This window comes from Natrinema halophilum, assembly GCF_013402815.2.
Taxonomy (GTDB): domain Archaea; phylum Halobacteriota; class Halobacteria; order Halobacteriales; family Natrialbaceae; genus Natrinema; species Natrinema halophilum.
This window is the reverse complement of record NZ_CP058601.1, coordinates 2341744-2398935: the sequence shown is the minus strand read 5'-3', so window position 1 is coordinate 2398935 and position 57192 is coordinate 2341744. Positions and strand designations below refer to the sequence as shown.

Annotated in this window: 52 protein-coding genes and 1 pseudogene (2 of these 53 cut by a window edge); 31 read left to right on the top strand and 22 right to left on the bottom strand. The window is 63.1% G+C overall.

All coding sequences use genetic code 11. The features are described from left to right. Both HYG82_RS32410 and pdhA read right to left on the bottom strand, forming a co-directional pair. On the bottom strand, window positions 1–252 hold the 5' portion of the coding sequence (locus HYG82_RS32410; RefSeq protein ID WP_179261180.1) for a hypothetical protein. The gene continues 243 nt to the left of window position 1, outside the view; only the first 252 of its 495 coding nucleotides appear in the window; its start codon is at window positions 250–252; the stop codon falls past the left edge of the window. 78 nt (window positions 253–330) lie between these two features. After that, window positions 331–1458, bottom strand: a complete 1128-nt coding sequence (gene pdhA, locus HYG82_RS32405; RefSeq protein WP_179261179.1) for a pyruvate dehydrogenase (acetyl-transferring) E1 component subunit alpha — start codon at window positions 1456–1458, stop codon at window positions 331–333. A gap of 167 nt (window positions 1459–1625) precedes the next feature. Here pdhA and HYG82_RS32400 point away from each other — a divergent pair, with 167 nt between their 5' ends. After that, a complete protein-coding gene (locus tag HYG82_RS32400) occupies window positions 1626–1946 on the top strand; it encodes a DUF7344 domain-containing protein (RefSeq protein WP_179261178.1) in 321 nt (106 codons plus the stop codon). A 621-nt stretch (window positions 1947–2567) separates the two neighbouring features. Next, the gene (locus HYG82_RS32395; protein WP_179261177.1) at window positions 2568–3380 is read left to right on the top strand and encodes a TrmB family transcriptional regulator; all 813 of its coding nucleotides are present in this window, start codon (window positions 2568–2570) and stop codon (window positions 3378–3380) included. Between the two features lie 57 nt (window positions 3381–3437). Here HYG82_RS32395 and ygfZ read toward each other — a convergent pair whose 3' ends face one another. Both ygfZ and HYG82_RS32385 read right to left on the bottom strand, forming a co-directional pair. Then, on the bottom strand, window positions 3438–4529 hold the full coding sequence (ygfZ, locus tag HYG82_RS32390; protein ID WP_179261176.1) for a CAF17-like 4Fe-4S cluster assembly/insertion protein YgfZ: 1092 nt from the start codon (window positions 4527–4529) through the stop codon (window positions 3438–3440). A gap of 39 nt (window positions 4530–4568) precedes the next feature. Continuing rightward, window positions 4569–4865 carry a DUF6432 family protein gene (locus tag HYG82_RS32385; protein ID WP_179261175.1) on the bottom strand — a complete coding sequence of 99 codons (297 nt, stop codon included), beginning with the start codon at window positions 4863–4865 and terminating at the stop codon, window positions 4569–4571. Between the two features lie 207 nt (window positions 4866–5072). On the opposite strand from HYG82_RS32385, the gene HYG82_RS32380 reads away from it, so the two are divergent. The 3 genes from HYG82_RS32380 (at window position 5073) to HYG82_RS32370 (ending at window position 7378) form a co-directional block, all read left to right on the top strand. Next, a complete protein-coding gene (locus tag HYG82_RS32380) occupies window positions 5073–6086 on the top strand; it encodes a DUF7093 family protein (protein WP_179261174.1) in 1014 nt (337 codons plus the stop codon). A gap of 273 nt (window positions 6087–6359) precedes the next feature. After that, window positions 6360–6743 (top strand): DUF5611 family protein, encoded by a 384-nt coding sequence (locus HYG82_RS32375; RefSeq protein WP_179261173.1) that lies wholly within the window; start codon window positions 6360–6362, stop codon window positions 6741–6743. 446 nt (window positions 6744–7189) lie between these two features. Further along, window positions 7190–7378, top strand: coding sequence for a hypothetical protein (locus HYG82_RS32370; RefSeq protein ID WP_179261172.1), 189 nt, complete (start codon window positions 7190–7192; stop codon window positions 7376–7378). 46 nt (window positions 7379–7424) lie between these two features. Here HYG82_RS32370 and HYG82_RS32365 read toward each other — a convergent pair whose 3' ends face one another. Beyond that, window positions 7425–8936, bottom strand: a complete 1512-nt coding sequence (locus HYG82_RS32365; protein ID WP_179261171.1) for a heme-binding protein — start codon at window positions 8934–8936, stop codon at window positions 7425–7427. 168 nt (window positions 8937–9104) lie between these two features. Here HYG82_RS32365 and HYG82_RS32360 point away from each other — a divergent pair, with 168 nt between their 5' ends. Continuing rightward, window positions 9105–9632 (top strand): PadR family transcriptional regulator, encoded by a 528-nt coding sequence (locus HYG82_RS32360; protein ID WP_179261170.1) that lies wholly within the window; start codon window positions 9105–9107, stop codon window positions 9630–9632. Between the two features lie 98 nt (window positions 9633–9730). Here the strand turns inward: HYG82_RS32360 and HYG82_RS32355 are convergent, their stop codons facing one another. From HYG82_RS32355 to HYG82_RS32340, 4 genes are all read right to left on the bottom strand, one after another. Further along, window positions 9731–11572 (bottom strand): site-2 protease family protein, encoded by a 1842-nt coding sequence (locus HYG82_RS32355; RefSeq protein WP_179261169.1) that lies wholly within the window; start codon window positions 11570–11572, stop codon window positions 9731–9733. Window positions 11573–11637: 65 nt separating this feature from the next. Continuing rightward, on the bottom strand, window positions 11638–13344 hold the full coding sequence (gene lysS / locus HYG82_RS32350) for a lysine--tRNA ligase (protein ID WP_179261168.1): 1707 nt from the start codon (window positions 13342–13344) through the stop codon (window positions 11638–11640). Further along, entirely contained in the window at window positions 13341–14066 is a 726-nt protein-coding gene (gene pyrH, locus HYG82_RS32345; RefSeq protein ID WP_179261167.1) for a UMP kinase, read from the bottom strand. Before pyrH ends, lysS begins: the two co-directional genes overlap by 4 nt. A 282-nt stretch (window positions 14067–14348) precedes the next feature. Beyond that, window positions 14349–15365, bottom strand: coding sequence for a CapA family protein (locus HYG82_RS32340; RefSeq protein WP_179261166.1), 1017 nt, complete (start codon window positions 15363–15365; stop codon window positions 14349–14351). Window positions 15366–15503: 138 nt separating this feature from the next. Between HYG82_RS32340 and HYG82_RS32335 the strand changes: the two genes are divergently transcribed. The 3 genes from HYG82_RS32335 (at window position 15504) to HYG82_RS32325 (ending at window position 18335) form a co-directional block, all read left to right on the top strand. Beyond that, complete coding sequence (locus HYG82_RS32335; protein ID WP_179261165.1) at window positions 15504–16343, top strand: molybdopterin synthase; 840 nt, start codon at window positions 15504–15506, stop codon at window positions 16341–16343. Between the two features lie 250 nt (window positions 16344–16593). Then, the gene (locus HYG82_RS32330; RefSeq protein ID WP_179261164.1) at window positions 16594–16839 is read left to right on the top strand and encodes a DUF7123 family protein; all 246 of its coding nucleotides are present in this window, start codon (window positions 16594–16596) and stop codon (window positions 16837–16839) included. Window positions 16840–17171: 332 nt separating this feature from the next. After that, window positions 17172–18335, top strand: a complete 1164-nt coding sequence (locus HYG82_RS32325) for a site-2 protease family protein (RefSeq protein WP_179261163.1) — start codon at window positions 17172–17174, stop codon at window positions 18333–18335. A 36-nt stretch (window positions 18336–18371) separates the two neighbouring features. On the opposite strand, the gene thiL is transcribed toward HYG82_RS32325, so the two are convergent. Further along, window positions 18372–19274, bottom strand: coding sequence for a thiamine-phosphate kinase (thiL, locus tag HYG82_RS32320; protein WP_179261162.1), 903 nt, complete (start codon window positions 19272–19274; stop codon window positions 18372–18374). A 93-nt stretch (window positions 19275–19367) separates the two neighbouring features. On the opposite strand from thiL, the gene HYG82_RS32315 reads away from it, so the two are divergent. The 3 genes from HYG82_RS32315 to HYG82_RS32305 all read left to right on the top strand — a co-directional run bounded on the left by HYG82_RS32315 (window position 19368) and on the right by HYG82_RS32305 (window position 20865). Further along, window positions 19368–19823: a 30S ribosomal protein S19e gene (locus tag HYG82_RS32315; RefSeq protein ID WP_179261161.1), complete on the top strand. Its 456-nt coding sequence runs from the start codon at window positions 19368–19370 to the stop codon at window positions 19821–19823. 101 nt (window positions 19824–19924) lie between these two features. Beyond that, entirely contained in the window at window positions 19925–20275 is a 351-nt protein-coding gene (locus HYG82_RS32310) for a DNA-binding protein (protein WP_179261160.1), read from the top strand. Continuing rightward, on the top strand, window positions 20275–20865 hold the full coding sequence (locus HYG82_RS32305) for a DUF7411 family protein (RefSeq protein WP_179261159.1): 591 nt from the start codon (window positions 20275–20277) through the stop codon (window positions 20863–20865). The genes HYG82_RS32310 and HYG82_RS32305 overlap by 1 nt, the downstream gene beginning before the upstream one ends. A gap of 28 nt (window positions 20866–20893) precedes the next feature. Here HYG82_RS32305 and HYG82_RS32300 read toward each other — a convergent pair whose 3' ends face one another. Beyond that, window positions 20894–21943 (bottom strand): sensor histidine kinase, encoded by a 1050-nt coding sequence (locus HYG82_RS32300; protein WP_179261158.1) that lies wholly within the window; start codon window positions 21941–21943, stop codon window positions 20894–20896. Window positions 21944–22117: 174 nt separating this feature from the next. Between HYG82_RS32300 and hisS the strand changes: the two genes are divergently transcribed. From hisS to HYG82_RS44635, 3 genes and pseudogenes are all read left to right on the top strand, one after another. Then, window positions 22118–23416: a histidine--tRNA ligase gene (gene hisS, locus HYG82_RS32295; RefSeq protein WP_179261157.1), complete on the top strand. Its 1299-nt coding sequence runs from the start codon at window positions 22118–22120 to the stop codon at window positions 23414–23416. 94 nt (window positions 23417–23510) lie between these two features. Beyond that, window positions 23511–23891 carry a hypothetical protein gene (locus tag HYG82_RS32290; RefSeq protein WP_179261156.1) on the top strand — a complete coding sequence of 127 codons (381 nt, stop codon included), beginning with the start codon at window positions 23511–23513 and terminating at the stop codon, window positions 23889–23891. A gap of 158 nt (window positions 23892–24049) precedes the next feature. Next, window positions 24050–24584: pseudogene (locus HYG82_RS44635) on the top strand (DoxX family protein). A gap of 75 nt (window positions 24585–24659) precedes the next feature. Here HYG82_RS44635 and HYG82_RS32275 read toward each other — a convergent pair. Further along, window positions 24660–24845, bottom strand: a complete 186-nt coding sequence (locus HYG82_RS32275) for a hypothetical protein (protein WP_179259073.1) — start codon at window positions 24843–24845, stop codon at window positions 24660–24662. A gap of 160 nt (window positions 24846–25005) precedes the next feature. Between HYG82_RS32275 and HYG82_RS32270 the strand changes: the two genes are divergently transcribed. Together HYG82_RS32270 and HYG82_RS32265 are read left to right on the top strand one after the other, a co-directional pair. Continuing rightward, the gene (locus tag HYG82_RS32270; RefSeq protein WP_179261155.1) at window positions 25006–26493 is read left to right on the top strand and encodes a sulfatase family protein; all 1488 of its coding nucleotides are present in this window, start codon (window positions 25006–25008) and stop codon (window positions 26491–26493) included. A 138-nt stretch (window positions 26494–26631) separates the two neighbouring features. Further along, on the top strand, window positions 26632–27078 hold the full coding sequence (locus HYG82_RS32265) for a hypothetical protein (protein WP_179261154.1): 447 nt from the start codon (window positions 26632–26634) through the stop codon (window positions 27076–27078). Between the two features lie 140 nt (window positions 27079–27218). Here HYG82_RS32265 and HYG82_RS32260 read toward each other — a convergent pair whose 3' ends face one another. Both HYG82_RS32260 and HYG82_RS32255 read right to left on the bottom strand, forming a co-directional pair. Beyond that, entirely contained in the window at window positions 27219–27662 is a 444-nt protein-coding gene (locus HYG82_RS32260; protein WP_179261153.1) for a desampylase, read from the bottom strand. Continuing rightward, window positions 27659–28687: a cobalamin-binding protein gene (locus tag HYG82_RS32255; RefSeq protein ID WP_179261152.1), complete on the bottom strand. Its 1029-nt coding sequence runs from the start codon at window positions 28685–28687 to the stop codon at window positions 27659–27661. The genes HYG82_RS32260 and HYG82_RS32255 overlap by 4 nt, the downstream gene beginning before the upstream one ends. A 143-nt stretch (window positions 28688–28830) precedes the next feature. Between HYG82_RS32255 and HYG82_RS32250 the strand changes: the two genes are divergently transcribed. After that, window positions 28831–29010 (top strand): hypothetical protein, encoded by a 180-nt coding sequence (locus HYG82_RS32250; protein WP_179261151.1) that lies wholly within the window; start codon window positions 28831–28833, stop codon window positions 29008–29010. A gap of 67 nt (window positions 29011–29077) precedes the next feature. On the opposite strand, the gene HYG82_RS32245 is transcribed toward HYG82_RS32250, so the two are convergent. Further along, window positions 29078–31042 (bottom strand): molybdopterin biosynthesis protein, encoded by a 1965-nt coding sequence (locus HYG82_RS32245; protein ID WP_179261150.1) that lies wholly within the window; start codon window positions 31040–31042, stop codon window positions 29078–29080. 316 nt (window positions 31043–31358) lie between these two features. Between HYG82_RS32245 and HYG82_RS32240 the strand changes: the two genes are divergently transcribed. The 3 genes from HYG82_RS32240 (at window position 31359) to HYG82_RS32230 (ending at window position 34908) form a co-directional block, all read left to right on the top strand. Next, on the top strand, window positions 31359–32837 hold the full coding sequence (locus HYG82_RS32240; protein ID WP_179261149.1) for an MATE family efflux transporter: 1479 nt from the start codon (window positions 31359–31361) through the stop codon (window positions 32835–32837). A gap of 103 nt (window positions 32838–32940) precedes the next feature. Further along, window positions 32941–34068 (top strand): serine hydrolase domain-containing protein, encoded by a 1128-nt coding sequence (locus HYG82_RS32235; RefSeq protein WP_179261148.1) that lies wholly within the window; start codon window positions 32941–32943, stop codon window positions 34066–34068. Between the two features lie 165 nt (window positions 34069–34233). Next, window positions 34234–34908: a DedA family protein gene (locus HYG82_RS32230; protein ID WP_179261147.1), complete on the top strand. Its 675-nt coding sequence runs from the start codon at window positions 34234–34236 to the stop codon at window positions 34906–34908. Between the two features lie 9 nt (window positions 34909–34917). Here HYG82_RS32230 and HYG82_RS32225 read toward each other — a convergent pair whose 3' ends face one another. Both HYG82_RS32225 and HYG82_RS32220 read right to left on the bottom strand, forming a co-directional pair. Further along, on the bottom strand, window positions 34918–36258 hold the full coding sequence (locus tag HYG82_RS32225; RefSeq protein WP_179261146.1) for a molybdopterin molybdotransferase MoeA: 1341 nt from the start codon (window positions 36256–36258) through the stop codon (window positions 34918–34920). Between the two features lie 206 nt (window positions 36259–36464). Further along, on the bottom strand, window positions 36465–36641 hold the full coding sequence (locus HYG82_RS32220) for a hypothetical protein (protein WP_179261145.1): 177 nt from the start codon (window positions 36639–36641) through the stop codon (window positions 36465–36467). A gap of 199 nt (window positions 36642–36840) precedes the next feature. Here HYG82_RS32220 and HYG82_RS32215 point away from each other — a divergent pair, with 199 nt between their 5' ends. The 6 genes from HYG82_RS32215 (at window position 36841) to HYG82_RS32190 (ending at window position 42398) form a co-directional block, all read left to right on the top strand. After that, window positions 36841–37203 carry an Hsp20/alpha crystallin family protein gene (locus HYG82_RS32215; protein ID WP_179261144.1) on the top strand — a complete coding sequence of 121 codons (363 nt, stop codon included), beginning with the start codon at window positions 36841–36843 and terminating at the stop codon, window positions 37201–37203. Between the two features lie 76 nt (window positions 37204–37279). Beyond that, entirely contained in the window at window positions 37280–38929 is a 1650-nt protein-coding gene (locus HYG82_RS32210; protein WP_179264472.1) for an ABC1 kinase family protein, read from the top strand. Window positions 38930–39009: 80 nt separating this feature from the next. Beyond that, on the top strand, window positions 39010–40083 hold the full coding sequence (locus HYG82_RS32205) for an enolase-like domain-containing protein (protein WP_179261143.1): 1074 nt from the start codon (window positions 39010–39012) through the stop codon (window positions 40081–40083). Window positions 40084–40462: 379 nt separating this feature from the next. Continuing rightward, window positions 40463–40837: a translation initiation factor IF-5A gene (locus HYG82_RS32200; protein ID WP_179261142.1), complete on the top strand. Its 375-nt coding sequence runs from the start codon at window positions 40463–40465 to the stop codon at window positions 40835–40837. After that, a complete protein-coding gene (gene speB, locus HYG82_RS32195; RefSeq protein ID WP_179261141.1) occupies window positions 40837–41724 on the top strand; it encodes an agmatinase in 888 nt (295 codons plus the stop codon). The genes HYG82_RS32200 and speB overlap by 1 nt, the downstream gene beginning before the upstream one ends. A 143-nt stretch (window positions 41725–41867) precedes the next feature. Beyond that, window positions 41868–42398, top strand: a complete 531-nt coding sequence (locus tag HYG82_RS32190) for an 8-oxo-dGTP diphosphatase (protein WP_179261140.1) — start codon at window positions 41868–41870, stop codon at window positions 42396–42398. 148 nt (window positions 42399–42546) lie between these two features. Here HYG82_RS32190 and HYG82_RS32185 read toward each other — a convergent pair whose 3' ends face one another. Beyond that, the gene (locus HYG82_RS32185) at window positions 42547–43521 is read right to left on the bottom strand and encodes a quinone oxidoreductase family protein (protein ID WP_179261139.1); all 975 of its coding nucleotides are present in this window, start codon (window positions 43519–43521) and stop codon (window positions 42547–42549) included. A 230-nt stretch (window positions 43522–43751) separates the two neighbouring features. Between HYG82_RS32185 and HYG82_RS32180 the strand changes: the two genes are divergently transcribed. The 3 genes from HYG82_RS32180 to gltB all read left to right on the top strand — a co-directional run bounded on the left by HYG82_RS32180 (window position 43752) and on the right by gltB (window position 50811). Continuing rightward, window positions 43752–44096 carry a DUF7994 family protein gene (locus HYG82_RS32180; RefSeq protein WP_179261138.1) on the top strand — a complete coding sequence of 115 codons (345 nt, stop codon included), beginning with the start codon at window positions 43752–43754 and terminating at the stop codon, window positions 44094–44096. 107 nt (window positions 44097–44203) lie between these two features. Further along, window positions 44204–45685, top strand: coding sequence for a proline--tRNA ligase (proS, locus tag HYG82_RS32175; protein ID WP_179261137.1), 1482 nt, complete (start codon window positions 44204–44206; stop codon window positions 45683–45685). Between the two features lie 515 nt (window positions 45686–46200). Beyond that, window positions 46201–50811, top strand: coding sequence for a glutamate synthase large subunit (gene gltB / locus HYG82_RS32170; protein WP_179261136.1), 4611 nt, complete (start codon window positions 46201–46203; stop codon window positions 50809–50811). Window positions 50812–51491: 680 nt separating this feature from the next. Here the strand turns inward: gltB and HYG82_RS32165 are convergent. From HYG82_RS32165 to HYG82_RS32150, 4 genes are all read right to left on the bottom strand, one after another. Further along, window positions 51492–52043 carry a peroxidase-related enzyme gene (locus tag HYG82_RS32165; protein ID WP_179264470.1) on the bottom strand — a complete coding sequence of 184 codons (552 nt, stop codon included), beginning with the start codon at window positions 52041–52043 and terminating at the stop codon, window positions 51492–51494. A 371-nt stretch (window positions 52044–52414) separates the two neighbouring features. Beyond that, the gene (locus HYG82_RS32160; protein WP_235217667.1) at window positions 52415–53866 is read right to left on the bottom strand and encodes a hypothetical protein; all 1452 of its coding nucleotides are present in this window, start codon (window positions 53864–53866) and stop codon (window positions 52415–52417) included. A gap of 105 nt (window positions 53867–53971) precedes the next feature. Then, window positions 53972–54976 (bottom strand): RAD55 family ATPase, encoded by a 1005-nt coding sequence (locus tag HYG82_RS32155; RefSeq protein WP_179261135.1) that lies wholly within the window; start codon window positions 54974–54976, stop codon window positions 53972–53974. 57 nt (window positions 54977–55033) lie between these two features. Then, the gene (locus HYG82_RS32150) at window positions 55034–56659 is read right to left on the bottom strand and encodes a PQQ-binding-like beta-propeller repeat protein (RefSeq protein WP_179261134.1); all 1626 of its coding nucleotides are present in this window, start codon (window positions 56657–56659) and stop codon (window positions 55034–55036) included. Window positions 56660–56831: 172 nt separating this feature from the next. Here HYG82_RS32150 and HYG82_RS32145 point away from each other — a divergent pair, with 172 nt between their 5' ends. Beyond that, window positions 56832–57192 carry the 5' end (the start) of an NAD-dependent epimerase/dehydratase family protein gene (locus tag HYG82_RS32145; protein WP_179261133.1) on the top strand. 686 nt of this gene lie beyond the right edge of the window, so the window shows 361 of its 1047 coding nt (coding positions 1–361); the start codon lies at window positions 56832–56834; its stop codon lies beyond the right edge, outside the window.

Sequence of the window (57192 nt, the reverse complement as noted above, 5' to 3'; positions counted from 1 at the left end):
ATCCCATCGTTCGACGAGACCGTCGGTGATTCGGCGGAGTTTCCGCTCGCCGAGTACGTGAAGCGCGATACCACCGCCGGAAAGCAGCGCGAACGCCGCGGCCGCTGCCGGCCATCCTCCGTAGGGAACGTTTATCGATGCCGCGAGACCGGCCGTCACGACGATCAGGCCAAGTACTCGCGGGTCGACCGCGCTCGGCACCGTACCGCTCCAGGTCCGTGCTGTCCCCTGGGACGGCTGCTCGAGTTGCATATCGATCGCTTCTCTGTGCGAGAATCGGATAGCCGTTGGCCTGTCACACTGGCTGTTTTATTCCGCTTGCGGCTGGATTTACCCGTCTTCGAGTAATGCATCGTCGCCGTGGTCTTCACGTAGCGTTTCGAGAGACGCTCGCTGATCCTCGAGTCGCGGGGTCGGCTCCGCGTAGGTGTATTCAAACATCTCGCCGGGTTCCCCGTCGATGGTTTCGGCGCGGTCGACCAGGGTCGTGAGCGTGTCGTCGATCTCGCTTTCGATCGTGTCGATCCGGTCGTCGTCGAGAACGCCGTCGGCTCGCAGGTAGGCCTCGAACCGATCGATCGGGTCCCGCTGGCGCCATCGTTCGACCTCCGTATCGTCCCGGTAGGCGCTTGGATCGTCCGCCGTCGTGTGTGCTCCGTACCGGTACTGGACCGCTTCGATCAGTATCGGCCGCGCCCGATCCCCGTCGGCCTCGAGCGCGTTCTCCCGCGCCGCCTCGGTGACGACATAGGTCGCGAGCGGGTCCATCCCGTCGACCTGTACGCCGTCGAAGCCGTAGGCGCGGGCTTTCTGGGCGATGGTGGCGCTTGCGGTCTGGCGCTCGCGCGGGACGGAGATGGCCCACTGGTTATTGTTACAGAAAAAGAGCGTCGGCGTGTCGAAGACGCCCGCGATGTTCATCGCCTCGTGGAAGTCGCCCTCGGAGGTCGAACCGTCGCCGAAGTGAACGACTGCCACGCGCTCGTCTTCGTTTAGCTTCGCAGCCCACGACCAACCCACCGCGTGCGGGAGGTGTCCGCCGATAGAGATGTTGAGCGGGAAGACGTTGACGTCCGCCAGCGCGGCATTACCGTCCTCGTGGCCCATCCAGTACAGCAGGTACTCCCACGGGAGCCCTCGCGCGGCGATCGCGCCGTGTTCCCGGTACTGAAAGGAGAGCATGTCGTCGTCGGCGAGCGCGTACGTCGAACCGATCTGGGACCCTTCCTGGCCGGCCAGCGAAGCGTACGTTCCAAGTCGCCCCTGTCGCTGGAGACTGATCATCCGCTCGTCGAACCGCCGGGAAAACCGCATATCTCGATACATCGACCGCAGGGTCTCCACCTCGAGGTCCGGTTCCAGGTCGGGCGCAACGACCGTCCCGTCGGCATCGAGTACCTGAACCTGATCGTCGGGTTCTCGCTCGAGGAGGTCATGCTCGAGGGCATCTCCTGTCATAAATTGTTCATTGGGTTGGGACCACATAACAGTAGCTCCGAAAACGGATTCGTCGGTACCCGATGGGATGGTTCTGAACGCTATCTTCATTCACCCGATTAATCAACACCCGACGCAGGATGAAAATGTCACGTACTTATACGGAGATGCGACGTATATATTATGAGATGTCTCAGATATACGATGCGTTATTCGAAGCCCTGGCAAACGAACACCGACGACGAATTCTATTCGGCTTGATCGACCGGAAGCGGCAGGGTGAGTCCCCGATCTGCATCGATGTACCCCCGGACACTGCTGGCGGCCAGAACATAGCCAGCATCGAGTGTCACCACGTCCATCTCCCCAAATTAGACGACTACGGGTTTATCGACTGGAACCAGCGCACGAACACCGTCGAAGCGGGTGATCGCTTCGCGGATATCCGGCCGATCCTGGAGCAGTTGCGCGAGGTACAGGTGGCACAGGCCGATACCCTCAATATGTGACTTTCTCTGTCGTTCACCCGCGGCGCTCTGCTCGAGGAAGCCGAGTGGTGGCTGTCCGTACCGATGCATCGATGTCACAAGAGCCGTTGTCGTTCCTCTCGTACCAGTATTGCACCGACTGGATCGATACTCGGTTCGCCGACGCCGAGAGAAACACCCACGATCGAGAATCCTTGCAAAAACCGTCGACGCTAGCGCCTCCGTGACGTAACCCGGGTCGTGAATGGTGTTCGTTTCGACCGTCGAGGCGTTCGAACAGCACCGACCAGTGCCCCTGCGGTCCCGCCGATCCCACGGTTACTCTCTCGTCCTCGCGAGCCACGCGTATACGTCGTGCGTCGCTCTCAAATCGACAGTTCGATACCTGAATCACCCGGACACGCTCTCAGATGCCACCCGAAGGTGGCAGCCGGCGAGTCCCGTGTGGTTGGGCCTTACAGAACTCGCCGATTCCCCCTATCGAACGTACACCCAAGTAGCTTGTGTGACAATTCGAGTGAATAGAATAATCCGGCCCGTCACGACTGAATAGATGGTGTGCCGATGAACGAATACACGAATCCTTTTTCCTTCCGCGACCTGAATCCCGCATGTTCGGATATCCGAATTCGTGGTTGGGCCATGAAAAATGACGAAACGACAACGGAGGCGATTAGCCTGCTGCAGGACCTCGGGCTTCAGGAGTACGAAGCGCGCTGCTTTATGGCGCTGAACAAACGTCCCAGCGGAACGGCAAAGGAGATACACGAAATCTCCGAGGTGCCGCGGACGAGAGTGTATGACGCGATTCGCGTTCTCGAATCGAAAGGACTGGTCGAAGTACAACACACGAGTCCGCAGGTGTACCGCGCGGTCGACATCGACGAGGCCACACAGACGTTGCGGAAGAAGTACAACGACCGCATCGAAACGCTCGAGACGCACCTCAAAAACACGGACGTCCAAGACGTCGAGGAGGACGATCAGGTTCAGGAGGTCTGGTCGCTGACCGGTCACGACGCGATCGAGTCGCGGACGATCGATCTCCTCGACGAAGCGGAGTCGGAAATCGCACTCCTCGTCGTCGACGAGGATATCCTGTCCGGGGTGCTATTCGACAGCCTGAAGACGGCGGCTTCTCGGGACATCTCTCTCCTTCTGGGCGGACAGACTGACGCAATTACGGAGACGCTCGGGACAGAAACCGCGTCGACCCACGTGTTCGAAACCGGTCTCGATTGGCTCACCGGCATCGAGAGCGGCAACGAAGTAGCAATCAGTCGAATCTTGCTCGTCGACCGCGAGACGCTCCTTATCGGGTCGTACTATCCGAACGCGACCGGCGGATCGACCGAGCAAGCTATCTTCGCCCGGGGTCTCGAAAACGGGATCGTCGTATTGCTTCGCCGATTGGTGACGGCAGGGCTACCGACCACCGATGATCCGGGTGGCTGAGTTCTCGGTCCCGGCGACGAGTCGTAACCCCGAAACAGCCGCGAGGCCGTCTCTGCGTTATTGATACTGGGGAAGTCGATCGGATCGATCCGATCCTTCGACGAACGGTAGGTCGGTCGGAGTCGTATCTACCTCCACGCCGTCGACTCGAACCGTCAGGTCGTCGCTCTCGAGGTCGTAGTCGACCAGCGCGAGCGCGATGACGACCTCGCGAAGCGGGCTCTCGCCGGCGCGGGTCACCTCGCCGACCGACGCGTCGCCATCGAAAACGGCTGCGCCCCCATCGGGCACGGCTGTCCCCTCGAGCATCAGCCCGATGAGCCGTCTGCTCGGCTGGCCGCGATTCTCGACCCGGGAGACGACCTCCTGCCCGACGTAACAACCCTTTTCGAAATCCAGCGCGTTGCGCAGGCCGAGGACGTTCGGAAGCGTCCCCTCGAGTTCGGTGTGAAAGAGCGGCGAACCGGCCTCGAGCGCGAGACTCTCGAAGGTTCGGTAGCCGAATGGGGCCGCGTTCAACCCCTGCGTGAGCAACGTATTGTATACCGCTTCAGCGTCGTCGTCCCCGCAGATCACCTCGTAGCTTTCCTCGCCGGTGAGGGCATCGGTACGTATGACGGTGACGCCCTCGTCGCCCATCGTTCCGCGGACGAAAGCGTACCGCTCGTCGGGCGAGGCCGCGCCGTTGAGGACGCTTGCGATCTTTTCGGTGGCCTGTGGGCCGTGAATCCCGAAGACAGCGTAGTCGTCGGTCGCGACGCGGATGTCGACGTCCTGAATGAATACCTTTTCGGACCACTCCTCTGCGAGCTCCTCGGCCGTGTCGGGCTGCGTAAAGAGGAGAAGACGATTTTCCGCGTTGTATACGTATAGCTCCACTTCGATTCCACCCTGTGGATCGAGGACCAGTGCGTAACATCCCTGCCCGTCTTCGGTCGGGACGCGGTTCGATACCACGTTGTCGACGTACTCGAGACGATCCGAGCCTTCGACGACGATCACCCCGTATGCCATCTCGAGCAGTCCGACGCCGTTGCGAACGGCGCGGTGGGTCCGCTCCGGTCGTCCGTAGTGTTCGACGACCGTTCTGTCGGCGCGCTCGCCGAAGCTGGCTCCGTGGTCCGTGTGGATGGACTCGATGACGCTCATGGGTACGTTCTGGGGCCTGAACGCCTCAGGCGTTTCGATTCAAAAAGGAATTCGCTCCCGAAGCCATTCGCCGATCGATTGCTCATCGTCCTCGTCTGACGGCTGGTCCGGCACGACCCGTTCGTCGGGCTTGATCACCGTCTCGTTACCGGGTTCGACGACGATCAGGCCGTCTTCTTTGAGCATGGACAGCGCCTCCTCGAGCTCGTCGATGTCGACCTCGACGGCCGCCCGGAGTTCGAAGACGGTCATTCCATCCTCGGCGCGATCGACCAGCGCATCGAGTACCGCCACCTCCGTCCTCTCTCGGTTCCGGTACTCCCGCTTTGCTCTCATCCGTATACCCATTCGACCACATGGGATTTGACGTTTGTCGTTCCGACGGGTACCACTCGGGGAATCACGTTCGGCTCCTGTGTGGGTCGATGGCGCGACCACCACCTCGGGTCACGTTCTGGGCAAACGGACAGTTCGAGCGACTGTCATGGTCGGAAGACAAACAGGCAGTACGTTTTTTATGGGATGGCTCGGTACGGTGGGACAATGGTCCTGCGATGTTCGCTGCTCGGACACGACTACGGCGAACCCGACGTCGAACGCGAGCGCGAGGAACGGGGCAGTGAAGTCGTCGTTACCGTCCAGGAATACGAGGAGTGTTCCCGCTGTGGCGAGAAACACGTCATCAGCGAGAACACCGAAGTGACGAGTCTCTCTGCCGGGACGGACGACGACGCGCCCCACGATGACACAGATCTGCCAGAATCGACACTCGAGACAGATGCTCTCGAAGACCAACCGACCTCGGACGCCGAATTCATCGATGCCGACGCCGCTGACGATGCGTCTGCCGACATCGCCGACGCCGATGCCGTCGAAGCGAGCGAAGCTAGTGCGCCCGAAACGGAACCGTCTGCGGCCGCGGCTGCCGACGCAGCCGATGAGAACGAACTTCCGACCGACGAAAACGGCGACCCCGTCACCGACGACGGCGAAATTCTCACGGACGACGCATCCGAACCCGACCGGGACCGAGATCACGGCGAGTGGCCCGACTCGGACGACGTCGGCCCCCCGATCGGCGCGGAATCGGACCCGGCCAAGTGGCCGGACGAGAGAGACAGCGAGTCCGATGCCGGAAACGGGGACCTCGACCCGGACGAAAACACGGATGACGCGGTCGTCCTCGAGAACGACCCCTCGGCTGATGACCGTGCTGGTGACGGTGACGGTGACCGTGACGGTGACGGTGACGGTGACGGTGCCGCTCGTGGAGCGACTGCGGCCGCAACGGACGCCCGGTCGGTGACGACGAGCCCTGCCACAGAGGACACTACTGCTTCGGGGCCTGGATCCACGCCGGATCCGGGAACCGGAATCGAACGAGCTCAGTCGGCGCCGACCCCGACCGAGAGCGCGAGTCGCTCCGCCGACAACGCGCCGACAGAGTACTACTGTCCGCGGTGCGACTTCGTCGCCGCCGGTGACCGCGCTTCGTTACGTGCAGGCGACATCTGTCCCGATTGTCGGAAGGGCTATCTCAGCGAACGCAAGCGATAACAGTAGCGCCCCGCTCCAGGGTTGCCGAACCACGATCAACCGCTCTCGGTCTGTGACCCCCGAGTTTCGCTTCTCTCACCGTTCGGTTCGTTTTTTCTTCCCCTCCAGCGCCCACGTCCGATCGCGTGGACCGACGGTTACAGACGCCACTCTCTTCTCGAGCGATCGTTCGCCGGCTTGCAATATCGTCTGTTACCGACCCCGTCAACCAATCAGACACCCGAAACGTCGGCTATGAAAAGAGGTAAACACTCCCCCGTGTTTCTTCGAATCATGAAGGAGTACAAGATGCGTCGCGGTGAATATCTCGAGGAACGAATCCCTGATATGGAGTCGACCGTCGAGGAGTACTTCGGCCCCATCACCGACACCCACGAGTTCAGGGGAAGCGACCTCTTTCTCATCGAGGAGCCCGACAACCCCGTATTCGAGAAGATCATCGTCGGAGCCGTCGAGTACTCCGGCAAGAAGGACAAACTCGCCGTCGAGTTCCACGAACGTGATCCCACCGAACTCGGCCCCGACGAGCTCGAGGCTGCCGGTGAAGCCGTCGACGCCAAAAACGACTTTCTCCTCGAGGCGACTGGCCGGGACGCGAAATCCCGTCGCGACTCGATGAAACGCAAAGTCGAAGACGATCCGGATCACGACTTCTAACGACCGTTAACGCCGTCGTTTGACAGACGCTCCCCGTCTGTCGTGATCGGTAACAGAGCCGTACGGATCCTTTCACCTTCGCGGAGTGTTTACTCCCGCTCGGTGACGGGAGAGCGTTGTGCTCACGGACTGCAGTCTACTGCGAGCGAAGTGCGACGTACCTCGTTGCGATGCCCCTCGTATACGGGTGATCAAAATACTCCTCACTGCTCGGTTCCCTCACAGCAGTGGTCAGTCCGCTCGCAGTCGTTCTCACCGAACAGTCCGGTCCTCTTTGAGCAGGAATTGGCTTCCGCGAGGCTGGGAAAGGCTTGCTCTTTCAGCGGGGCAGGCGCTTCACCGAAGTGCGGTGAGCGACAGCCCTGGCCATAGCTTCGTCCCCTCCTGTCCGGTTTCTTCCGGTCGGCTTCGAAACGGTTTTGACGCGGCGCAGAATTTCACAGTCAATGGAAGCGCAGGCGTTTCTCGCTGCGACGCTCGCTGCTCACGTGGGGTTCGCGATGTTCGTGACGGTACACGCGTTTATGACCGGCCGGGACGCCGGCAAGTGGCCGTTCGTGACGCTGGCGTTCGGACTGGCCGGTATCGCCGCGTACTTTTTCTACGACGAGACGTCCGAGCAGGCCCGTATCTGAGTCCTCGGCTTTCGAAACCCGAGACGAAAAATCGATCCTCGATCCGTCAGGCCAGGAAGACGTGTCGGGGCCGGTCCGTGAGGACGTCGCGGCCGAATTCGACGGCTTCGGAGAAGGCGTCGCTTCGGAAGAACTGCATCGCGTCCTCGCGGGAGTCCCAGCGGCTGGCGATGAACATGTCGTTTTCGTCCTCACGGTTTACCAGCAGGTCGGTCTTTCGGTGGCCGTCCATGTCTGCGAGGAGGCCGGCGGCATCCTCGAATGCGCCGGTGAAGTCGTTCCGATGGTCGGGTTTGACGGTGTAGAACATGCCCATCGTTCCCCACGAGTCCGTCTCGTCAGCACCCGCCTGACGGACGATGTCCGGGAGGTCGGCAAGGAACCCGGCTGCCGTGTTCGCCGCGCGGTCAGTTTCCCAGAGGCTGACGATGGCAGTTTCGCTACTCTCGTCTCGTGGCTCGTAGACGGCCGTCTTTACGTGCGTATCGTAGTGGTCGAAGTTCTCGCGCAGTCCGTCGACTTCGTCGAAGAGTTCGTCGGCGTCTGCGGCGGAGTAGAGGACGACGGCGTGGACGTCTTCGCCGTGGGGTTGGCCCGCGTAGACGCCCATTTCCTCGAGTTCGGTACGGAACTCTTCTTCCTCGTCGTCGGAGCCGTCGTCACCGTGCGGGTGGCCCCCCGTATCGCCGCCACCGTGGTGATGTCCATCGGAGCCGCCGTGGTGACCCGCGGACTCGCGACGGACGTGCGGATGGTCGACGCTCTCGCCTTCTCGTGGGATTCGTTCGCCCGCGAGGAAGGCCCCGAGGTCTGCCGGCGGGAACCGACGGGCCGAGAGGAATCGCCCGAATTCGGCGAAACGGGAACTCGAGGGATCGAAGCGCATTTCGTAGAGTAGTTCCTTTACGTCGGTCGGATCGTCGCCGAACAGGGTGATGCCCCACTCGAAGTCGTCGAGACCGACGCTGCCGGAGATGATCTGAGTTACGCGGCCGGCGTAGTCCTTGCCGATCTCACCGTGATTCGAGAGGTAGTCCGCGCGTTCGTCGAAGGGCAGTTCGTACCAGTTGTGGTCGGGCCCGCGACGCTTGTTCATCGGGTAGAAACTCAGAAATTCGCTGTCGGGCAGTTCCGGCTTGAGGCGCGATTCGATGTATCGGGCGGTTCCGGTGTCTTCGACCGTCGCGTCCTCGTCGAAGTATTCCTCGGACATGTAGCCCGAGACCTCCGTCACCGAGAGATAGGAGTCGGCTCGCGTCGTAAACTCGGCGAGCGCGGTGTGTTCGAACTGCCGCTCGAGGGTGTCAATGTCGGCAAGCGTCGGCCGCAAGTGGAGGACGAGCAGGTCCGCTTTGTGTCCCAGCACTGCGAAGGTCGCGGACTCCCCTTCGTCCGCGTCGTCGACGGCCTCACAGGCGTCGAGGTAGTCGATTCCTTCTTCGATCGCCTGTGAGCGACGTCGTTCGGGGGCCCCACGCCAGGCGTCCCAGTCGATCGACCGGAAGTCGTGCAGGACGTACCAGCCCTCTTCGGTCTGTGGCGGTCGCCGTCGTTCCATAGCGGAAGTTGGAACGGCGAGGCTAAGAAGGGCCGGGTTTCGACCTGGCTCCATCGCCGGGGCGTCCCCCCATTCGGGACGATCACCCTCGCTCCGCTCGGTCGACTTCCTGTCGATTCATCCGGTGACCGAAACCATTTACCGCCGCCCGTTTTATCCACGATATATATGCGGAAAAGTGGGCCGCCAAAAGGACTCATCGCCTATCTCGTCCTCGAACTCCTCGAGGAGAAACCGCGGTACGGATACGAGATCCTCAAGGAAATTCGCGAGATTAGCGGCGGTCACTGGGAGCCGTCCTACGGATCGGTGTATCCGATTCTCTACAAATTCGAGGAGAAAGGGTGGGCTGAGCGCATCGAACGCGAGGACGAACCCGACAGGAAATATTTCGAACTCACCGATGGCGGCTACTCAGAACTCGAAGACCGCCGTGAGAGCGGCTGCGAGAAAGCGAGCGACTTCGCCGACGTTATTCTCGGCTTTTTTCACGTCTACGCCGCCTTCTCGACGGACGATCGTTTCGACCTCTGTGAGATGGAAGGCGAATGGCGATTCGACGAGGAGTTCAGCCGGTGGGTCGTCGAACAGGTCGTCCGTCACCACGAACACTACTTCGACACCACGTTCGACCGCCTCGAGGAGACGCCGGCGGAGTTCTACGACCGCCACGGAATTGAACCAAACGGGTCCTAGTTCACGTCTTTCGGTCCAAGACGGAAGACGTGAATTCGGTGTCTCCCGCCGAACAGACCGTCACCTGCCGAACAGACCGTCACCTGCCGAACAGACCGTCACCCGCCGAGCAGTTGCGGTCCGAATAGCATCAGGAAGAAACTCAGGAGCATCGTCACTCCGACCGTCGTCGTCACAACGCGGACCATTCCGCGGGTGGCGTCGATCGGCAGCCGAGAGATGATCGCTTCCGTGCTGGTTCGAAGGATGTGTCCGCCGTCGAGTGGGAACGCAGGGATACAGTTGAAAAAGCCGAGCTGGACGTTTATCCACCCGGTCCAGAACAACATGTTTGCGACGAGGAAGACGGTTCCGTCGCCGAACGCACCGAGGAGGCCGTGCACCTCGTAGAAGTTCTGGATCCCGCCCGTGAAGCCGGCGAAGTTGAACGGCATGACGCCGATGACGCCGGCTATCGGGAGGAACAGTGCGGCGACGATCCGCCCGAGGAAGGTACCGCCGATCGGCCCGAACGGCGTCTCGCCGTTTCCGCCGAGCAGCGAAAGGTACTCCGCTGCCGGATAGAGCTGCACGCCGATGTCGCTGACTGCGACGCCGGAGGCGCCCGGATGCCCCTGTATCCCGAGGAATCCGCTATCGGACCGCGGGTGAGCGTCGAGCGTCACGTTGTATTGTCGTCGTTCATCGCCGAAATAGCCCGTCACGGCGACCTGTTGGTCGGGTTCGCTGTCTTCGAGTGCCGATCCGAGCTCCTCGTAGTTGTGAATCCGGTCGCCGTCGAAATGGGTGATGACGAAGGTTTCCTCGGTCGAGCCGGTCTGTGCCTCGAGTGGCTCGCCCTCGACGATCGAGACCGCCGCGCCGACCGCCACGTCGCGTTCGACTTGCTCGCCGCTGTCCCCGGAGTCGACCGTCAGCGTAACCGTTTCGTTGTCGCCGATGGCGGCGAAGAAGCCGCGTTCGGTCGCGATGCGCTGCCCGTCGACGGCGCGGATTTTGTCGCCGGTCGAAAGCTGCGTCGGGCCGTTTTCCATCGTCGCTGTAACCAGTAACGCTCGATCGACGGTCACCGTCCGTTCGCCATTGAGTTGGACCGAGACCTGCTCGCCATCGGTCGACTCGAGCTGCTCCGCGAGATCGCCGTTCTCCGTGACTTGGGTCCCGTTGATCGCCGTAATTCGGTCGTTCGGTTCGATGCCGGCATCAGCAGCGGGGGAGTCGGGTGCGACACCGCCGACGGCGGCCCCGGATGCGACGGCGATCGAGCCGACGACAGGACCGAACAGGAGGGCGAAGACGAGGAGCGTAATCGCGAAGTTGTTCGTGACTCCGGCGGCGAACATCCGCGTCTGGCCGCCTCGAGAGGCCGACTTGCTGCTCTCCTGGTCGGGTTCGACGAACGCGCCGATAGGGAGGACGGCGAGCATCGCGATCCCCATCGATTCGATGTCGATATCCTCGACGCGACAGAGCAGTCCGTGACCGCCCTCGTGGACGACGAGCCCGACGAGTAGCCCGAAGACGATTCCGGGCGTCGCCGACAGCGGCAGAAAGTCGTTGACGCCGGGGATGACGAGGACGTTGCGCGGCTGGCTAACGGCGGAGGCCGCCGGCTGCGGCGAGGAGAGCACGGCCATGGCCGCTTGCAGGAGAAACAGGAACATTCCGACCATCACGACCAGGGCGATCCCGACGCCGATGTTCGACCATGCCCGCCAGAACCGCTTCGGCTGGGCGAGTTTGTCGAGCAATTCGCGACCGTACTTCGTATGAAACGTGAGAATGGGACCCTGGGTACCGACGTAGTCGGGCAATCGGCCCGTGTTCTGGAGCGCGATGATTCCGACCCAGTAAAGCAAGAGACCGAGCAGGACCCACGTCAGAAGCTCCGATCCGTATACTTCGGGGGGCGAGATGACAGCAGGGGGGCCGTGTTCCATCGGTACTAACTCCGAGTGGCATTCTCAAATGGCTTTTGTCTGGGAACCACGGTGGCCGACTCTCGTCACCGCTCCCGTCGCAAACGGTCGACGACGAACTCCCGATCGACTTTCGCGAGGAAGGGGCCAAGCTTGGGACCCTGCTCTTCGTCGAAGAACAGCCGGTAGCCTGCGCCGAAGAAGTCGCCGACTCCGACGTCGTGGCGCTTTGCGGCCTCGTAGATCTCGCCCTGGATTTCGTCGGGATCGTGTCCTTCTTCGATGAAATTGGCCAAATCTTCGAGCGCAGCTTCCGTCTCCGCCTCGAACTCGTGGGTCGGGATCTCGGTGCGCTTGAGTTCGTAGTCGAACGCGTTTTCGGTCCGGCGGGCCCAGTTGCGGGCCTGCTCGACGCGCTCGAGTGCACCCTCGACGGCCCACTCCGGGGCATCCTCCGGGATGTGACCTTCGCGGCGGGCTATTTCCTCGCGGAGGTCTGGATCGTCGGTCATTCCGAGTACTGCGGCGAAGGTGTAGGGCAGCCTGATTCGGTCTTCGCGGGGTTCCTCCACGACGAACGGATACACCCGTTCGGCGAAGGCCGTTTCGTCCTCGCTCGCTTCGACTTCGCCGAAGTAGATCGCCTCGAACCGGTCGAACTCGTCGACTAGCTGATCGAGTCGCTCGATGCTGAAGTCCCGCGCCTTCGAGGGGTCTTTCGCGAAGAAATAGCGCAAGACTTCCGGCTCGAGCAACTCGAGGACGTCCGAGACGAGGATAACGTTGCCTGCCGACGAGGAGAACGGTTCGTTCTCGAGCGTGAACCACTCGTAGACCATCGGCACCGGCGGCTCGATCTCGAGGACGTTCTGAGCGACGTCCTGGCCGCTGGGCCAGGAGCCTTCGGCGTGATCCTTGCCGAAGGGTTCGAAGTCGACGTCGAGTAACTGCCACTGGGCGGGCCACTCGAAGCGCCAGGGAAGTTTCCCCTCGCGCAGCGTCGCGGTGCCCTCGTGACCGCAGCCCTCGATAGTGCGGTCACCGGCGTCCATGTCTGTACACTCGTAGTCGACGGTCGGCGGTTCGGTCTGCAGATCGACGCTCGTCACCGTCTCGGTAATCTTGCCACACTCCTCGCAGATCGGATTGAACGGGACGTACTCCTCGTCGACTTTGTCCTGGTACTGCGAGAGGACCTCCCGTGCGCGGTCACGATGTTCGAGGACGAATCGAGTCACGTCCTCGAATCCGCCTGATTCGTAGCGCTCCGTGTTCGAGACGAGGTCAATCGGGACGCCGACGGCGTCGGCGCTGTCCTGGATAATGTTCGAGAAGTGGTCGCCGTAGGAATCACAGCAGCCGAATGGATCCGGGATGTCGGTGTAGGGTGCGCCGAGGTTTCGGCCGAGTGCACCGGCATCGACGTCCCCCAGATCGACCAGGTTTCCCTCGAGGTCACAAAGGGTACGCGGGAGCTTTCGGAGGGGGTCGCGGTCGTCGGCGGTAAACACCTGTCTGACGTCGTATCCCCGGTCCCGAAGTACCTCGGCGACGAAGTAGCCGCGCATGATTTCGTTGACGTTGCCAAGGTGTGGGACCCCTGAGGGCGAAATGCCGCCCTTGACGACGATCGGTTCCTCGGGATCCCGATCTTCTACCCTGTCGGCGACCGTGTCGGCCCAGAACGCGTGTCGCGTCTCGTCGGCGCCGTCGTCTTGAAGAGTGTAGGGACTGATCGCGTCTGGGTCTGGAGCGTCCGCCGTTCCGTCCTCGGCGTCGGTATCGGGACTCATCGATCGTCGCTCGCCCAGTAGGTCGGCACCGCGCCGACTCCGTCCGGTACGATATCGGTGCCGTCGTGTTTGCCGTGGCGGACCGCGCGAGCGATCCGATCCGGGTTGGTGCCATCGAGGACGATGGTGCGCATGCCGGAGCGCTCGATGATTTTCGCCGCCAGCAGGTCGACGGGTGCGGAGGCTCCGGCGTTCATCTCGAGGCCGGCGATGACGTCGACCAGTTCCGTCGCGGTCAGCTCGTCGTACTTGGTCGCATCGTCGGTCTCGTTCGGATCGTCGCTGTAGACGCCGTGGACGCTCGTGGCGTAGACGAGCAAGTCGGCGTCGATGTACTCCGCAAGCGCAGCCCCGACTGCGTCTGTGGTCTGTGCCGGTGCCACGCCGCCCATAACGCAGACGTCGCCACGGCGGAGTGCCTCGCTGGCCTCTTCGTAATCTTTCGCCGGTGCCGTGACCGACTCCTCGCCGAGCGCGGCGATCAGAAGCCGTGCGTTCAGTCGCGTCACGTCGATTCCCAGCTGATCCAGTTCTATTTCGTTCGCCCCGAGATCGCGAGCGGCCGAAATGTATTCACGGGCGACGCCGCCGCCCCCGACGACGGCGCCGATCCGACAGCCGTCCGCGACGAGATCCTCGATAACGGTAGCGTGCTCGGCGACCCGGTCCCCGCCGGGCTCGGGTACGAGGACGCTTCCACCGATAGAGACGACCACTTTCATACTACCCCGGTGTAGCGGAGTTGCTATCTTAAGGGTTGCCAACTGCCCGGACGTCGTGGTGACAAACCGCTTGCGCGACTGACCGTCTTCGGTTCGGGTTCGGTTCCTGCATCGAGCGTCAGGACGAGTAATTCGTCCTCTTGCTCGAATTTGACGTCGAACAGATCCGTCCGTCACCAGTCGGTAGCATCGACCAGGATCGCGCAGGCGAGGACTACTACGAGCGCCGTCTCGACCTGTCGTCGTGGTCCAGCGTGAACGACGCCACGGAATTCGCCGCGATCATGCTTCGTCGTCCTCGAGCGACAGGACGAGCGACTCGCCGTCTCGTTCGAATTCGGTGCCGAACTGGGCGGATAGCCCCCGCATTCGGTCGCGCGACCACCTGGCTGCCGCCGGGCTCGCCTCGGTGACCGAACAGCCGTCTATCTCGGTTGGGTGGAGTCGGAGTTCAGTTAGCCTCCCGTCCGAGGCCACCGCGAGCACGAACAGGAAACTCCGGTCGTTTCGCAACTCCGGGTCGACCCTGTAATCGTCGACGAAGTCCCCGGCGTCGTAGACGATCGGGCGCCCCTCGTGGACCTCGATCCCGTGAAAGACGTGGGCGCTATGTCCGTGGACGACGTCGACACCATCCTCGATCAGCCACTTGCCGAACTGCCGGAACGCGTCCGGCGGTTCCGTGACCATGTTTGGCCCCCAGTGCAGGGAGGCGATGAGTAGGTCTGGTTTCGCCTGTCGTGCGCGCTCGAGTGCCTCTCGCGCGCAGCGACGTGTTTCCGGCTCGTCGACGTCGATTTCGATCCAGGCCGTCCCCGGTGAGTTCTCAGCAGCAGCGTACTCCGGCGTGTTGTCCGTGAACGAAACCATCGCCACATCGATGCCAGAAGTACCGTTGCCGATCGTCCAGACCGCGGGCTCGAGCGCTTCGTCGATCGTTTGTCCCGCACCGGTGTGAACTATTCCCGCCTCGTCGAGAGCCTCGATCGTATCCTCAAGTGCCACTTCCTCGTAATCGAGGACATGGTTGTTAGCCAGCGCACAGGCATCGACGCTGGCATGCTCGAGCGCGGGGATGGCCCAGTCTGGATCGGCTCGGAAGTGAAACGGCCGATACGTCCGCTGCCACTCCCGGTCTCGTGTCGTGAGACAGCATTCGAGGTTGATCACCAGTCCGTCCAGTTCTCGCAGTCGCTCGCGGACAGTTCCCCAGACGGCATCGATGGACCGACGCTGTTGACGATCGTCGACGAGGCGCCCGAGCATGACGTCGCCCGTGAAACCGATTCGAAGGGGCATACCGATAGTTCGGTCTCCAGGCGCAAAATCCCGGGCGGGTCAGGGCGTGACACTACCGAGTCCGTCTAGTATGCCCGCGCCCAGTCGCGAGCCGTTCGCGGCGACAGCTACAAAGTCGAACCAGCCCTTGGATCACGTATGAACGTACTCGGCATTCGTGACGGTGGTGCGGCTGGCGACACCGTCGAGCGAATCGTCGACCAGACCGTCGATCGACTCTCGGAGCATGGGCGAGTGGGTGTCGTCAGGTACGACGCGACGATCGCAGATGGCACGCAGGTGCGAAAATCGATGGGCGGCGACGTAACCTTCGAACTCGGCGCCGACGGAGATTGGGCCGCCTCGGGAACCAGGATGACCGTCGACGATGCACTCGACCGTCTGGCATCAGATTGCGCGTACGGTATCGTCGTCGGCGTCTCCGGGCTGCGATATCCGTCGGTCGTAGTCGGTCCCGACACTGACTCCGTCACGGAAACGGACTCTGAGGAAAACGTCATCGCAACCGTCGACTCGCCGAGCGAACTCGCGGACGTCGCGCTCGTCCAACGTCTCGAGGCGACCGAGCCATACGAGACTCTCGAGTCGATCGTCGCCCGCGTCAAACGATCGCCAAAGGCCGACCGGGCGGGTGCGATCGCGACGTTCACCGGCCGCGTCCGCGGGAAGGACAGCGAAGACGACGCGCGCACCCACCACCTCGAGTTCGAGAAGTACGAGGGCGTCGCGGACGAACGGATGGCGGCTCTGGAGACGGACCTCGAGGCGCGCGACGGCGTTTTCGAGGTCGAACTCCACCACCGGACGGGCGTCGTGGCGGACGGCGAGGACATCGTCTTCGTCGTCGTCCTCGCGGGCCACCGGGAAGAGGCCTTTCGGACAGTCGAAGACGGAATCAACCGCTTGAAAGACGAGGTTCCTCTCTTCAAGAAGGAAGTGACGGTCGAGGACGAGTTCTGGGTCCACGACCGATCATGACCGTTCCGTTCGTTCATCGATCCGGTTGAAATAGTGAAACAGTCGGAAAGGAGGATTCTATAATTATTGTGAGTGTTTGACCAGAGATAATGAGTTAGGTGGTGTTTTAAAACGTCTCCGGTGGTCTAAGCCGGCAGTTAATACGCATATAAACGGTGGTAAAAACTCTCTTACCCCCCAAATAGCTGAACACAATCGAAATGCCGCTAACCATCCCTCCTTTATAACAAATCTCCGTCGGAAGGGTGAGATGTCGATGAGTACGACAGCCCAACCCTCCACAGAAAGCAAGGAAAGCCGCCTGAAACGCTACCTTCGCGACCGTGCTGAAGATGGCGAACTGTACTTCAAAGGCAAGTTCATCGCAGAAGACGTTGGTATGTCCCCGAAAGAAATCGGCGCGCTGATGGTCAAGCTCTCGGACTCGGTTAGCGACCTCGAGATCGAGAAATGGTCTTACACGAGCGCGACGACGTGGCGCGTCGCACCCGCCTGACTGTCCACACTCTCGACCGATCACGGCCGCCCGCACCCGGTGGCATCCCTCACGCACCCTTCGTACACCCCTCACGCACCCTTCGTACACCCCTCACGCACTTCCGCGCCGATGCGTTACCGACGTATCCGACACGAACCCTGATTGGCGTGCATCCTGCTGACGCCGGTTTCACCCACCTCGGCCCACTGAGTCGGCCGCCAGTGGATTTTCATCCGGTATCCAGCGGTGGCATCGCTGTTAAACCGGTCCAGGGTCCCAGGGCCCAGTTACAATCGGCCGGCCGTGCCGACGGCAGCCATTTTATACTGGCAGATTCTAAATGAACGGTGATGGAAGATGTCGATCGGTCCGGATTCGGTACTGCGGGACCGGACAGTCGCTCCCTCGAGGACGGACCCCCGATCGACCGCATCGAGTCAGTGTTCGCGGTCTACGAAGTTCGGCGTGAGAACGAGAAACTGGTCTACTACGGCGATCCACTGACCCACCCACAGCGGGTGATGAGCGAGCTCTGGTCCGACTTCCGCAACCGCGGGTACGATACGACCCTCGAAACCCGCCACGGCGAGTACGTCCTCGTTGCCGAACCGAGGTCTGTCGGCATCGACGGCGTTCCGTGGACGAACGTATTCTTGCTGTTAGCGACGGTCGCTTCGACGTTGTTCGTCGGTGCGTGGTGGTGGTATCCGTCGGTCGATCCGTTTGCGAACCCGATCGAAATCATATACGCGTGGCCCTTTTCGCTGGCGATCCTCGGTGTTCTCGGCGTTCACGAGATGGGCCACTACGTACTGAGTCGGTACCACCAGGTCGACGCATCGCTGCCATATTTCATTCCGGTTCCGACGCTTATCGGGACGATGGGGGCGGTAATCAGGATGAAAGGCCGGATGCCCGATCGAAAGGCGCTGTTCGATATCGGCGTCGCCGGCCCGCTTGCAGGGCTGGTTGCGACGGTCGTTGTCGCTGTAGTCGGGCTTCACCTCCCGCCCGTGACCTTCGATCCCTCATTACTGCAGCATCCGGATGCAATCCAGATAAAACTGGGATATCCGCCGCTGCTCGAGTTGCTCGCCGCCGGCTTTGATCAGCCGCTGTACAGGGACGACCCGACGACGGGAGTAAACCCGGTCGTCATCGGCGCGTGGGTCGGGATGTTCGTCACCTTCCTCAACTTGATCCCGGTCGGCCAGCTCGATGGGGGGCACATCCTGCGGGCAATGACCGGCGAGTTTCAGGAGACGATCGCGGCGGTGGTCCCGGGCGCGCTGTTTGCACTCGCCGCGTATCTCTACTACGTACAGGACTACGGCCTGAACACGGTCGCCGTCTGGATCATCTGGGGTGTGTTGACGACGCTGGTCGCCTCGGTGGGGCCGGCAACGCCGATCCGAGACGAATCGCTCGGACGCGGCCGGTTCGTCCTCGGCATCGTCACGTTCGGCATCGGCCTGCTCTGTTTCATGCCCGTGCCGGTCGAGGTCGTCGGCTGATCACGACCGACGCGTCCGACCCATCGGTGCTCGTTCTCAGTGGGTATACCCCTGATCCGCCAGCGGCTCGCCGTCCATGGTGATCGACGCATCGGGTTCGAGAACCGATCCGATCACGGACACCGGCACGTCGGCCGCCTCCCGAACTGCCGACAGGGCGGTTTCGGGAAGCGTCGCGACGAGTTCGAAGTCCTCGCCGAAGGTCGTCGCGAGCTCGAGCGCTTCGTCGTCGGTGGCGGCTACCTCGCGAACCGAGTCGTCGATCGGAATCCGATCGGACTCGATCGCGAACCCGCAGTCACTGGCCTCGGCAAGCTGATGGAGCGAGCGGGCGAGCCCGTCGCTCGAGTCCATCATCGCGGTCGCACGCGAGGCGAGTACCTGGCCGGCCGGGATTCGGGGGGCAAACCGAAACAGGTCGTTCGCGCGTTCGACCAGCCGATCGTCTGCCGTGTCGCTTGTAGTCGCCCGTTCGAAATACTCGAGGGCGGCTGCACTTCGCCCGAGCGTGCCGGTGACACAGACGACGTCGCCGGCGGTCGCGCCGCGTCGGCGAACGGGATCGTCGGTCCGGCCGATCGCCGTCGTCGTGACGGTGAACTCCTCGTGCCCGTCGAGGTCGCCGCCGACGTACTCCGTGCCGACGCGTTCACAGACGTCGGCTGCGCCGCGAATGAACTCGAGCAGTTCATCGCGGTCGAACCTGGGTGCAGCGTAGGCAGCAACTGCGGCCGTCGCTTCGGCCCCCATCGCAGCGACGTCCGAAAGCGAGGCGCCGATAGCGCGCCAGCCGGCGGTGTAGCGGGTCGTTCCCGCCGGAAAGTCCGTCCGCTCGTGGAGCATGTCCGTCGTTACGACCAGGCCATCGACCACGGCCGCGTCGTCGCCGACCGCAGCGAGTTCGTCCGACAGGAGCCGCAGGGCGGCGCGTTCGTCCATACCTCCCGTTTCGACTCGAGGGCGAAAAACGGTCCGGGCCGCGCCCGCAACGATACGATGCTCTTAAATGCCGCCACCGGGAACCAAACCCCAATGGCTACGATGTACGACGTTCCGGCGGACGACCTCATCGAGGCGCTCGCCGACGATCTCGCGGATCGACTCGAAGAACCGGAGTGGGGGAAGTTCGCTAAAACCGGCGTCGACCGTGAGCTTCCGCCCGAACAGGACGACTTCTGGGCGACGCGCGCTGCGAGTCTTCTGCGCAAGGTCGCCGACCGCGGCCCCGTTGGTGTCGAACGACTCTCGACGGAGTACGGCGGCGCAAAGGGCGGCTCGAACCGTTACCAGGTCGCGCCGAACCGCCGCACCGACGGCTCGAAAAATCTGATCCGCACCATCCTCCAGCAACTCGAAGAAGAAGACCTCGTCGAGACGGCCGAAGGAGAGGGCCGTCGGATCACCGCCGAGGGCCGAAGCCTGCTCGACGACACTGCGGGGTCCGTCCTCGAAGAACTCGACCGCCCGGAACTCGAACGGTACGCCTGATTCGAACTCGTTTTCGTGCCGGCTTTACCGCTGAGAGCCGTCGCTATCGTTGTCCGTAATCATTTTCCCACCTGCGCGAGAATTAGCTAGCAGAGATACCTATGAGCGGTTCACCAGACGAGGAAAAACTCGAGGAGCTCCGACAGCAGAAGATGGAACAGCTACAGGATCGCGCCGAGTCCCAGCAAGGCGAGGGTGGTCAGGAGGCCGCCCAGCAACAGGCGGAAGCCCAGAAGAACGCGCTCTTGCGCCAGCACCTGACCGACGACGCTCGCAAGCGGCTCAATACCGTCAAGATGAGCAAACCCCAGTTCGGCGAACAGGTCGAGCGACAGGTCGTTAGCCTCGCCCGGAGCGGCCGGATTCAGGGCCAGATCGACGACGAGAAGATGAAACAGCTCCTCAAAGAGCTCAAACCCGATTCGCAAAGCTTCGACATCCAGCGACGCTGATGGAACTCGGACTGCTCTACAGCGGTGGCAAAGACTCGACGCTCGCTGCACTGTTGCTCGAGGAGTTTTACGATGTCACGCTATTGACGGCTCACTTCGGTATTAGCGACGACTGGAAACACGCCCGCGAGACGGCCGACCGAGCCGACTTCGCGTTCGAGCGACTCGAATGTGATCCCGACATCGCCCGCGAAGCGGTCGACAGGATTCGTGAGGACGGTTTCCCTCGAAACGGCATCCAACTGGTCCACAAGCACGCTCTCGAGCAACTCGCGTCTCGAGAGTTCGATGCAATCGCCGACGGCACACGTCGCGACGACCGCGTTCCGACGGTTTCGCGGGCACAGGCCCAGAGCCTCGAGGATCGCCACCACATCGACTACATCGCGCCGCTGTCCGGGTTCGGTCGGTCGGCCGTCGATCGACTCGTCGAGGCGCGTCTGGAAGTGATCGTCGGGCCGAGCGAGGAGATCGATAGGGCCGATTACGAGGCCGAACTTCGAGCGACCATCGCAGAGGAGGACGGACCTCGAGCCGTCGAAGAATACTTTCCGGATCACGACCAGACCTACGTCACGGACGTTCGCTAGCGGCGATTCGGATCGCCGGCTCCATCTCTCAGGTCCCGCGTGTAAATTCGAACCGCGCTCCGCCGTCTTTGCTTTCCCCGACCGCTACTTGCCAGCCGTGGGCATCGGCGATGGCGCGGACGATCGCGAGGCCCAGGCCCGAGCCCTCGTCCGTCGTCGAGTACCCGTGCTCGAGGACCTCGTCGTGTTCGACCTCAGGGATTCCGGGGCCGTCGTCCGCGACGAAGAAGCCGCCGTCGCACGGGCCGACGCGAACATGAACGTCTTCGTCGCCGTGATCGATTGCGTTCCGGTAGAGGTTCTCGAAGAGCTGTTTCGCTCGGACGGGATCGACCTGCAGCGTCCGATTTCCGACCGTTTCGAAGGTCGCCGTCTCCGTGTCGACGCTCGTCCAGGCTTCGCTCGCGAGTTCGACCAGCGCCACGTCGGCGGCATCCTCGACTTGCGTGCCGTTACGAGCGACCGACAGCGTCTCCTCGATGAGTTCGTCCATTCGCGCAAGCGCCGCATCGACCTCCTGCAGGTGTTGTGCTTCCCCGGTGGTAAACGCCGCTCGAAGCCGACCCTGAGCGACGCCGAGTGGATTTCGCAGGTCATGACTGACGACGCTCGCGAACTCTTCGAGCCGGGCGCTCTGCCGTTCGGCTTCCCGGACGGCAGCCCGTTGTTGGATTTCGTAGATGCCGGCGACGGTGCCCGCACCGACACCGACGGTTCCGCCCATCAGAAGCAAATACAGGGGCGCTCTTGCGCCGGTTTCCTCGAGATACAGCACGTATAGGTGAAGCGCCGTCACGACGACGGCTGCCAGGAATCCGCCGAGACCGTAGCCGAAAACGGTGAGCCGATCCCGGAGCGATACGTCGTGAGCGACGAGCCAGCGATCGGCGAGTACAACCGCCGTCGCGGCCAGCAGCGGAAAGATACTTTCGAGCAATACCCGGGTAGTGACGTGCTCGAGCGCGATTCGCGTCCCGATAATCGTGGCGAGAAACAGCCCCAGCGCCGACAGCGGCGAAACCGGCAACTGCTCGCCGAGTTCCGCGATCCAATCGTCTTCGTCGGCCACGCGTTGCACGGTCCCACTCTGGACGTACGCACCTATCAAGCTACGGGACAGTCTCAGCTTCGAAAATGTGCAACTAATGGTAATTTCCCATGAACCGAACGAAAGACTGGGTCGCCACCGCTGGGGATATCGCGGTCGCGACGAACGGAAGGATAGAAGTCCGGCGTCGCCGAACGACCTGTCATGTACGACCGGATCAAGGGCTTTCGTGACTTCTATCCCGGCGAGATGGCCGCCAGGCGGGCCACCATCGACGTCCTGGAGGGGACCGCCCGCGAGTATGGCTTTCGCGAGATCGGAACGCCAGCCCTGGAGCGAGCGGAGATGTGGACCGACAAGAGCGGTGACGAAATCGTCGACGAACTCTACTCGTTCGAGGATCAGGGCGGACGCCACGTGACGCTGACACCCGAGTTGACGCCGACTGTCGCCCGAATGGTCGTCGCGAAACAGCAGGAACTATCGAAGCCGATCAAGTGGTTCTCCACGCGACCGTTCTGGCGCTACGAGCAGGTTCAGCAGGGGAGACAGCGCGAGTTCTACCAGACCAACGTCGACATCTTCGGTTCGTCGGAACCGGAAGCCGACGCCGAGATTCTCGCGTGGGCCGCCGATGCGCTGACCGGTCTCGGCCTCACCGGCGATCACTTCGAGTTCCGGATCTCCCACCGCGACATTCTCGGCGGCGTCCTCGAGAGCTACGACGCTTCGGTCGACACCGAGGTGGCGATCCGCGCAGTCGATAAATCCGACAAAATCTCCGACATCGAATATCACGATCTGCTGATAGATGCGGGACTGACGGCGGATCAGGCCGCGGAGTTCGACGACCTCATCGCGGGCGGCGACCTCGAGGCGGTCGAAGCGTTTGCAGATACCGAGCGCGTGACGGCGGCCGTCGAGAACCTCCAGAACGTGCTTGCCGCCGCCGATGACTTCGGTGCTCGCGAGCACTGTACCGTCTCGCTCGAGACGGCCCGCGGACTGGACTACTACACCGGCGTCGTGTTCGAGTGCTTCGATTCGGCGGGCGACGTCTCGCGTTCGATCTTCGGCGGTGGCCGCTACGACGACCTCATCGAGAGCTTCGGCGGACAGCCGACGCCCGCCGTCGGCGTGGCTCCGGGTCACGCGACGCTTTCCCTCCTGTTACAGCGGGCCGGCGTCTGGCCCGAGGAAGCAGTGACGACCGACTATTACGTCCTGCAGATCGGCGAGACGCGCACCGAAGCGGCCCGGATATCCCGCGACCTCCGCGACCGAGGCCACGTCGTCGAGACCGACGTTGCGGGCCGCTCGTTCGGCGCACAACTCGAGTACGCCGACTCGATCAACGCCGAGACGGTCGTTATCGTCGGCGAACAGGACCTCGCAAACGACGAAGTCACGATCAAGGACATGGAATCGGGCGATCAAGCACAGGTACCGGTCGACGAGTTCCCGGGGGATCTCGAGCGACCGACGTTCGAGGATATCTCCTGATCACCCGGTATCGACGCAGGCTTCGATTCGCTCGAAATGCCATGTAGGTGCAACTGGTGAGGTATTTACGGTGGTGGTCGAGAATGATTTTTCCATGAGACGATCGACACGCTATACCGTCGCGATTCTCGTCGGCGGGGCAATCGTCGCCGGGCTCGCCGGAGCGACCGATACTTCACCGTTTCTCCTCGCGGGGATCGGGCAACTATACACCATTGGGATCGCGGTGTACCTCCGGCCGGAAATCCGTCGGCTGATGAGCACGCCTGGAAGTATCTCGAGTACCGTTTTCACCGGCGTAACGACGTTGTCCGTCATTTCGATCGTGCAGGGGATATCTGACGGCCTTCGCGTCGGCGTGGCGGTCTTCGGGTTCGGGCTGGCGTATTTCGGTTTCGTCTGCGGAGTCTGGTTTCTCGTCGAAATGGGCGGATCCGACCGCATCGATCGGACGATCCTCGAGGACGTCGCCTGAGGGTTCCTCTCGGCGCTATTCCTCCAGCACTATTTCGCTCGTTACCCTATTTAAATACTCCCTGTACGGAGTGACATCTTCAACGATTCCTGTTACTCGGAATTTTGACCGGTATTATCGTCTCAGACGACCAATCTCTATCTGTGAGGTGACGATCAATGTCCACTAATAAAGCCACCATTCAATGGCTCGGAAGGCAGGAAGAGTTCGAGTACGCAGATTCGGTCGCCGGCTACGTGCTGGTCGCGGTACGGCTCCTCGTCGGATACTGGTTTCTCCACTCCGGGTGGGGAAAGTTCGCGTTCGTCTCGGGTGAGTCGTTCAGTACGGCGGGCTACCTGGAAAACGCCCAGTCGCCGATCGCGGGGGCTCTTCGAGTTCGTCGCCGGGACGCCCTGGCTGCTCGAGTTCACCAACGTGATGATCCCTCTCGGTGAGTTCCTCATCGGATTGGGACTCATCCTGGGCGTACTCGTGCGCCTCGCCGCCTTCTTCGGCGGCGTCCTCATGACGTTGTTCTACCTGGGCAACGCAGACTGGGCGCACGGCTACGTCAACGGGGACCTGCTCGGTCTGTTGCTGTTCGTGATCATCGGTGCCTTCGCCGCAGGCCGCATCCTCGGTGTCGATGCCGTCCTCGAGCAGACCGAGTTCGTACAACAGCGGCCGCGGCTGCGCTACCTGTTCGGCTGAGCGAACGGGATGTGCGGCCCCATACCCGCCCTCGGTTCTTCGATACCCGATACGATCCCGTCAATTACGGAGCGATCACTTCCGACCGCGCGGGGTCTTTCGATCGCGTTCGGGCGTTTCATTCGCCGGTTCTGCCCGATTAGCGGCTTGCCGTCGCTCGTCCGCATCACACCGTTCGATCGGCGAGTGACCGGTTTCGACGAAGTGGTCGATCATCGCCCGACTGAGTTCGGCCGGATCGTCACCGTCGACTCGGTGCATCCACTCACAGTCACCGCAGTACGCCCGTGGCACGCCTGGATCGTCGAACGGAAGTCTAATGAACGATGGGGTTCACACCACGGGCTCTTATCACCCATCTCGGGGGACTACCCCTCGTGCAGGTCCCGGTATTAACTGGGCAGTCGACGTACGATGGTCGATGGCCGACGCTGACGCTGGCACCGATACCCGTCCGAACGTTCTGCTCGTCTTAACCGACCAGGAACGATACGACTGCAGTGCTCCCGATGGGCCGCCGGTCGAAACGCCGACGATCGACGATCTCTCCAGTGACGGAATCTGTTTCGAACAGGCATTCACACCGATAAGTATCTGCTCGAGTGCTCGCGCGTCGCTGCTGACCGGACAGTTTCCCCACGGCCACGGGATGTTGAACAACTGCCACGAACCGGATGCACTGCAGCCGAACCTGCCCGCCGATCTGCCGACGTTTTCTGAGCACCTCGTCGCGGCCGGCTACGAGCTGACGTACACGGGGAAGTGGCACGCCGGTCGCGATCAGACCCCCGCCGACTTCGGCTTCTCGTATCTCGGGGGTAGCGACGTCCACCACGACGACATCGACGAAGCGTTCCGCGAGTACCGCGACTACCGAGACGAGCCGGTCGATCAGGTCTCACTGGAGGACGAAATCTACACCGGTGACGATCCGCGAGACGGCAGCGAGGGCACGTTCGTCGCCGCGAAGTCGCCCATCGACGTCGAGGAGACGCGTGCGTACTTCCTGGCAGAACGGACGATCGATTCGATCACGGAACACGCCGACGACGAGGACAGTCCGTTCTTTCATCGAGTGGATTTCTACGGCCCCCATCACCCCTACGTCGTTCCCGAGCCGTACGCCTCGATGTACGATCCAGACGCGATCGAGCCGCCCGAAAGCTACCTCGAGACCTTCGACGGGAAGCCGCGGGTCCACGAGAACTACCTCGCGTACCGAGGTGTCTCAGGCTTCGACTGGGACATCTGGGCAGAAGCGATCGCGAAGTACTGGGGGTTCATCACGATGATCGACCATCAACTCGAGCGCATACTCGACGCCCTCGAGGAGCACGACGTCTCTGAGGAAACGGTCGTCGTCCACGCCTCGGATCACGGCGATTTCGCCGGACACCACCGCCAGTTCAACAAGGGACCGCTGATGTACGACGATACGTACCGTATCCCGCTCCAGATTCGATGGCCGGGGGTAGTCGACGCCGGTTCGCGCTCTTCGGTCCCGGTTCACCTGCACGATCTGGCAGCGACTTTCCTCGAGATCGCCGACGTTGCTGTCCCCGACAGCTTCGATTCGCGCAGTCTCGTTTCGCTCCTGGAAAACGGCGGCGACCTCCCCGCCGACGAGGAGTGGTCCCGGTCGATTTTCGCCCAGTACCACGGCGACGAGTTCGGTCTCTACAGCCAGCGGATGGTCCGGACCGATCGATACAAGTACGTCTACAACGGCCCCGACATCGACGAACTGTACGACCTCGAGGCCGACCCCGCCGAGTTGCACAACCTGATCGACCACCCCGAGTACGCAGACGTCAGAGTAGATATGCGAACGCAACTGGCCGCGTGGATGGACGATACCGACGATCCGAACCGCGTCTGGGTGACGGACGTACTCGAGAACGCATCGTGACCGCTCTCGTTGTCGACCACCTCGCGTATCCGTATGCAGCCACTGAACGGGGGCTACCGAATGGAAGCGTACGTTTACAGTTCCGAAGCCGATAGGGCCGTACATGAACGCCGATACTGACGAACGGGAGGGGACCCGATGACGAGCCACGGTGACGACGCCACGGAGCAACCGGCTGACCTTCGAGACGAAGCCGCCGAATGCGCGGCAATCGCCGACGCGCTCGAGGACCTGCTCGAAGAGTTACGCGAGGAGGAGCTCACCGACTCGCGTCTCGAGGGGCTGTTCGACGAGGCGAGTTCGAGCAATCCGAACATCTGGAACATCGTGTCCGCGTTCATCGACGTGGAAGACGGGGAGGCGGTGGTCACGGACGAGTCGAAACTGGCGCAGGGAAGCTGGGCACCCGAAATCGTCGAGGGCTGTGATACGATGATCACGCTCGACATCGAGTACGGGATGATGCCCGACGAGTTCAGATACACCGCGGGGAAGAAGCTGAACCAGCGAATCGAGGAGTTCCGGACGCAGGCGGCGCAAGCGCGGGAGAAAGCCGACGAACTCGAAGACGGCGCGGACGGGTAGACGGCGCGCCCGAATAGACCGTGTCTGCCAACGGGGTGCGAATCGGCGGAGTAGCCGTGGCTTGTCTCCACCGATGAGAACCGCTTATCCGGCGTCGAATTCGTGACCGGGCCCGTGGTCCGGTAAGAGCACCCAGCCACTCAGTCGGCGATGATCCGCTCGCGTTCGAATCGCTCGTCGACGCCATCCCCGCCGGCATCGTCTTCGCCGTCCGTCCGCCAGCGCCACGAGCCGATCTCGAGCGGGTCGAGCGACACGATCAGATACGAGCGATCCGGCCAGGTCGCCGCCGCGACGTCGGTTTCGCTCGGTCGCGCCGGGCCGCGCGGGTGGGAGTGATAGAAGCCGACGATTTCCTCGCCGCGGTCCTCGAGACGTTTGAAGACCGCGAGCTGTTTCTCGGGATCGATTTCGTACCGCATCCGGGGGGTTTCGGCGACGTTTTCGGCCGGGTACTGTCCCTGTACGCGGCTCCGGCCGTCGGGCCTGTACTCTCCGCCGAGAATCCCGCAGATTTCTTCGGGTCGCCCTTCCCGAGCGCGTTCGAGGATCGCCTCGCGAACGGCGGTTGGCAGGACGATCACGGCTTCGGGTCAAGTTCGGTTCGCGAATCGGTCTCTTCGGTCGCCGAGTCGAGTCCATCGAGGTCGTCGAACGGGATCGCGATTTCATCGAACGAAATCGTCGTTTCGCCGAACGGTTCGGCTGAGCCCTCGAGCGTTTCCTCGGTGTCGAAGCGGTCGGGGCGAACGATCGGGGCGAGCGCCTCGAGCGTCTCGACGAGTCGCGCCCCGGGGCGGTTGAGGAAGTGGTCGCCGTCCATCGCCCAGACGCGGTCTTCTCGAACCGCGGTGAGATCCTCCCATCCGTCTCGTTGGCGGAGGTCCTCGCTGTTTCGGGCGATTTGCTCGAGTCCGAAGCCACAGGGCGCGACGATCAAAACCTCGGGGTCGTACGCGCGGATGTCCTCCCACTCGCGCGGCCGGGAGCGATCGCCGATGTCCGCCAGGCCGTACGCGCCGCCCGCCCAGTCGACGAGTTCGGCCGTCCAGTGGCCCGCGATCATTACGGGATCGGTCCAGTCGAAAATCGCCACGCGCGGCCGGTCCGCGGTCGGCAGGTCAGCGGTGCGATTTCGGATCGCGTCGATTCGGGACTCGAGATCCTGTCGAACCTTGCGGGCACGCTCCGCCCGGTCGATCGCGTCGCCGATCCGCGTGACATCCGCGAGTACGTCGTCGACGGTGTGTGGATCGGTCGGAACGATCTCCGGATCGGCCGAAATCCGGTCGACGGCTGCTTCGACGACTGCGACGTCGACCGCACAGACGTCGCACATCCCCTGGGTGACGATCACGTCCGGATCGAGGGCCTCGAGGGTCTCGACGTCGATATCGTAGACACCGTCGCCGGATTCGGCGGTCTCGAGGACCTCGCGATCGATCTCGGCGCTCGAAGCCGACTCATCCGCGTCGATTCTCGACCGAGTGATCGAAGGGGCTTTCGCCGCGCTCGGCGGGTAGTCGCACTCGTGGGAGACGCCGACCGGCTCGGCCCCGAGCGCGGCGACCGTTTCAGTCGCCGACGGGAGCGTCGTGACGATTCGCATACGAGCCGTTAGAACCGCGAGATGAAAAAGGCCCTCTCCCGGCGATGGCCCCGGGGCCCGCGTTCCGACCCCCATTCCCGCGTCGCACGGGATCACTGCTCGATTCGGAACCCCTATTTCAGCCCGAAGTCTCAGCAACGCGTATGGCCGTTCCCCTTCAGCTGTTCGGTGTAAATCCCCTTGGCGGGCTGGTGCTCTCGCTGATCGTTCCGTTCCTCGTCGTCGCTGGCGGCACGTACGTCGGCGTCCTGATGGCACTGCAGTCGTTCTTCGGTGAGTCGTCGTGGCAGGAGGCCGCCTCGAGCGGCGACGGTGAGGAGTAATCCGCCGGCAACACCGGCGAGTGGCTGCTCGATCCATGCGTCGGCTGCTCGGCTCCGGGGCCGTCCGCTATACCCTCTCTAGTGCTTCCTCGAGTTCCAGTACACCCTTCTTGTCCGCTCGATCTTGATTCGCGAGCACTCGTATCGGTTGCTTGCCGACGGAGACGAAGCCAAGATCGAGTCGTTCGGCGGTCTCGCGCAGACCGAGACCGGCGTCGGCATCTCCGGCGATGACCGTGCGGGCGGGACTCTCGTGGGCGCGCAATCCGAGGTCGAATCCCTCGATCGCGTCCTCGAGGACGTGCCGGTCCGTTCCGCGGTCGGCTGCGAGGTCGGCGATCGAAGCGCCGAGACTCGAGCGCAACCCGGAGTCGGTCGTTCGATTGACGAACCGTAGATCGCGATCGACCAGATCGGCGAGCCCCTCGATCTCGTCGGGGTTGCCGGCTCGGACGATCAGGCCCCAGTCGCGCTCCCAGCGACCGAGTTCGACCGCGTCGCCCCCGTGTCCGCCTTCCCGTTCCGATTTGGCGGCTGTTGCCCCTTCGTCGCGCTCCAGCGGCCCCGCTGCAACCGCCACGTCGGGGACCCCGTCCCGGAGCCGCCGCAGCCCGGGCCGGGTACCGACCGAAAGGTAGCGCGGGTTCTCGAGACGGTCGAGCGCTCGGGAGACTGTCGGGTCGTCCTCGCCGACGCCGAACAGGGTCGGCGGTCGAACGTCCGGCGAAAACAGGGTGACGGTGACCGGCTCGCCGTCCTCGAGGTAGTCTGTCTCGGGAGGGACCTCAACGACGCCGTCGGCGTCGGCGAGGCTGGTCGTCGCGCCGCTACCCTTGTCGACGGGGTAGACGAGCGTTTCGCCGTCTGCAGTCTCGACCAACCCGACCGGCATGAGTCGTTGGCGCCCCTCTCCGTAGCGTTCCTGCCGAGCCAGACGCCCGGTGACGGTGGCAGACGCGGGCTCCGGAATGCTGGCAGCGCGACGGATCGCCGGCGCGACGAACGTTCGGAAAACCATCATCGCCGAGACGGGGTAGCCCGGAAGACCGATGTACGCGGAATCGTCCAACCGACCGATTAGCATCGGTTTCCCCGGCTTGACGCTTACGCCGTGAACCAGCAGTTCTCCCTGCTCTTCGATGACGCGGTAGATAACGTCGACCGCACTCGCGCTGGTCGAGCCCGACGAGAGCACGAGTTCGCAGTCGTCGGCCGCGGTCCGAAGAATCCGCTCCATCTCGTCACGGTCGTCTCCGGCGTGCGGGTAGAGGACCGCCTCGCCACCGGCGTCTTCGACGCCTGCGGCGATGGTATAGCTGTTGACGTCGTAAATCTCCCCGCGTTCGCTGTCGAGTTGCTCACCCGGCCGCACGAGTTCGTCACCTGTCGAGACGATGCCGACGCGCGGTCGTGCTCGCACGGGAACTTCGCGGATCCCGAGCGCCGACAGGAGGCCGACATCCCGGGGCGTGATCCGCGTCCCGGGACCGAGTGCGCGCTCGCCGGCCGCGACGTCCGCCCCTGCGAACATGACGTTGTCGCCGGGGGCGACCGAGGTGCGGATCAGAACTACGTCGGCGTCCGCGTTCGCTGCTTCCCGCTCCGCGTTTGCATTCGTTATGTGACCGGTACCCTGGTCTGCGGACGATCCGTCGACGCGGTCCGTGCGCTCGACCGGCACCATCGCGTCGGCCCCGTCGGGCATCACCGCGCCGGTCGAGATTTCGACCGCCTGCCCCTCGTCGAGGGAAACCCCCGGTTTCTGCCCGGCGTGGGCCTCGCCGACGACCTCGAGTCGAGCGGGGTCTGCCTCGTCCGCGCCGAAGGTGTCCCTCGCTCGAAGAGCGTAGCCGTCGAGGCTCGCCCGATCGAACCCCGGGACGTCGAGTTCGGCATCGAGTCGCGCTACGAGTACCCGGCCGCGCGCGTCTTCGAGCGGGACGCGTTCGATCCCGGCCTCGAGCGAGAGCGATTCGATCGCCTCGTTGGCTTCGTCGGGTGAGGCGAGATCACGGAATTCCTTGCGGTTCATACCCGCCTTTCGATCGCCGAGAGTAAAAACGTCGGTCGACCGCGACGTGGGGGACCGCGTGGGGCGGAGAACGCGACGTGGGGGGACCGCGTGGGGCGGAGAATGCGACGTGGGGGGACCGCGTGGGGCGGAGAACGCGATGTGCGGGGACTGCGGTGGACGGGAATGCGATGGACAGTGGAACGCTCGGCGTCGATGTTCGAACTGAACGTGGAGGCGGCATCCGAAGGGCGATGTCGCCGGCGGAACGTGCGACCTCGCCCCAGGTTCCAGCGGTTTATCAAGCGTTTTATCGTCCGATCGCGAACCGCCCGTCGTGTCTTTTGGACCGAGGGACGTCCCGAACCCCTTCCGGTGGCTCCTGCTGGCGGTGGGCTATCTGCTCGCTCGAGCAGGCGTAATCGATCTGCGACGCGTCGAGCGGACGACGGACCTCGCCTGGCCTCGGATCGTTACGGGGATCGCTCGGATGTCGAAGTCCGCAGCGGACGTCGCCATGGTCGGGATCGCGCTCGGACCGGCGGCTATCGCCGGCGTCGGACTCGCGACCCCGTACTGGGGGCTCGCGTTCGCGGTCGGCGGGGGAATCGCCGGCGCGACCATCGGTCTGGTCTCACAGCGATACAGCGGCGGGACGGCGACGGGACTCTCGCTGGCGGTCAAAACGAGCGGCCTCATCGTGGTCGCGATTCTGCTCCCGCTCGCGGCCCTCTACGTGGTCGGGTCCGAGCACCTGATCGCGCTCATCGGCGACGACGTCGCCGCGGTCGCCTTCGGCGCGGAGTACCTCAGAACCGTCGCCGTGGGGGTGCCGTTCGCCGGGCTCAACCTCGTGGCCAGTCGGACGCTCGTCGGCGCCGACGACGCGTGGACGCCGATGATACTGCGGTCGGCCGGTGCGATCGTCAACGTGGGACTCAACGGAGTGTTGATATTCGTTCTGGAACTGGGCGTCGTCGGCGCGGCGATCGGAACGGTCGTCGCGAACGTCGTCGTCCTTTCGGCGTTCGGGATCGGCTTCACCCGCGGCCGGCTACCGCTGGTCGGCGACTTTCCCGTCACGATCGATATCACGAGACCGCACGCGCCGCTCAGCGAAATCCGAACCGTCCTCGGCATCGGAACGCCGCTGGTATTTACGAACGTCGCGCGGCGGGGCGCCCAGTTCCCGATGCTCGCGATCGTCGCGCTCTTCGGACCGAACGTCCTCGCCGCCTACGTCATCGCCCGTCGCGCCCGGGACCTGATGGATACGCCCGGCTGGGGCTTCTCGCTCGCATCCAGCAGTCTGGTCGGCCAGGAACTGGGTACCGGGGACGAAGGGGACGCTGACGCCTACGGGCGCGAAGTCCTCTGGTTCGGGACCGCCGTCTACCTCGTCAGCGGGGCCATCGTCTTCGTGTTCGCCGAACCGATCGGTCGCCTATTCGTAGACGACCCGTCGGTCCTGCCGCTCGTGACCACGTTCATCGCCGTCGCCTGCGTCAGCGTCGTCTTTCGCGGTGTGAGCAGTGGTGCGACCGGCCCCCTCCGCGCCAGCGGCGATACTCGATGGCCGTTTTACGGCCAGCTGCTCGGTCTGTATGGATTTGCGCTCCCCGTCGCACTCGTCGGTGCGATTTCGGTCCCCCTTCCGTACGTCGAATCCGTGACGCCGCTCGGAATCGGCGCGCTCTACGCCGCGTTGATCCTCGAGACACTCGTTCCCGCCATCGTCACCTACTACCGGTTTACGACCGGCCACTGGAAGGTCATCAGCCGAGCGTATCGCCCCGAACCGTCGCCGGACGATTAGGTCAGTCGCTCCCGCTACGCTCGAGTCCGGTTCTGATCGTGACCGTAACCACGTTTTCGTGCCGTGCGGAACGGTTACAATCCTGCCACCAGTGTGATGAAACATGTCACGGCTTGCCAGTTCAGACCGCGAGCGCATCGCCGACCTCTTCGACCGCCACCTCGCGGTCGGACTCCACCACGGCGCACAGCTGTCAGTTTACGTCGACGGTGACCAGGTGATCGACCTCGCGGGCGGCGCCACGGGTCCGGATGGTGAAGCCGAAACCAGTGAAACGCGCCACGTTCTCTTCTCGAGTACGAAACCCTACGCGGCGGTGACCCTCCACTCCCTCGTCGAGGAGGGTGAACTCGACTACGACGATCGGGTGATCGACCACTGGCCAACGTTCGCCGACGCGGGCTCGGAAAAAGCCGAGATAACCGTCCGTCAGATCCTCAGCCACACTGCGGGACTAACGCAGGGCGAAATCGACGAACGTCCCGACCTCTGGGGCGACTGGGATGCAGTCGTCGAGAAACTCGAGGAGATGGAACCCGTCTACTCGCCGGGCGAGCAACCCGCGTACCACCCGCTCACGTTCGGCTGGTTGGTCGGCGAAATCGTCCGTCGCATTTCCGGAACGCCGATCGAGCACGCTGCGGCCGAGCGCGTCTTCGATCCGCTCGGGATGGACGACACCGGAATCGGCCTTCGAGACGACGAGGACGACGACGTGGCGACGCTCGTTGCGTTCGAGGAGTTCGATCGGTGTCGCGACCCCGGCGAGGGTCTCGGCGACCACACCGAAGTCGCGGCTCCGTTCAATTCCGAGGCGGTCCATCGCGCCGTAATTCCCGCCGCTAACGGTATCGGCACCGCGGGAGACATGGCTCGGTTCTACGCGTGTCTCGCGAACGGCGGTGAACTCGAAGGGACGCGAATCCTCGACCCGGAAACCGTCGACCGGATGACGCGTCTCGAGGCCGAGACGGAAGCGGACGGTACCATCGGCCGGGAAGGACGGTTCGCGCTCGGCTTCTGGAAAGGCGGGACGACGGTCGCACCGTACGGGTCCCTCTCCCCCGAACACGTGTTCGGCCACGCCGGTCTCGGGAGCAGCGTCGGCTGGGCCGATCCCGAGGAGAACGTCGGCTTTTCGTACGTAACGAACGGCGTTCGCGACGGCTCGTACGAACACGTCACTCGCGTGAATGCGCTAGCGGATGCGGTCCGGCAGGCGCTTCGCTAAGCTGGCCGACGGTTCGATTGCCGTCTGATGTGCCGCCGACGGCTCGATTGCCGTCTGATGTGCCGCCGACGGCTCGATTACCGTTCTGATGAGCCGGACGACTGTCTCGTCCGTCGTCGGGTTCTCCGACCGACACGTGATACGTCGTCGGCTCCAACCCCGCCTATGGAAGCTGTCGGGGTGGTCGTTCCTGGAACGGAAGACCTTGGCGCGTCCGCATTGCGGTTCGTTCGACTATACGGCCCGCTTGCGCTCCTGCTCTTTACCTTCCTCGAGACGTCGATGCTCTTTCCGTTCTTCCCGAGCGAGGTCGTCGTTCCGGGCGCCGCAGCGCTGTTGATCACGGATCCGCTCTCGTTTCTCGTCTTCGTCGGGGCGGCGGCCATCGGAGGTACCGTCGGCGCGTTCGTCCCCTTTTATGCGTTTCGCGGCCCCGGATCTCGCGGGCTCGGGAGGCTTCGAGATCGGATTGACGTCTCGGAGGAGATGGTCGAACGCGGCCGTCGGTGGTTTCATCGCTGGGGTGCTTCCTCGGTCTTGTGGGGTCGATTCCTACCGGCGCTGCGTTCGGTCGTCTCGATTCCGGCCGGACTCGCCGGAATGACCCAGGTTCGGTTCGGCGTCTACACGGCGGTCGGCACTATTCTGTTTTACACGGCTGTTGGCGCGATCGTCTACTTCGGCCGACAGCACTCTCTCTTTGCGGCTCTCGGGTCTGCCGCCGCCGATCGGCTCGGCATCGTCGCGGCGAGCGCACTCGTCGGGCTCGCCGTCAGCCTCTGGCTTGCGTTCCGGCATCGATGGCGAGATGCCGGCGATCCCTCCCAGTTCAACCGCTGATGCAGCTCTTCAGCCGTTGTACTCCCAGTTTTCCACTTCGACTATCTCGCCAGCTGGAACCCCTTCGCGATCGTCGCTGACGACGACCCAGCCGTCAGCCAAGGCGACGCTCGAGAGGATGCCCGACCCGCTCGTCCGCGTCGGGACCGCCGCGTATTTCGGCTCGTCACGTTCGCTCCCTTCGCCCGCCGGGTCGCGCTTCTCGAGTCGGACTCGAGCGAACGTTCGGGTCCCGGGCCCGCTCGGTATCTTGCGTTCGAGGACGGCCCGCGTGGTCGGGTGTGGGTCCGGGATCGTTCCCTCGAGCCAGCGCAGGGTCGGCCGGAGGAACTGGACGGCGTTGACGATGCAGGCGACGGGGTAGCCCGGCAGCGCGAGCACGGGTGTATCCTGTACGATACCGAGGCAGACTGGGTGGCCAGGCTTGAGCCCGACGCCGTGGACGAGTACCTCGCCTATATCGTCGATCACTTCGGGCAGCAGGTCGCGTTCGCCGACCGAGGAGCCGCCGGTCGTAACGATTACGTCCTTCGTCAGGTCTCGCTGGATGGCGACCCGGAGCGATTCGGGATCGTCGGTGACGACGTCGCGGTAGGTTACTCGAGCACCCCAGCGCTGGACCAGCCGCGAGACCGTGAGCCCGTTGGTTTCGATCACCTCGCCGGGGCCGGGGTCGCCCGCGACGAGTTCCTCGCCGGTCGGAATCACTCCCACCGTCGGTTGCCGGGCGACCGCGACGCGGCCGTACCCTGCCGATCGAAGGAGCCCCAGATCCGAGGGCCGGAGCCGGTGGCCCGCGTCGTAGAGGTGCTGGTCCACCTCGATATCCTCACCCACGGGGGCGACGTTTTCCCCCTCCGCGACCGCGTCCTCGACCTCGAGTTCGCCGGTCGACTCGCGTTCGGTTACGCGTTCGATCATGACGACGGCGTCGGCACCCTCGGGAAGCGCACTGCCGGTGTGGACCCGCGCGGCCGTTTTGGGATCGATACGATCGGCGGTGGCGTGGTCGCCGTCATCGCTACCCGTATTCCCGTCGGCCGACTCGGCGATCCGCAACACCTCCGGCGACCGATCGCTGGCCCCGAACGTGTCCGCGGCCCGAACGGCGTACCCGTCCATCGCCGCCCGCTGGTAGTGGGGAACGTCTCGAGCCGCCGCGACGGGTGCGGCGAGGACCCGGCCGTCTGCGCGGTCGACGTCGACCGTCTCGGTTCCGGTCTCACACGGCACGTCCGCACCGGCGTCCCCACTGCCCGCAACTGCGTCTTTGAGAATTCGGCGCGCCTCGTCGACCGGCGTCCGAATCTTGAACCCGGCCTCCGTGCGCTCGCGGTCGGCTCCTTCCATATCCTGACTCGGGTCGCCGGACGCCAAAAGCATGGGGGACCTGCTGCTCGAATCGTCGCCTCGTCGCGGAATCGGGCCAAACGGGGTCTCCGCATCGACTGGGTGAGTAGCCGCCACGCGGGGCGCACTGTCGGCCGTCTGCCCTGACGTGGCTGACCGAATCCACTGTGCCAGCGGACATTCGAGCCATCCGGTAATTGAACTGCTCACCCCTCCGCATACCACAGCGCCGAGACGGCGATACAGACCGTAACGAACGACGAGATCAGAAGGACGAATCCGCCCGCTCGTTCGCTGACGTATATCACTGTCAGGGCGAGTCCGAGCAAACCCGACACGAGGACGATGAGGACATCGAGGCGGCGACGAACACCACGATCCATACGACGCGATTCTCGTCTCCGCTCATAAAAGTATGCAGAGCTGAATTCCGGGGGACGAACGAATCGAATTCCAGGGGACGAACGAATCGAATTCCGGGGAACGAACGGTTTGATCTGGCGGTCTCGAGGAGCCAAACGCGTGGACGACGAATCGACCGCGACCGCGGGGTTTTTCGTATCGGCGTTCGAACCTGTGACCATGTCAGCGCTGCGCGACGCGTTGCGGGATCTCTCGGATGACGTCTTCTTCGACTTACTCGAGAGCGAGGACGCCTACTTGCTCGTCCTCGATGTTCCGGGGGTCTCCGCCGAGTCGCTCGACCTAACGATCGAAGACGGTCGGATCTTCATCGACGCTCACCGGGAGAAAGAGCCCGCCGACGACTACCGCTACGTAGAGGAGAATCGCTCGCTCTTTCTCGACATCGAGATGCCGCTGCCCGACGACGCCTCCGACGCGAACGCTGCGGCGACGGTCGATCGGGGCGTCCTCGAGTTGACGCTCCCAAAACGAGGCGCCAGCGGCGAGACGACGATCGACATCGTCGATGAGGACGGCTAACACGGGGTGACCGAGGCTGGCCTCACTCCGCGCATACAAACGGTTCGTCCTCGTCGCCCGGCAGTTTCTGCCGTTGTTGCTCGCCTACGCCCGCGATAGACGCCGGTTCCTCTTCTTCGGTCGCCCTCGACACGTCGATGCCGCCACTCACCGCCATCGGGCCGAGGTATTACTCGAGTCGCTGCTGGCTCTCGGACCGACGTTCATCAAACTCGGCCAGTTGCTGTCAACCCGCCCCGACGTCCTCCCGCCGGCGTACATCGACGTTCTCTCGTCCTTACAGGACGACGTTCCGCCGGCGCCCTGGTCCGAAGCGAAAACCGTCCTCGAGGACGAACTCGGCCCCGTCGACGAGCGGTTCGCGTCGTTCGACACCGATCCGATAAGCGGCGCGAGCCTCGGACAGGTCTATCGGGCGCGCCTCGATCCCGAATGCGAACTCTCGGCGCGAACCGAACAGTCCGGTGAGAGCGGTCTTGACGTCGCTATAAAGGTCCGCAGGCCGAATATCAAGCCCCTCGTCCGGGCCGATCTGCGAGTTATCAAGTGGTCGCTTCCGATCCTGTTGTACTTCGTCGACGACGCCCGCGCATTCTCCCTCGAGAACCTCGCTGAGGAGTTCTCGAAGACGATCCGAGAGGAGATGGACTACGAGCGCGAAGCCGAAATGCTCGCCGAGATCCGGGCCAACTTCGCGGACGACGACCGGTTTGTCGTTCCGGACGTGATCGAAAGCTACTCCGGGCCGCACGTACTGGCGATGGAGTACGTCGCGGGGACGAAGATCAACGACATCGACGAACTCGAGCGCAAGGGGATCGATCGGACGCGGGTCGCGGAAAACCTGGAACAATCGTATTTGCAGATGATCATCGACGACGGCGTCTTTCACGCCGATCCACATCCGGGCAACCTCGCCGTGACCGACGAGGGGCGAATCATCTTCTACGACTTCGGCATGTCGGGGCGGGTCGATCCGTTCGTCCAGGAGAAGATCGTCGATTTCTACGTCGCCGTCGCCAATCAGGACATCGACGGCATCCTCGACGCGCTGATCGAAATCGGGACGCTCAGCCCGGATGCCGATCGCGGCGTGATGGCCGAAGTGATGGAGATCGCTATCCAGGACGCCCGCGGCGAAGACGTCGAACAGTACCGGGTCAACCAGATCGTCGGCCAGATCGAGGACTCGATTTACGTCTTCCCGTTCCGGCTCCCGAAGAACCTCGCACTCGTCCTTCGCGTCGCGACCGTCGTCGAAGGGGTCTGTGTCACGCTCGATCCGGACTTCGATTTCATCTCGACGGCTACCGACTACCTGACCGAACAGGGGTACCGCGAAGAGTCCATTCGGCAGTATCTAGACGAGACGAGCCAGCAACTCCGACGATCGGGCGAGTCGCTGACCCGGATCGCCCCCAAGACCGAGCGGGCGCTCGACCGACTCGATCGCGACGATCTCTTCGTTCGAATCGGCGTCGAGGACTCGGAAAACGTCTTCGACAAACTCGCCAAGCGGCTGGTTTACGGCATGTTGCTTACGATGGCACTGTTCTCGACGGGGGTGCTGTATGCGCTCGAGGCGCCGCGGGGATCGATCGTTGCGGCGGTCTTTGCAGTGCTCTTGACGATCCAGCTCTATCGGTCGTTCCGCGGTCCCAAGTCGATCGGCGCGCGACCGCAGTTCACTCGCCAGAATCTGCGCCAGCGACGGGGCAGGGAGTGACGGCGCGGCGTGACGCGAAAACCCGCCGTCCTCCGAGTCGGGCGGCGAGCTTCTATTTGCGTCGAGGCTGAACGATCAATATGGAGTACGATCTCATCGCCGATCTGCCGCTACTGATCGAGTCGACGTCGACCAAGCGCCACGAACGCGAGACTTCGAGCGAATTCACTCGCGTGACGACGGAATGTTCGCTCACAGGGCCATCATCGGCCGACGACGAGACGGTTACGGGACGCGGCGAGGACGTCACCTACGAAACCGCTGATCACGATGCGCTCGCCGAGACTGGCCTCCCCGATCTGACGGGCGAGTTTACCCTGGACTCGTTTTCGACGCGGCTCGAGAACCTCGATCTCTTTCCGGCCGGCGCGCCCGACCGCGAGGTCTTTCGGAACTACCGTCGGTGGGGCCTCGAGAGCGCTGCACTCGACCTTGCCCTGCGGCAGGCGGAGACGGATCTCGCGGCCGCGCTGGATCGCTCTCTCGAGCCGGTTCGGTTCGTCGCCAGTACTCGCCTCGGTGAGCCGCCGACGACCGATCGGCTCGAAGCGTTGCGCGAGCGGGTGCCGGATATCGCGTTCAAACTCGATCCAACACCCGAGTGGAACGCGGATCTCGTCGCTGCTATCGAAGAATCGGTCGGAACGGACGCGGTCCGGATTCTCGATCTGAAAGGACAGTACGAGGGGACCGACGTCGACGTCCCCGCGGACCCCGAACTGTACGAACTCGTCCTCGAATCGTTCCCAAACGCGGTCGTCGAGGATCCGGCGCTGACCGACGAGACGAGGCCGCTATTCGACGATTCCGACGTTCGCTCTCGGGTTTCCTGGGATGCTCCGATCCACGGCCTCGAGGACGTCGAGGCGCTTCCGTGGGAGCCCGACTGGCTGAACGTGAAACCGTCGCGATTCGGATCGCTCGAGTCGCTGTGCGAGACGATCGCGTACTGCGAAGAACGCGACGTTCGGCTATACGGCGGCGGTCAGTTCGAACTCGGCGTCGGCCGCGGCCAGATCCAGACGCTTGCGTCGATGTGGTATCCCGATTCGCCGAACGACGTTGCACCGCGGGCGTACAACGATCCCGCCGTGGGAGACGGACTGTCGCCGAGCCCGCTCGAACCGCCGACCGAGGCGGTCGGATTCCGGTAGCGATCGGCGGACGATATCGGTGGGCAGCGTCGCTGTTACCGGTCCCACGGCCCCGTAACGGATCGGGAAAAGTGACAGGTGTGCATTTCGACGGCGTCATCACTGGCCAGTAGGCCTTTCAGACGGCGCATTTATCGAAGAAGTCCGGGTTGGACTGGATGGATATGGGCGTCTCCGGTCCAGCCTGGATGTGAGTTTCGTGCCCGGACGGTTTCTGGTTTCGGTAAGACGCGTGAAAATATGTGTGGTTTCGTGGTCGATCGGCGGTGTTTATCAGTCACGTCGTAAATCGATCGTTGGAGCAGTTCCCTTCCCACAGGGAACGCGCTCGAGCGCCCATTCCAAACGGTTTATGCACGTCGGTTGATTACCCCGGGACATGGCGAAACAGCAGACCGAAGTTCGCGATCTCCAGGAAGGAAGCTACGTCATGATCGACGACACGGCGTGTAAGATCAACTCCTACTCGACCGCGAAGCCCGGGAAACACGGCAGCGCAAAGGCCCGCGTCGAGGCCGAAGGCGTCTTCGACGGCAAGAAGCGCTCGCTCTCCCAGCCCGTGGACGCGAAAATCTGGGTCCCGATCATCGAGCGCAAACAGGGCCAGGTCGTCTCCGTCGACGGCGACGACATGCAGGTCATGGACCTCGAGACCTACGAGACGATCACGATGCGTATTCCCGAGGACGCGGACGTCTCCCCCGACGAGAATATTGAATATCTCGAGATGGAAAATCAGCGAAAGATTATCTGATGTTTCCCGGGGCGACCGACGAACGCGAGGTGACCGATGCGACGGACGACGCCATCCGTGGCAGTCACACCGACACGGGAGGGCAGGAGTCGGACCGTGACGGCGCGAACTTCGTGGTCGTCGGTGCGCCCCTGGACGCCACGACGACCTTTCATCCTGGGACCCGCTTTGGGCCCCAGCGGATCCGTTCTTTTGCAGCGCCGTTCGACGATTATGACCACCGGTCGGACCGACACTTTTCCGACCTCGGTGTCGTCGACCGCGGCGACGTTCGAGCGTGGGACGACGTCGCGGAGTACCTCGAGTATCTGACGAGCACCCTTCGCGAGGTCGTCTGGAACGATGGCATTCCCCTGTTGCTTGGGGGCGAACACACTGTCTCCCTTGCGGGTGTCCGAGCGGTCGAACCCGAGGTGTTCGTCTGTCTGGACGCCCACCTCGACTGTTACGACGTCTACGACGGCAACCCGCTGTCACACGCCGCCGTCACCCGACGGATCGTCGAGGACGTCGATTCGATCGAGGAGGCGATCTTGCTCGGCGTGCGAACCGGGAGCGAAGCCGAGTGGGAGCGAGCCGCTGCGGACGACGTAACCGTCGTCCCGCCCGAGGACGTCGCGGAGTGGTCACACGACGGGCAATTCGCGGATCGCGACGTCTACCTGAGCGTCGACATCGACGCCGTCGATCCCGGCTACGCGCCCGGAACCGGGACGATGGAACCGTTCGGACTCGAGCCCCGCGACATCCGTGACGTCGTGCACGCAGTCGCCCCACACGCCGACGGCTTCGACGTGGTCGAAGTGAACGACCGCGACGACGGGCAGGCCGCTGCACTGGCCGCGAAACTGGTTCGGGAGTTCGTCTTTTCGCACGTCGACGGGTGAGCCGACGTACTCGTCGCCGTGATCATCGGTCCACGTCGAGTGTACGTGTGACGACGTTTCGGAATCACGTTACCGCTGACCGCTGTGCTGGGCGGACTCGAGCGAGCGTACAGCCTTATTTCGCTCCGAACGAACTGACGGATATGATCGAGGCGACGCTTTGCTTCCCGCTCCGTGACGACGATAGCGAGGGTGCCGCCACGGACGGCGACACGTTACGCGAGGTACTCCTTATCGAGAAACGCCGCGGTCTGGGCGAGGGGTGGTACAACGGGCCTGGCGGCAAGTGCGAACCCGGGGAGGGCCCACGGAAGTGTGCCATCCGCGAGACGCGCGAAGAGGTCGGTCTCGAGGTACGGGACCTCGAGAAGGCGGGCGAACTCCGGTTTTTGCTCGACGGCGAAGACCACACGTTCTGTCACGTCTACCGAACTCGCTCGTTCGGCGGCGAGCCCACATCCTCCGATGAGGCGCATCCGGAGTGGGTCCCCGTCGACGAGGTGCCCTACGATCAGATGTGGGAGGACGACCGGCTCTGGCTGCCCGGCGTCCTCGAGGGACGATCTGTCACTGCGGAGTTACGGTTCGAGGGCGGCGAGCCGCTGGACGAAGCCGCGTTCGTCGACTCCGACCTCGAGTGGGGCGTCTCGTTTGACGGAGCGAGGGGGCAGTAACGTCTCGAAACAGTTCCCTGCGTCTCGCCGAGGAAATCGAATTTCTCGAGAATCCTCGCGTACTGATTCGGCGCACAGTACCGCCTTTGCATTGTATACAAGCGTTGCGGACGTATACTTGATTACTCGAAGTAGATTCCCCACACTCTCATGGCTGCAGAACGACCTTCCCGGAACTCTTCCGGTCCTCGATGTACTGGTGGGCCTCGGCGGCGTCTTCGAGCGCGAACGACTTGCCGAGGATAACTTCGAGGTCACCGCTTGCGAGTCCTTCCGTGAGATCGGGCACGGCCTGCATTACTCGTCCCGGATCGTGCGTGGCGGCCTGCCCGAGGTGGAAGCCTTTGACGGTCTTGTTTTCGAAGAGCAGGCGCTGATTACTGACCTCCGCGGGGACGCCGCTTGCGACGCCGTACGTGACCATGCGTCCGAAGTGTGCCATCGCATCGAGGCTGCGCTCGAAGACGTCGTCGCCAACGCTCTCGAGGACGAGGTCGACTCCATCGCCATTGGTCTCATCGTCGATGACCTCGCGGAAATCCGTCTCCGTATAGTTGATCGGGTGGTCACAGCCGAGGTCCGATGCGAGGTCCAACTTCTCTTGCGTGCTTGCGGTCCCGAAGACCTCCGCGCCGGCGTTCGACGCTAACTGGACGGCTGCCGTTCCGACGCCACCGGCTGCAGCCTGGATCAGTACCGATTCGCCCTCCTCGAGTCCACCCCACTCGAAGAGGCAGGCGTGGGCAGTGAGAAACTGGACCGGGAAGCCGGCGGCCGCCTCGAGGCTCATCTCGTCCGGAACCGGAAAGAGCATTCCGGCGTCGGCAGTGGCGTATTCCGCGTACCCGCCGGTGTCGAGCATCGTGACGACGCGGTCGCCAACCTCGAGGTCGTCGACCCCCTCGCCGACCGCGTTGACCGTCCCTGCGGCTTCCATGCCGGGGACGTACGGTGGCTCTGGTCCGCCGGGGTAGTGGCCGCGTCGCTGCATGATGTCCGCGAAATTGATCCCCGCCGCTTCGATGTCGATTCGAACCTCACCCGCGTCCGGTTCTGGCATCTGTACGTCGACGACCGAGAGTTCGTCGCTGTCACCGTATGCGTCGACTTCGATTGCTTTCATTCCGTTCGTTCGTACGCCAGTCGATCGCATAAAACTGCGAGAACCGGATGAAACTGGCCGTTCGTTTACCGTTCACAGCGAAGGCGAACACATCCCACCAATGGTTAAGTACAGTACGAGTGAATATGAAACAATGCATTTCCTCACGCGAAACCGACGCTTCCGATCGACGCCGGAGGCCGTATGAACGACCGTCGTAACCCAAACTCAGTGCCGCCGTCGGGTTGTTCATGCTTTTCGTCGGCAGTGTCACCCTCGTTCTGCTCGGTATCGATGTGATGGAGGAACGGGTTCTTCTTGGGCAATCGGTGTTGATCGGGTTGGGCGGTGCCTTCCACATCGTGGCAGCGACCGAGACGAGACTGACCGACCGCCTTGCATGGTACCGCTGGACCGGTGCCGGGGACGTCCTGATCGGCTGCTCGCTACCGATCGGACTCAGCGGGAGTGATAGTCCCATCTATGTTCTCCTGGTGGGCGTCGGCGGACTCTCGCTGGCGGGGATGGGATTCGACATGCTCGCGTTTCACGGGAGATACACCCGTGGGGAACGACTCGACTGCGACGGCGGCTGATCGACGGACGGACCCGACGCCGTGCCCCGGTTCGGCCTCGTGAGACGTCCCACGTCGGCGTCCGGCCTTCGCATGGTTTAAGCCCGCGCTGCCTGAGAGTCGAATTAATGAGCGACGAGAGTCAGGAACTCGGAATCACCGAGTCGAAATCGCACAAACCCGGCGAATGGTACGCCGAGGTCGTCCAGAAGGCCGATCTCGCCGATTACGCCCCCATGGGCGGGTTCATCGTCACGAAGCCCCGCGGATACGCGCTCTGGGAAGGAATCCAGAACGCACTCGACGGCTGGTTCAAGGAAACCGGCGTCGATAACGTCTACTTCCCGATGTTCATCCCGGAGAGCTTCCTCGAGCGGGAAAAAGACATCGTCGAGGGATTCGATCCCGAAGTCGCGTGGGTGACGCAGGGCGGCCACGAAGAACTCGAGGAACGCCTCGCGGTCAGACCGACGAGCGAATCCATCATCGCGCCGTTCATGGCCGACTGGACCCGCAGTCACCGCGATCTGCCGCTTCGCCTCAACCAGTGGTGTTCGGTCGTCCGCTGGGAGGCGACGGAGACGAAGCCGTTCTTCCGCACGAAGGAGTTCATGTGGCAGGAGGGCCACACTGCCCACGCCAGCAACGAGGGCGCGTGGGAGGAGGTTTGGACTCGGCTCGGCCAGTACGAGCGCGTGTACGAGGACGTCCTGGCGATTCCGGTATTGCGCGGCAAGAAACCCGAACACGACAAGTTCCCTGGTGCAGACACGACGACGACCGTCGAGGCGCTCATGCCCGACGGGAAGTCCGTCCAGGGGGCGACCAGCCACAACCTCGGTCAGAGCTTCGCCGAGGCGTTCGACATCACTTTCGTCGCCGAGGACGAAGAGGAGCAGACGGCCTACACCACTTCCTGGGGACTCTCCTGGCGAGCGATCGGGGCGCTCATCATGACCCACTCCGACGACCAGGGGCTGGTCCTCCCGCCGACGATCGCACCGACGCAGGTCGTCATCGTCCCTATCTGGCAGGAGGACACGAAAGACGACGTGCTCGAGTACTCGCGAGCGATCGCTGACGACCTCGAAGCGGCTGGGTTCCGCGTCGAACTCGACGATCGCGACGAGCGCAATCCCGGCTTCAAGTTCAACGAACACGAACTCAACGGCGTCCCGCTTCGACTCGAGATCGGACCTCACGAGGTCGACGACGAGGAAGTCACGGCCGTCCACAGACCGGACAACGAAGATACCGTCGAAGATCGGGACGACGTCGTCGATGCGGTCGACGAGCATCTGGACGAAATATACGACAAACTCTACGAAGCGGCCGAGGAAAATGTCGAAGAGAACGTCCGCGAAGCCCACAGCCCCGAAGACATCCTCGGAACGATCGGCAAACACGGTGGCTACGTAAAGACTCCATGGTGCGGCGATGAGGCCTGCGAGGAGGTGATCAAGGAGAAGATCGCCGCGGAGATAGTTCTCCAGCCCCTGACCGACGAGGGCGGAAAGTCGGGGGGCGAAGTCGTCGAACCGGAATCGGATGAGTGTGGCGTCTGCGGAGACTCCGCCGACGAAATCGCATATTTCGCGAAATCGTATTAGCGGTTGCAGTACCCACAGCGAAGGCTATTTCAACTCACTACGAGGAACGCGGAAATAGTGGGTGAATGCCATTACCTGTCGCCTCACCGGGCCCGCTCGAGTTGCGGTGGCTTCGCGACGTGTTCGCCCTCACTGCTGAACCAGACGCGTCTATTTTAGCGAGACGGGAACGGAAAAAACCGGCATCCGGCCATAGCTACCTAACTGTTTAACCAGAGGTTGCTTACACGGGGAAGCGCAACTACAGGCTCGTAGTGTTCACTTTGGTGGGTGGACACTGCGTGCTTCTGACATTTGTCCGCTACCGGGAAGTTTTCTTCCACGGTAGCGGAAATTCGATGGTTCGTTCATTCCGCGACCGGGGTGTCGCTTGCTCCCTCGAGAGCCATCTCGGGACCGGCTCCGGCGACAGAAACTAAGGTGTGTCTCTACACCTTATATCCGTATGTATGTGTTTATAATACACTCAGTCATTATGGGTTAGCCTCTTATATCCGTTCCAGCTAGGGCTGCGTATGTCACAGTCACACGTATCGCCTCCCGCTGAGCGTTCGCAGGGGCTCGCCGACCCGACGGACGCCCGATCAAACTGCGGCGTCGGCGTCGTCATGGACCTCGACGGAAACGGCGGTCACGACGTCGTCGAAGACGGCCTCGACCTACTTAGCAATCTCGAACACCGCGGAACGACCGGTGCGGAAAAAGACACCGGCGACGGGGCCGGTATCATGCTCCAGACGCCCGATTCGTTTTTCCAGGACGTTCTCGAAGCTGATCTTCCGGATACCTACGCCGTCGGCTCGCTCTTTTTCCCCCAGGACTCCGCGGCACGCGACGACCTCGTCTCGCTCGTCGAGGAAACGTTCGACACCTACGGTCTAGCCGCTCTCGAGTGGCGTAACGTTCCGACCAACAACGAGGACCTCGGGCAGACGGCCGTCGACTCGGAACCAGACGTCTGGCAGGTCGCTGTCGCACCCGAAGACGACATCTCCGGCGACGATTTCGACCGTCGACTCTACGTCGCCCGTCGTGCGCTCGAGAACACCGTCGAGCAACGCGCTCACCGAGATTCCGATAGCGACGCCAGCGGAGACGCCGCCGAGGGGATCGACCCCGACAGCGCCAATCGCTTCTACGTCTGCTCGCTCGACTCGAAAACGATCGTCTACAAGGGCTTGCTCAAGGGCGTGCAGGTCCCCGCGTACTACCCCGACCTGACCGACGAACGGATGGAATCGACGTTCGCGATGGTTCACGAGCGGTTCTCGACGAACACGCTCGGTGCCTGGCACCTCGCTCATCCCTACCGAAACATCATCCACAACGGCGAGTTCAACACCATCCAGGGCAACATCAACTGGATGCGCGCCCGCGAAACCGACATCGAGAGCGACGTTCTCGACGACCTCGAGGCGGTCAAGCCGATCATTGACGACCCCGACCAGTCCGACACCGCAAGCGTCGATAACGCCCTCGAGTTGCTCATGCAAGACGGGCGCGACCTCGAACACGCCCTGCGGATGCTCGTTCCCGAGGCCTGGCGTGGCGACGACGCGATGGACCCCGATCGGAAGGACTGGTACGATTTCCACGCGTCGCTCGTCGAGCCGTGGGACGGTCCCGCACTGGTCGCGGCGACCGACGGCGAACGGGTCGGCGCCGTCCTCGATCGCAACGGATTGCGACCGTGCAGATACGACGTGACGACGGATAATCGACTGATCATGGCCAGCGAGGCCGGCGCGCTCGAGACCGAGCCCGAAAACATCGAGGAGCGTGGCCGCCTCCAGCCGGGTCAGCTGTTTCTCGCTGATCCCGCCGAGGGCCGCGTCATTCCCGACGAGGAGGTCTTCGAGGACCTGACCGACGACCGATACGGCGAGTGGGTCGCCCGGGAGCAGGTTCACCTCGATGACATCCGGACCACGACCGACCCGACGCCCCGGGAAGAACTCTCGAGCCTGCGTGCGCACCAGGCGACCTTCGGCTACACGCACGACGAACTCGAGAACATGATCGAACCGATGACCCAGAAGGGCAAAGACCCCGTCGGATCGATGGGCGACGACACGCCGCTGTCGGTGCTGACGGAGTTCAATCGGCCGCTCTTCTCGTACTTCAAGCAGCTGTTCGCGCAGGTCACCAATCCACCGCTCGATTACATCCGCGAGGAACTCGTCACCTCGATGGAGAGCCGACTCGGCTTCCAGCGCAATCTGCTCGACGAATCGTCCGAACACGCCCGACAGCTCGTCCTCGATTCGCCCGTCCTGACTGACGCCGAACTCGAGTCCATTCGCGACTGTTCGGCCAACGGAATCACCGCGGCGACGATCGATCTCACCTACGAATCCACGAGCGAGGATCTCGGGTGCGACCTCGAGTCGGCGATCGAACGCGTCCGAGCGGACGCCGTCGACGCGATCGAGGCGGGCTACGACGTCATCGTCCTCTCGGACCGCGGCATCGACGAAGATCGGGTCGCGATTCCGAGCCTGCTGGCGACCGGTGCCGTCCACCACCATCTCGTGCGCAACGGATTGCGCAATCACGTCGGCCTCGTGGTTGAGTCGGCCGACCCGCGGACAGTCCACCACTTCGCGACGCTGGTCGGCTACGGCGCGGGCGCGGTCAACCCGTACCTGGCCTTCCAGACGATCGACGACATCACCGCCGGCCCCGACGGCGCAGACACGGGAGTCGCCATCGACGCCTACGTCGGCGCGGTCGAGGACGGGCTCCTGAAGATCATGGCTAAAATGGGAATCTCGACGGTCGAGAGCTACCAGGGTGCCCAGATCTTCGAGGCCGTCGGCCTCGACTCCGACCTCGTCGAGGAATACTTCGAGGGCACCGAGAACCGTACGGGCGGGATCGGCCTCGCCGAAATCGAAGAAGACCTCCGCGAGCGCCACGAGACCGGCTTCGGTAGCCCCGACGGCGACGAACCCGATCTCGACCGACACGGCGAGTTCGAACACCGATCCGACGGGATCTACCACCAGTGGAACCCCCAGACCGTCGGCGCGCTCCAGCAGGCCGTCCGCTCGAACGACTACGAGCGCTATCAGGAATTCGCCGAACTGATCAACGATCAACAACAGAACCTTCAGACGCTTCGTGGCCTGCTCGAGTTCGACTCCGAACGCGACCCGATCCCGCTCGAGGATGTCGAACCGATCAAGGACATCGTCCAGCGTTTTTCCACCGCGGCGATGTCACTCGGGTCGCTCTCGCCGGAGGCCCACGAGAACAACTCGATCGCGATGAACCGCCTCGGCGGCAAGTCGAACTCGGGCGAAGGCGGCGAGCCGCCGGAGCGGTTCAACACCGAACGCGAGTGCAACGTCAAGCAGGTCGCCTCGGGCCGCTTCGGCGTCACCTCGACGTACCTCTCGAACGCGGACGAACTGCAGATCAAGATGGCACAGGGATCGAAGCCCGGCGAAGGTGGCCATCTCCCGGGTTCGAAGGTCAACGAGATGATCGCCCACGTCCGGAAATCGACCCCCGGCGTGGGACTCATCTCCCCACCGCCGTTGCACGATATCTACTCCATCGAGGACCTCAAACAGCTGATATTCGACCTCAAAGCTGCGAACGAGGACGCCGACATCAACGTCAAGCTCGTCTCCGAGGCCGGCATCGGTACGGTCGCCGCTGGCGTCGCAAAGGCGAACGCCGATGTCGTCCACATCTCGGGCCACTCCGGCGGAACGGGTGCCTCGCCGCGGACCTCGATCAAGAGCGCCGGCCTCCCCTGGGAGCTCGGCCTCGCCGAGGCCAACCAGATGCTCTGTGCGACCGGCCTCCGCGACCGCATCCGCGTCTCCACCGACGGCGGCATGAAGACCGGCCGCGACGTGGCGGTCGCGGCTCTGCTCGGCGCAGAGGAGTACATCTTCGGTACCGCGTCGCTGGTCACCGGCGGTTGCGTGATGGCCCGGCAGTGTCACAAAAACACCTGCCCGGTCGGCGTCGCCACCCAGCGCGAGGACTTGCGCAAACGGTTCCCCGGCGAGCCCGAACACGTCATCAACTACATGACGTTCATCGCGCAGGAACTCCGTGAGATCATGGCCGAACTCGGCTTCCACACCGTCGACGAGATGATCGGCCAGGTCGACGTCCTGGAACAACGCGACGACGTCGACCACCCGAAGGCACGGAACGTCGACCTCTCGGAAGTCCTCGCCGACCCTGGCAGCGACGTTCGCCGAAAGATCCGCGACCAAGACCACGAACTCGAGGACCAACTCGACCGGGACCTCATCGAGGCCGCGGCCGACGCGATCGAAAATCAGGACCCGGTCTCGCTCGAGACGACGGTCTCGAACATCGACCGAACCGTCGGCGCGATGCTCTCGAATCGCATCACCAGCCGCTACGGCGAACCCGGCCTCCCCGAGGACACGATCACCGTGGATCTCGAAGGGACCGCCGGCCAGAGCTTCGGTGCGTTCCTCGCGAGCGGCGTCTCGATGCACCTGAACGGGAGCGCCAACGACTACGTCGGCAAGGGGCTTTCGGGGGGCAAGCTCACGGTTCGGACCCCCAAAACAGCAGCCTACGATCCCACCGAAAACGTCGCGATCGGTAACGTCGCGCTCTACGGTGCGACCGACGGGCAGTTGTACGTAAACGGCGTCGCCGGAGAACGCTTCGCCGTCCGCAACTCCGGTGCGAAAGCCGTCGCGGAAGGCGTCGGCGATCACGGCTGTGAGTACATGACCGGCGGCGTCGTCGCCGTACTGGGCGACACCGGTAAGAACTTCGCCGCCGGGATGTCCGGCGGCGTCGCCTACGTCTACGACCCTGACGACGAGTTCGCGGCGAAAGCCAACACCGGAATGGTGTCCCTCCACGAGGACCTCGAGGAGAAAGACGAGCAGATGCTGCGCCGGCTGGTCGAAAATCACGTGGCGTACACCGGCTCCGAGCGCGGTCAGCGCCTCCTCGAGAACTGGGAGCGCGCCCTCGATGCCTTCGTGAAGGTCATGCCCGACGCCTACCACGAGGCGATCACGGAGCAGGGATCGGACGACGTCCGTAACGAACTCCCCGGCATGCCCGAGGCAGACCTCGAGACTGAATCGGCCAGCTTTGCAGCGAGCGACGACTGAAACGGAGATATTCGGCTGCGATCGTTTTCGACGGACGGCTACTGGACCACCAACGCGGCGGTTGCCATGCCCGGTAACCAGGTTGATGCCTTCGCCCGCCGATCGGCTCGTCGATTGTGAGATTGTAAGGGGGTCGAACACCCTCGATATGGATCGGTGAAATATCTAAGGGGCCGCGCCTTCGGCGGCTTCGGTTGAAGCGAGGGCTCGTACCGGCCCAGGTAACTCGTTCTTCTCTGTTCGGACTCGTCGGTCACCGTCCCCTGTCACGGCGACTCGAATCCGTTCGCGCCAGCCGCCGCTCACTATCGTTCCATTCGCTTCGGGAGTCATCGAGCACTGCGGCTCGTCGAGGAGTATCCATCAAAACAGCGGGGTTTTTCGGACGTCAGGAGCTCGTTGCCGACCGTCGGTTACGAGGGCTGACCACGTGTGAGACGACGTCTCGCAACTTTCAGTCGGCGTCCGCTGTCTACCTGGCTGCTACGACCGGGCACGGTCACGTTTTGTAGCAGTAACTGACGGGATAGGTCGCGCTGGATTCGTGGATTGATCACCTCCGTTCACGCGCTCTATTTTAGGCCACATCAACTTAATCTTTAGCATCATCTAAAAACCGACCGGATACGGTTTTGGAGCCACGACGCCGTCGAAAAGCAGACGGGGATTGCGGTGCAGTTTCACCTGCCGAGTGTGTGAAATTCGTCGTTCGGGCGAATCTCGGCGAAGGTCGCCATTCGATTGCTCATGTTGTAGTACGCAGTGACAGCTCCAATGTCCCATATCGCTTCGTCGCTGAAGCCGACCTCGCGCAAGGCCTCGAGATCAGCAGGTCCGACCTCGGTCGGCCGCTCGGTGAGTTTGACGGCGACGTCGAGCATCGTCCTGTGCGCCTCGCCGATATCGGCCGTCCGGTAGTTCGCGACCAGTTGGTCAGCCAGCATCGGATCGTCCGCGTAGATCCGAACGAGCGCACCGTGAGCTACGTTACAGTAGTAACAGTGATTGACACCCGACACCGCGACGACGATCATTTCGACCTCCTCGCGCTCCAGGGCACTATCCTCGACGAGCGCGTCGTGGTACTCGAAGAACGCCCGGAAGTGGGAGGGTTTGTACGCGAACGCGGAGAATACGTTCGGCGTGAATCCGGCGCGATCGGCTTCGTCAGCGATTCGTTCTTGTAGGTCCTCGGGGAGGTCGTCGAACGACGGCACGGGAAACCGGGCCATCGCGTCGTCGGTGAGTTCGGGAGTCGATTCTGGTTCGGAGTCGGAATCTGGTTCGCTCACACTTCCTCTTTCGAAAGCACCCGTAATAATTCGGCAGGCGGATTTTCGCCGTCTCCTGCTCGACTACTACCGTCTCGAGGACGCCCTCTCTAACTGGGGTCGACGGTGCTGCCGACGCAGCCGCGGGAATCTCTACCAACACGCAACGTCCCTGCCTCCCGATTTCGTCGGTCGATGCCGAGCGGTTGGGCAGCCGTTGACGGCGCTATTACGCGTCCCGATACTCGACACGGCGATGATAAAAGAACGAAGTCAATTCCGACGGGGTGGCCGGGGTTCGGCTCGGCGACTCGAACGTCAGTCGACTGACGTCATCCAGAGCGGTAGTCTTCGTCACGGGATCGGCCCGAATCGGCGGTCGGATCTCGCTCGTGGATGTGCCGGCGGTTACTCATGTCCTCGTCGTCCAGTTGTTGATTCCGGTCGCTACCGCCGGCCTCGGAGCGGCGCTGATTCGATTCGCCGCTTTGCGACCAGTCACCTTGCTCTGATTGCCGCCTTTGCTGACGGTACTGGAGACCCGTGTTCGACTGTTCTCGATTCATGCGACCAGCGGAGCGGTCGGTGTCGTCCTGGTTACGTCTCCGGTCGTATTGTTGGGTGTCCCCGTAGCGACCCTCCGTTCCCTGGTCGTACTGGTCGCCGCCGCGATTCCGCTGACTGCCGGATTGGTGGCCTTCGCTGCGTTGATGCCGGCCGTATTCGGTCTGTCCCTGCTGATACTGGCTGCCGTGTTGTTCACCGGTATTCTGATACCGGTTGCCTCGCTGGCCCTGGCGATCACTCTGATATCGATTTTCGCCCTGACGACCCTGGCTGCTGTGCATCGGCTCGGACTGCGTATCCCTGTTCCCCTGCCAGCGCTGTTGGGGACCGCGTTGCTCTTCGCCTCGCTGATTTCCTTGCTGACTGCTCCGCTCTCGACCGCCACCCTGTTGCCGTCGCGATCGGCCCTGTCTACCCCGTTGCTGCTCGCGCTGGCCCTGGTGCTCGCGCTGGCCCTGGTGCTCGCGCTGGCCCTGGTGCTCGCGCTGGCTCTGCTGGTCGAACGCGTCTCGCTGCGGGCGGTGACCACCGTGGTGTTCCTCTCGCCGGGCTTCGCCACCGTACTCGAGGTCGCTTTGCTCCGTCGCGTTGGTTTCGAAGCCACTGTGTTGCTGTCGGCGGTCGGATTGCCCGCCTCGTTGCTGGGCGCCTTGCCGATGCTGTGAGCGACTTCCCTGCTGGCTGAACTGCTGTCCGGGCTCGCCTGGCTGGTCGGACTGTTGCTTGCGCTGGGAAAAGTCGCCTTCCCCGCGGTCAGACTGACGCCTCCGTTGGCGACCCCGGCCGGTCGTATCGGTAGTCGATCCCCGGCCGGTGGATTCCTCGGTTCCCCTTTCCGCTCGGCCTCGATGTTCTGGCCCCTGCGAGCCCCGTTCATTGCTCCCGCCGCGGCTGAACAGGCCGTGGAGCCAGCCACGGTCGTCTCCCTGTTGCTCTCGATCGGTTCCACGGTTCCGCTCTTCGTCCCGGTTCCCAGTTCGGTGCTCGCTCTCGCCCGAGCGGTCGGTGCTCCGTTCGTCCGTCCATCGTCGGTCGCTGTCGTATCGGTCGTTCATGGTGAAGTAGTGTGGATCGTTCGGTGCGGATCGATCGTCGATCAGTGACTCGCCCGAATAGACGCGCTGATCGCTCGTGGCCGTGGTACTGCGGTGGGTGTTTGACCGAACGAGCTGATAAATCCTGAGCGCGCGTTCGCGTGCATACCGACCGTCTGCCACAGACGGCCGTGAAACCCGTCTCCACGCTGGACGCCGGAATCCTGGCCGTTATCGAACAGTACGTCCCACAGGCCGACGGAGGCTGCGGTCGTTCCGCCGATCTGACTACCGAGTTTGCGGTTGCTGCTGGGTCCCGTTTCCGAGATCGTACTTCTGTGGTGTCTCTCCGTTCCCGCCGAACGCGAACAGTCCGCGAGCGGGTTCGTATTCGTACGTTACCCACTGCGGCAGCGTCTGAGCGCCGATTAGTTTGCGGACAGCAAGCTGCTTGAGCCTGGCATCTGGCGCGTGCTGGTCGTCCAATCGGAGATCGACGATTCCGTCGAAAACGTACTCGGATTCTGGATACTCGCCGTCGCTGGCCGTCGACGCCGCGGCGACGACGGGGACGAACCTGGCCTTGCAGACCGTCGCCCGAATATCTTTGACCAGATCGTGAACCTGTCGATCCTGCAGTAGCGTCTCGAGTTCGTCCAGTGAGTCCAGTGTCACAAGCCCAGTCTCGTTCATCTCGAGGTCGTCGAGCGCGCCGTATAGGCTGTTGGTCAGCTCGCGGCGATCGCTCGGGTCGCGTACCTCGATGATCGCATCTTCGGCGGCTTCACCGACGAATGCGGTCCACTCGTTGCGATGGTCGAGAAACGCGTCGCGGTCGTCAAGCCGATGCGTATAACAATCGACGATCCGAAGGCGATCGTTCTCGAGCGCAGGCAGGACGTTCCAGCCGTTCTGATAGAACCGCTCGAGCGTCGCCGTCGGTGGATTGGCGAAGGAGACGACGACGGCGGGTTCTCCCCGCTCGAGCGCCCGCCAGGCGAGTTCGATCTCGAGTTCGGCGCGACGGGTCCCCTCGTCGCCTAAGAGAAGGAGAAACGAATCCGCAGGGATTCCGTTCGGGACGAGGGAATCGATCGGTTCGATACCCGTCGCAACCCGCTTGTAGGCGTGCGGATCGGTCATCGTGGAATTATCGGCGGCGGCCTCGCGGCAGGCAACCGAGCAGAATCGGCCGTCGTCGCTTTCTTCGGGCTCACCGGGGATCGGGTAGTGACAGTGGTCGCACTCGAGTGGATACTCGGGTGCGCGTTCCGTCCAGAGCTGTTCTGACATACCGGAACGCGCTACCACGAACGGACCAATAGAACCTTTCCCTGCTCATCACCGCACTTACTGATCTCCTCGAACGGAGTCGGTCGCTTCGCGCGGACAGTCCGAATCGGTGGCGTCCCCGCTTCCGTCGTCGTCATCGTCGGTGGGGTCCCTGCTTCCGTCGTCGTCATCGGGTTGTCGCTTCTCCGACTCATCCTGTTGGTTGTCGTTCTCGTCGTCCGGTTCGTTACACTGGTCGACGTCGGTTTCGTCAGGTTCGTCACACTGGTCTTCGTTCTCGTCGTCCGGTCTGTCACGCTGATCGTCATCATCAGGATCGTCCTGCTGATCGTCATCATCAGGGTCGTCCTGCTGACCGTCATCATCAGGGTCATCCTGCTGATCGTCGGCTTCGCCGTCCGATGGCCGTAGCGCGACGAGCTCAGTATTGATCCCGACGTAGAGCGTGTTCTCGTCGACCGCGACCAGTGCCCGTGGATCGAGGTCGCGCTCCCACCGCCACATCACCGTCCCGGACTCGAGATCGAACCCGGTGACCGAACCGTTCTGGAAGGCGATCAGGGTCTCTCCCACGATGAGCGGGGCCTGAGAATGCACGCCGCTGACCGTCCAGTGCTCCCCGTCGTCGTACGGATGGACGCTGATGTCGCCGCCGCCTGGTGCCCCGCCGTCGTAGGTAACTCGAACGTCCGACGTCGCGGCGACGGTGTCTACCGTTTCTCGCCCCACGACTTCGCCCGTGTGGCGGTCAAGAATGGTTTCATCGTTCATGTCGGCTACTTTCCTGCCGAAGACGAACTCGTCGGCTGCCATGAGCAACGTGCTCACGCCGCCCTCGGGTACGACCGCCCACTCGGGTTCGCCCGTTTTCGCGCTCAGCGCGGCGACCCCCTCCTTCTCCTCGACTTCGTTCGAACTGTTCTCGTTACACGGCCTCGTTATCGCGTAGACGGTCCCGTCCACGATGGCGACCGTCTCCGCAGCGAACGACGTCGGGACGGGGTCGCCCATCGCCTCGTTCTCCGGCCGTACCGTGACCCGTTCGCGTCGCCACCGGACCGATCCGTCGTCGCCATCGAGCGCGTAGAGGGTCTCCCCGGCGACGACGTAGAGCGCCCCGTCTGCTGGCGTCGGATTGGTCACCCACTCGATGGTATCGAGTTCCCGCTCCCAGCTGACCGAGCCATCCGCGGCGTCGAACGCCACGACGCGGTCTCTCCCCTCCACGTAGACTGTTCCGTCGACGACTGTCGGCCGTTTTTTCGCTTTGACTTCGGCCTGCCACTCGAGTTCGCCGGTCTCGGCGTCGAGCGCGTGGAGTTGGTTCTCGTAGGTCTGGTAAAAACCGCCGACTCTCTCGTCGGTTTCTGCGTAGTTGGTCAGGAGGAAGATCCGACCGTCGACGACGGCGACTTTTCCGTCGTGCCACGTGCGAAAACTCGGCAGCTCGTAGCGCCAGGCGATGGAATTCGGTTCGGGAAACTCGTCTTCGAGGGGCAGGTAACCGGTGTTTCCGGCGTTGCCCCAGGCCGACGACCACCCGTCAGGAGGGCTGGCAACGCCCGACTGCGCCACGTCGCTTGCGTCGTCTGGATCGGTCGACGATCCTTCCGATGCGAGGACGCCAGTGGTCGAAAGCGTTGCACAGGTCGCCAACAGCGAACGGCGATGCCAGTCCGGCATATCGACGTCACCGCAGATCAGGGACAATACTATCGAGTTCCTATCGAGTATTTGTTCACTATACAACTATTGCACCCGATGGAAGTACGACGGATTCGTGTGGCACCGACGGCTCCCGTGGCGGCGACCGGTTATCCGCCACCGTTTTCCCCCGTAATCGCGACGGTCGCACATGGACAGTGCTCTCGTTATCGGCGGCACTCGCTTTATCGGCCGCCACCTCGTCGACGACCTGCGTGAACACGACTACGACGTGACGCTGCTCACTCGAGGGAACCGCGAGAACCCGTTCGCGGAGGACGACCGCGTCAACCACGTCGAAGGCGACCGGACGAACGAAACGGCTCTCGAGGCAGTGGCCGCGTCCGTCGACCCTGACGCGGTCTTCGACTGCGTCGCCTATCACCCGCGGGACGTCCGAGCCGCGACCGGGATCTTCGCCGACTGCGACGCCTACGTCTACGTCTCGAGTGGCGCAGCCTACGGCCGCGAAGAGATTCCGAAACGCGAGGACCGGACGCCGCTCGAATCCT

Bases quoted from the DNA above. Each gene is read 5' to 3' on its own strand.
- speB (WP_179261141.1), top strand. From the start codon at position 40,837: ATGTTTCCCGGGGCGACCGACGAACGCGAGGTGACCGATGCGACGGAC.
- HYG82_RS32215 (WP_179261144.1), top strand. From the start codon at position 36,841: ATGTCAGCGCTGCGCGACGCGTTGCGGGATCTCTCGGATGACGTCTTC.
- ygfZ (WP_179261176.1), bottom strand. From the start codon at position 4,529: ATGAGCGTCATCGAGTCCATCCACACGGACCACGGAGCCAGCTTCGGC.
- HYG82_RS32385 (WP_179261175.1), bottom strand. From the start codon at position 4,865: ATGAGAGCAAAGCGGGAGTACCGGAACCGAGAGAGGACGGAGGTGGCG.
- HYG82_RS32375 (WP_179261173.1), top strand. From the start codon at position 6,360: ATGAAGGAGTACAAGATGCGTCGCGGTGAATATCTCGAGGAACGAATC.
- HYG82_RS32330 (WP_179261164.1), top strand. From the start codon at position 16,594: ATGTCGATGAGTACGACAGCCCAACCCTCCACAGAAAGCAAGGAAAGC.
- HYG82_RS32315 (WP_179261161.1), top strand. From the start codon at position 19,368: ATGGCTACGATGTACGACGTTCCGGCGGACGACCTCATCGAGGCGCTC.
- HYG82_RS32155 (WP_179261135.1), bottom strand. From the start codon at position 54,976: ATGTCAGAACAGCTCTGGACGGAACGCGCACCCGAGTATCCACTCGAG.
- HYG82_RS32305 (WP_179261159.1), top strand. From the start codon at position 20,275: ATGGAACTCGGACTGCTCTACAGCGGTGGCAAAGACTCGACGCTCGCT.
- gltB (WP_179261136.1), top strand. From the start codon at position 46,201: ATGTCACAGTCACACGTATCGCCTCCCGCTGAGCGTTCGCAGGGGCTC.
- HYG82_RS32230 (WP_179261147.1), top strand. From the start codon at position 34,234: ATGGAAGCTGTCGGGGTGGTCGTTCCTGGAACGGAAGACCTTGGCGCG.
- HYG82_RS32255 (WP_179261152.1), bottom strand. From the start codon at position 28,687: ATGCGAATCGTCACGACGCTCCCGTCGGCGACTGAAACGGTCGCCGCG.
- HYG82_RS32150 (WP_179261134.1), bottom strand. From the start codon at position 56,659: ATGCCGGACTGGCATCGCCGTTCGCTGTTGGCGACCTGTGCAACGCTT.
- hisS (WP_179261157.1), top strand. From the start codon at position 22,118: ATGTACGACCGGATCAAGGGCTTTCGTGACTTCTATCCCGGCGAGATG.
- pyrH (WP_179261167.1), bottom strand. From the start codon at position 14,066: ATGAAAGTGGTCGTCTCTATCGGTGGAAGCGTCCTCGTACCCGAGCCC.
- HYG82_RS32265 (WP_179261154.1), top strand. From the start codon at position 26,632: ATGACGAGCCACGGTGACGACGCCACGGAGCAACCGGCTGACCTTCGA.
- HYG82_RS32325 (WP_179261163.1), top strand. From the start codon at position 17,172: ATGGAAGATGTCGATCGGTCCGGATTCGGTACTGCGGGACCGGACAGT.
- lysS (WP_179261168.1), bottom strand. From the start codon at position 13,344: ATGAGTCCCGATACCGACGCCGAGGACGGAACGGCGGACGCTCCAGAC.
- HYG82_RS32270 (WP_179261155.1), top strand. From the start codon at position 25,006: ATGGCCGACGCTGACGCTGGCACCGATACCCGTCCGAACGTTCTGCTC.
- HYG82_RS32185 (WP_179261139.1), bottom strand. From the start codon at position 43,521: ATGAAAGCAATCGAAGTCGACGCATACGGTGACAGCGACGAACTCTCG.
- HYG82_RS32310 (WP_179261160.1), top strand. From the start codon at position 19,925: ATGAGCGGTTCACCAGACGAGGAAAAACTCGAGGAGCTCCGACAGCAG.
- HYG82_RS32165 (WP_179264470.1), bottom strand. From the start codon at position 52,043: ATGGCCCGGTTTCCCGTGCCGTCGTTCGACGACCTCCCCGAGGACCTA.
- HYG82_RS32335 (WP_179261165.1), top strand. From the start codon at position 15,504: ATGAACGTACTCGGCATTCGTGACGGTGGTGCGGCTGGCGACACCGTC.
- HYG82_RS32190 (WP_179261140.1), top strand. From the start codon at position 41,868: ATGATCGAGGCGACGCTTTGCTTCCCGCTCCGTGACGACGATAGCGAG.
- HYG82_RS32360 (WP_179261170.1), top strand. From the start codon at position 9,105: ATGCGGAAAAGTGGGCCGCCAAAAGGACTCATCGCCTATCTCGTCCTC.
- thiL (WP_179261162.1), bottom strand. From the start codon at position 19,274: ATGGACGAACGCGCCGCCCTGCGGCTCCTGTCGGACGAACTCGCTGCG.
- HYG82_RS32395 (WP_179261177.1), top strand. From the start codon at position 2,568: ATGAAAAATGACGAAACGACAACGGAGGCGATTAGCCTGCTGCAGGAC.
- HYG82_RS32380 (WP_179261174.1), top strand. From the start codon at position 5,073: ATGGTCCTGCGATGTTCGCTGCTCGGACACGACTACGGCGAACCCGAC.
- HYG82_RS32225 (WP_179261146.1), bottom strand. From the start codon at position 36,258: ATGGAAGGAGCCGACCGCGAGCGCACGGAGGCCGGGTTCAAGATTCGG.
- HYG82_RS32340 (WP_179261166.1), bottom strand. From the start codon at position 15,365: ATGCCCCTTCGAATCGGTTTCACGGGCGACGTCATGCTCGGGCGCCTC.
- pdhA (WP_179261179.1), bottom strand. From the start codon at position 1,458: ATGACAGGAGATGCCCTCGAGCATGACCTCCTCGAGCGAGAACCCGAC.
- HYG82_RS32180 (WP_179261138.1), top strand. From the start codon at position 43,752: ATGCTTTTCGTCGGCAGTGTCACCCTCGTTCTGCTCGGTATCGATGTG.
- HYG82_RS32235 (WP_179261148.1), top strand. From the start codon at position 32,941: ATGTCACGGCTTGCCAGTTCAGACCGCGAGCGCATCGCCGACCTCTTC.
- HYG82_RS32370 (WP_179261172.1), top strand. From the start codon at position 7,190: ATGGAAGCGCAGGCGTTTCTCGCTGCGACGCTCGCTGCTCACGTGGGG.
- HYG82_RS32245 (WP_179261150.1), bottom strand. From the start codon at position 31,042: ATGAACCGCAAGGAATTCCGTGATCTCGCCTCACCCGACGAAGCCAAC.
- HYG82_RS32200 (WP_179261142.1), top strand. From the start codon at position 40,463: ATGGCGAAACAGCAGACCGAAGTTCGCGATCTCCAGGAAGGAAGCTAC.
- HYG82_RS32220 (WP_179261145.1), bottom strand. From the start codon at position 36,641: ATGGATCGTGGTGTTCGTCGCCGCCTCGATGTCCTCATCGTCCTCGTG.
- HYG82_RS32250 (WP_179261151.1), top strand. From the start codon at position 28,831: ATGGCCGTTCCCCTTCAGCTGTTCGGTGTAAATCCCCTTGGCGGGCTG.
- HYG82_RS32205 (WP_179261143.1), top strand. From the start codon at position 39,010: ATGGAGTACGATCTCATCGCCGATCTGCCGCTACTGATCGAGTCGACG.
- HYG82_RS32275 (WP_179259073.1), bottom strand. From the start codon at position 24,845: ATGCACCGAGTCGACGGTGACGATCCGGCCGAACTCAGTCGGGCGATG.
- HYG82_RS32365 (WP_179261171.1), bottom strand. From the start codon at position 8,936: ATGGAACGACGGCGACCGCCACAGACCGAAGAGGGCTGGTACGTCCTG.
- HYG82_RS32290 (WP_179261156.1), top strand. From the start codon at position 23,511: ATGAGACGATCGACACGCTATACCGTCGCGATTCTCGTCGGCGGGGCA.
- HYG82_RS32355 (WP_179261169.1), bottom strand. From the start codon at position 11,572: ATGGAACACGGCCCCCCTGCTGTCATCTCGCCCCCCGAAGTATACGGA.
- HYG82_RS32400 (WP_179261178.1), top strand. From the start codon at position 1,626: ATGTCTCAGATATACGATGCGTTATTCGAAGCCCTGGCAAACGAACAC.
- proS (WP_179261137.1), top strand. From the start codon at position 44,204: ATGAGCGACGAGAGTCAGGAACTCGGAATCACCGAGTCGAAATCGCAC.